This window comes from Kitasatospora sp. NPDC048365 (assembly GCF_043200835.1).
In the GTDB taxonomy this organism is placed as follows: domain Bacteria; phylum Actinomycetota; class Actinomycetes; order Streptomycetales; family Streptomycetaceae; genus Kitasatospora; species Kitasatospora terrestris.
Window position 1 is genome coordinate 115,343 of record NZ_JBICYJ010000008.1, and the last position, 56,520, is coordinate 171,862.

General features: G+C 72.3%; 47 protein-coding genes and 4 pseudogenes (2 of these 51 only partly in view). 19 read left to right on the top strand and 32 right to left on the bottom strand.

From position 1 onward, the window contains the following. The 8 genes from ACGFX4_RS10660 to eccB all read right to left on the bottom strand — a co-directional run. Positions 1–4,456 carry the beginning of a protein-glutamine glutaminase family protein gene (locus tag ACGFX4_RS10660; protein WP_393071981.1) on the bottom strand. The gene continues 15,587 nt to the left of window position 1, outside the view, so only the first 4,456 of its 20,043 coding nucleotides appear in the window; the start codon lies at positions 4,454–4,456; its stop codon lies off the left edge, out of view. Positions 4,457–4,567: 111 nt separating this feature from the next. After that, positions 4,568–4,867, bottom strand: coding sequence for a hypothetical protein (locus ACGFX4_RS10665; protein WP_393071742.1), 300 nt, complete (start codon positions 4,865–4,867; stop codon positions 4,568–4,570). After that, positions 4,860–5,309, bottom strand: coding sequence for a YbaB/EbfC family nucleoid-associated protein (locus ACGFX4_RS10670; protein ID WP_393071744.1), 450 nt, complete (start codon positions 5,307–5,309; stop codon positions 4,860–4,862). Before ACGFX4_RS10670 ends, ACGFX4_RS10665 begins: the two co-directional genes overlap by 8 nt. Before the next feature lie 173 nt (positions 5,310–5,482). After that, entirely contained in the window at positions 5,483–7,729 is a 2,247-nt protein-coding gene (locus ACGFX4_RS10675) for a hypothetical protein (RefSeq protein WP_393071746.1), read from the bottom strand. A gap of 165 nt (positions 7,730–7,894) precedes the next feature. Further along, entirely contained in the window at positions 7,895–8,263 is a 369-nt protein-coding gene (locus ACGFX4_RS10680) for a hypothetical protein (RefSeq protein WP_393071748.1), read from the bottom strand. A 13-nt stretch (positions 8,264–8,276) separates the two neighbouring features. After that, positions 8,277–8,582 (bottom strand): WXG100 family type VII secretion target, encoded by a 306-nt coding sequence (locus ACGFX4_RS10685; protein ID WP_393071750.1) that lies wholly within the window; start codon positions 8,580–8,582, stop codon positions 8,277–8,279. A 37-nt stretch (positions 8,583–8,619) separates the two neighbouring features. Continuing rightward, positions 8,620–8,946 carry a hypothetical protein gene (locus tag ACGFX4_RS10690; RefSeq protein ID WP_393071752.1) on the bottom strand — a complete coding sequence of 109 codons (327 nt, stop codon included), beginning with the start codon at positions 8,944–8,946 and terminating at the stop codon, positions 8,620–8,622. Between the two features lie 85 nt (positions 8,947–9,031). After that, a complete protein-coding gene (gene eccB / locus ACGFX4_RS10695) occupies positions 9,032–10,492 on the bottom strand; it encodes a type VII secretion protein EccB (protein ID WP_393071754.1) in 1,461 nt (486 codons plus the stop codon). 172 nt (positions 10,493–10,664) lie between these two features. Between eccB and ACGFX4_RS10700 the strand changes: the two genes are divergently transcribed. Next, positions 10,665–13,481 (top strand): hypothetical protein, encoded by a 2,817-nt coding sequence (locus tag ACGFX4_RS10700; protein WP_393071756.1) that lies wholly within the window; start codon positions 10,665–10,667, stop codon positions 13,479–13,481. Positions 13,482–13,669: 188 nt separating this feature from the next. Here ACGFX4_RS10700 and ACGFX4_RS10705 read toward each other — a convergent pair whose 3' ends face one another. Beyond that, positions 13,670–14,710 (bottom strand): hypothetical protein, encoded by a 1,041-nt coding sequence (locus ACGFX4_RS10705; protein WP_393071758.1) that lies wholly within the window; start codon positions 14,708–14,710, stop codon positions 13,670–13,672. A 129-nt stretch (positions 14,711–14,839) separates the two neighbouring features. Then, positions 14,840–15,208: a hypothetical protein gene (locus tag ACGFX4_RS10710; RefSeq protein WP_393071760.1), complete on the bottom strand. Its 369-nt coding sequence runs from the start codon at positions 15,206–15,208 to the stop codon at positions 14,840–14,842. A 213-nt stretch (positions 15,209–15,421) separates the two neighbouring features. Between ACGFX4_RS10710 and ACGFX4_RS10715 the strand changes: the two genes are divergently transcribed. After that, a complete protein-coding gene (locus tag ACGFX4_RS10715) occupies positions 15,422–15,985 on the top strand; it encodes a S1 RNA-binding domain-containing protein (protein WP_393071762.1) in 564 nt (187 codons plus the stop codon). An 8-nt stretch (positions 15,986–15,993) separates the two neighbouring features. On the opposite strand, the gene ACGFX4_RS10720 is transcribed toward ACGFX4_RS10715, so the two are convergent. Beyond that, positions 15,994–16,350 (bottom strand): hypothetical protein, encoded by a 357-nt coding sequence (locus ACGFX4_RS10720; protein ID WP_393071764.1) that lies wholly within the window; start codon positions 16,348–16,350, stop codon positions 15,994–15,996. A gap of 105 nt (positions 16,351–16,455) precedes the next feature. Here ACGFX4_RS10720 and ACGFX4_RS10725 point away from each other — a divergent pair. Beyond that, positions 16,456–16,623: pseudogene (locus tag ACGFX4_RS10725) on the top strand (IS5/IS1182 family transposase); the annotation flags it as partial. Between the two features lie 55 nt (positions 16,624–16,678). On the opposite strand, the gene ACGFX4_RS10730 reads toward ACGFX4_RS10725, so the two are convergent. After that, positions 16,679–17,257 carry an SMI1/KNR4 family protein gene (locus tag ACGFX4_RS10730; protein WP_393071766.1) on the bottom strand — a complete coding sequence of 193 codons (579 nt, stop codon included), beginning with the start codon at positions 17,255–17,257 and terminating at the stop codon, positions 16,679–16,681. 85 nt (positions 17,258–17,342) lie between these two features. Between ACGFX4_RS10730 and ACGFX4_RS10735 the strand changes: the two genes are divergently transcribed. From ACGFX4_RS10735 to ACGFX4_RS10750, 4 genes are all read left to right on the top strand, one after another. Beyond that, positions 17,343–17,777 (top strand): NUDIX domain-containing protein, encoded by a 435-nt coding sequence (locus ACGFX4_RS10735; RefSeq protein ID WP_393071768.1) that lies wholly within the window; start codon positions 17,343–17,345, stop codon positions 17,775–17,777. 123 nt (positions 17,778–17,900) lie between these two features. Then, positions 17,901–18,275, top strand: a complete 375-nt coding sequence (locus ACGFX4_RS10740) for a hypothetical protein (protein ID WP_393071770.1) — start codon at positions 17,901–17,903, stop codon at positions 18,273–18,275. A 48-nt stretch (positions 18,276–18,323) separates the two neighbouring features. Further along, positions 18,324–21,773: a hypothetical protein gene (locus ACGFX4_RS10745; RefSeq protein ID WP_393071772.1), complete on the top strand. Its 3,450-nt coding sequence runs from the start codon at positions 18,324–18,326 to the stop codon at positions 21,771–21,773. 755 nt (positions 21,774–22,528) lie between these two features. Beyond that, positions 22,529–22,759 carry a hypothetical protein gene (locus ACGFX4_RS10750; protein WP_393071774.1) on the top strand — a complete coding sequence of 77 codons (231 nt, stop codon included), beginning with the start codon at positions 22,529–22,531 and terminating at the stop codon, positions 22,757–22,759. 225 nt (positions 22,760–22,984) lie between these two features. On the opposite strand, the gene ACGFX4_RS10755 is transcribed toward ACGFX4_RS10750, so the two are convergent. From ACGFX4_RS10755 to ACGFX4_RS10770, 4 genes are all read right to left on the bottom strand, one after another. Then, positions 22,985–23,644 (bottom strand): response regulator, encoded by a 660-nt coding sequence (locus ACGFX4_RS10755; RefSeq protein ID WP_393071776.1) that lies wholly within the window; start codon positions 23,642–23,644, stop codon positions 22,985–22,987. Then, a complete protein-coding gene (locus tag ACGFX4_RS10760) occupies positions 23,641–24,828 on the bottom strand; it encodes a sensor histidine kinase (protein ID WP_393071778.1) in 1,188 nt (395 codons plus the stop codon). The genes ACGFX4_RS10755 and ACGFX4_RS10760 overlap by 4 nt, the downstream gene beginning before the upstream one ends. After that, the gene (locus ACGFX4_RS10765; RefSeq protein WP_393071780.1) at positions 24,828–25,661 is read right to left on the bottom strand and encodes a CPBP family intramembrane glutamic endopeptidase; all 834 of its coding nucleotides are present in this window, start codon (positions 25,659–25,661) and stop codon (positions 24,828–24,830) included. The genes ACGFX4_RS10760 and ACGFX4_RS10765 overlap by 1 nt, the downstream gene beginning before the upstream one ends. 213 nt (positions 25,662–25,874) lie before the next feature. Then, positions 25,875–26,468 carry a TetR/AcrR family transcriptional regulator gene (locus tag ACGFX4_RS10770; RefSeq protein WP_393071782.1) on the bottom strand — a complete coding sequence of 198 codons (594 nt, stop codon included), beginning with the start codon at positions 26,466–26,468 and terminating at the stop codon, positions 25,875–25,877. A 167-nt stretch (positions 26,469–26,635) separates the two neighbouring features. Between ACGFX4_RS10770 and ACGFX4_RS10775 the strand changes: the two genes are divergently transcribed. Then, positions 26,636–27,583, top strand: coding sequence for an alpha/beta hydrolase family protein (locus tag ACGFX4_RS10775; protein ID WP_393071784.1), 948 nt, complete (start codon positions 26,636–26,638; stop codon positions 27,581–27,583). 124 nt (positions 27,584–27,707) lie between these two features. Then, positions 27,708–28,961 (top strand): threonine/serine exporter family protein, encoded by a 1,254-nt coding sequence (locus ACGFX4_RS10780; protein ID WP_393071786.1) that lies wholly within the window; start codon positions 27,708–27,710, stop codon positions 28,959–28,961. 163 nt (positions 28,962–29,124) lie between these two features. Here the strand turns inward: ACGFX4_RS10780 and ACGFX4_RS10785 are convergent, their stop codons facing one another. Next, entirely contained in the window at positions 29,125–30,255 is a 1,131-nt protein-coding gene (locus ACGFX4_RS10785; RefSeq protein ID WP_393071788.1) for a PP2C family protein-serine/threonine phosphatase, read from the bottom strand. 240 nt (positions 30,256–30,495) lie between these two features. Between ACGFX4_RS10785 and ACGFX4_RS10790 the strand changes: the two genes are divergently transcribed. Beyond that, positions 30,496–32,316 carry an ABC transporter ATP-binding protein gene (locus ACGFX4_RS10790; RefSeq protein WP_393071790.1) on the top strand — a complete coding sequence of 607 codons (1,821 nt, stop codon included), beginning with the start codon at positions 30,496–30,498 and terminating at the stop codon, positions 32,314–32,316. Positions 32,317–32,337: 21 nt separating this feature from the next. Here ACGFX4_RS10790 and ACGFX4_RS10795 read toward each other — a convergent pair whose 3' ends face one another. From ACGFX4_RS10795 to ACGFX4_RS10805, 3 genes are all read right to left on the bottom strand, one after another. Further along, positions 32,338–32,757 carry a hypothetical protein gene (locus ACGFX4_RS10795; protein WP_393071792.1) on the bottom strand — a complete coding sequence of 140 codons (420 nt, stop codon included), beginning with the start codon at positions 32,755–32,757 and terminating at the stop codon, positions 32,338–32,340. Between the two features lie 128 nt (positions 32,758–32,885). Next, positions 32,886–33,482: an NADPH-dependent F420 reductase gene (locus ACGFX4_RS10800; protein ID WP_393071794.1), complete on the bottom strand. Its 597-nt coding sequence runs from the start codon at positions 33,480–33,482 to the stop codon at positions 32,886–32,888. A 44-nt stretch (positions 33,483–33,526) separates the two neighbouring features. Continuing rightward, positions 33,527–34,345, bottom strand: coding sequence for an inositol monophosphatase family protein (locus ACGFX4_RS10805; RefSeq protein WP_393071796.1), 819 nt, complete (start codon positions 34,343–34,345; stop codon positions 33,527–33,529). Positions 34,346–34,485: 140 nt separating this feature from the next. Here ACGFX4_RS10805 and ACGFX4_RS10810 point away from each other — a divergent pair, with 140 nt between their 5' ends. Beyond that, positions 34,486–35,391 carry a LysR family transcriptional regulator gene (locus tag ACGFX4_RS10810; protein WP_393071798.1) on the top strand — a complete coding sequence of 302 codons (906 nt, stop codon included), beginning with the start codon at positions 34,486–34,488 and terminating at the stop codon, positions 35,389–35,391. 119 nt (positions 35,392–35,510) lie between these two features. Here the strand turns inward: ACGFX4_RS10810 and ACGFX4_RS10815 are convergent. The 3 genes and pseudogenes from ACGFX4_RS10815 to ACGFX4_RS10825 form a co-directional block, all read right to left on the bottom strand. Further along, positions 35,511–35,648: pseudogene (locus tag ACGFX4_RS10815) on the bottom strand (flotillin); the annotation flags it as partial. A 212-nt stretch (positions 35,649–35,860) separates the two neighbouring features. Then, on the bottom strand, positions 35,861–38,308 hold the full coding sequence (locus ACGFX4_RS10820; protein WP_393071800.1) for an FHA domain-containing protein: 2,448 nt from the start codon (positions 38,306–38,308) through the stop codon (positions 35,861–35,863). Positions 38,309–38,462: 154 nt separating this feature from the next. After that, a pseudogene (locus ACGFX4_RS10825) lies at positions 38,463–38,621 on the bottom strand (family 1 glycosylhydrolase); the annotation flags it as partial. 344 nt (positions 38,622–38,965) lie between these two features. Between ACGFX4_RS10825 and ACGFX4_RS10830 the strand changes: the two are divergent. Beyond that, positions 38,966–40,756 carry a cation:proton antiporter gene (locus ACGFX4_RS10830; protein ID WP_393071802.1) on the top strand — a complete coding sequence of 597 codons (1,791 nt, stop codon included), beginning with the start codon at positions 38,966–38,968 and terminating at the stop codon, positions 40,754–40,756. 10 nt (positions 40,757–40,766) lie between these two features. On the opposite strand, the gene zwf is transcribed toward ACGFX4_RS10830, so the two are convergent. From zwf to ACGFX4_RS10845, 3 genes are all read right to left on the bottom strand, one after another. After that, the gene (gene zwf / locus ACGFX4_RS10835) at positions 40,767–42,143 is read right to left on the bottom strand and encodes a glucose-6-phosphate dehydrogenase (protein ID WP_393071804.1); all 1,377 of its coding nucleotides are present in this window, start codon (positions 42,141–42,143) and stop codon (positions 40,767–40,769) included. Between the two features lie 16 nt (positions 42,144–42,159). Beyond that, on the bottom strand, positions 42,160–43,740 hold the full coding sequence (locus ACGFX4_RS10840) for a GMC oxidoreductase (protein WP_393071806.1): 1,581 nt from the start codon (positions 43,738–43,740) through the stop codon (positions 42,160–42,162). Positions 43,741–43,851: 111 nt separating this feature from the next. Further along, a complete protein-coding gene (locus ACGFX4_RS10845) occupies positions 43,852–44,376 on the bottom strand; it encodes a gluconokinase (protein ID WP_393071808.1) in 525 nt (174 codons plus the stop codon). A gap of 29 nt (positions 44,377–44,405) precedes the next feature. Between ACGFX4_RS10845 and ACGFX4_RS10850 the strand changes: the two genes are divergently transcribed. Both ACGFX4_RS10850 and ACGFX4_RS10855 read left to right on the top strand, forming a co-directional pair. Continuing rightward, complete coding sequence (locus ACGFX4_RS10850; protein ID WP_393071810.1) at positions 44,406–45,368, top strand: 2-hydroxyacid dehydrogenase; 963 nt, start codon at positions 44,406–44,408, stop codon at positions 45,366–45,368. Between the two features lie 134 nt (positions 45,369–45,502). Beyond that, a pseudogene (locus tag ACGFX4_RS10855) lies at positions 45,503–45,938 on the top strand (cytochrome d ubiquinol oxidase subunit II). 2 nt (positions 45,939–45,940) lie between these two features. Here the strand turns inward: ACGFX4_RS10855 and ACGFX4_RS10860 are convergent. After that, positions 45,941–46,867 (bottom strand): cyclase family protein, encoded by a 927-nt coding sequence (locus ACGFX4_RS10860; RefSeq protein ID WP_393071812.1) that lies wholly within the window; start codon positions 46,865–46,867, stop codon positions 45,941–45,943. Then, positions 46,864–48,687, bottom strand: a complete 1,824-nt coding sequence (locus ACGFX4_RS10865) for a glycoside hydrolase family 15 protein (RefSeq protein ID WP_393071814.1) — start codon at positions 48,685–48,687, stop codon at positions 46,864–46,866. Before ACGFX4_RS10865 ends, ACGFX4_RS10860 begins: the two co-directional genes overlap by 4 nt. A gap of 140 nt (positions 48,688–48,827) precedes the next feature. Here ACGFX4_RS10865 and ACGFX4_RS10870 point away from each other — a divergent pair, with 140 nt between their 5' ends. Then, positions 48,828–49,790: a DUF389 domain-containing protein gene (locus ACGFX4_RS10870; RefSeq protein ID WP_393071816.1), complete on the top strand. Its 963-nt coding sequence runs from the start codon at positions 48,828–48,830 to the stop codon at positions 49,788–49,790. A 129-nt stretch (positions 49,791–49,919) separates the two neighbouring features. Next, a complete protein-coding gene (locus ACGFX4_RS10875) occupies positions 49,920–50,345 on the top strand; it encodes a hypothetical protein (protein WP_393071818.1) in 426 nt (141 codons plus the stop codon). A gap of 71 nt (positions 50,346–50,416) precedes the next feature. On the opposite strand, the gene ACGFX4_RS10880 is transcribed toward ACGFX4_RS10875, so the two are convergent. Both ACGFX4_RS10880 and ACGFX4_RS10885 read right to left on the bottom strand, forming a co-directional pair. Continuing rightward, on the bottom strand, positions 50,417–51,742 hold the full coding sequence (locus tag ACGFX4_RS10880; RefSeq protein ID WP_393071820.1) for a GH1 family beta-glucosidase: 1,326 nt from the start codon (positions 51,740–51,742) through the stop codon (positions 50,417–50,419). Between the two features lie 82 nt (positions 51,743–51,824). Then, entirely contained in the window at positions 51,825–53,219 is a 1,395-nt protein-coding gene (locus ACGFX4_RS10885) for an ABC transporter substrate-binding protein (RefSeq protein WP_393071822.1), read from the bottom strand. 168 nt (positions 53,220–53,387) lie between these two features. On the opposite strand from ACGFX4_RS10885, the gene ACGFX4_RS10890 reads away from it, so the two are divergent. The 3 genes from ACGFX4_RS10890 (at position 53,388) to ACGFX4_RS10900 (ending at position 55,164) form a co-directional block, all read left to right on the top strand. After that, positions 53,388–54,050 (top strand): TetR family transcriptional regulator, encoded by a 663-nt coding sequence (locus ACGFX4_RS10890; protein ID WP_393071824.1) that lies wholly within the window; start codon positions 53,388–53,390, stop codon positions 54,048–54,050. 81 nt (positions 54,051–54,131) lie between these two features. Next, complete coding sequence (locus ACGFX4_RS10895) at positions 54,132–54,332, top strand: DUF1918 domain-containing protein (RefSeq protein ID WP_345701077.1); 201 nt, start codon at positions 54,132–54,134, stop codon at positions 54,330–54,332. Positions 54,333–54,426: 94 nt separating this feature from the next. Further along, positions 54,427–55,164 (top strand): DedA family protein, encoded by a 738-nt coding sequence (locus tag ACGFX4_RS10900; RefSeq protein WP_393071827.1) that lies wholly within the window; start codon positions 54,427–54,429, stop codon positions 55,162–55,164. Here the strand turns inward: ACGFX4_RS10900 and ACGFX4_RS10905 are convergent. After that, positions 55,128–55,871, bottom strand: coding sequence for a PIG-L deacetylase family protein (locus ACGFX4_RS10905; protein WP_393071829.1), 744 nt, complete (start codon positions 55,869–55,871; stop codon positions 55,128–55,130). The two genes, ACGFX4_RS10900 and ACGFX4_RS10905, sit on opposite strands and share 37 nt — an antisense overlap. A 44-nt stretch (positions 55,872–55,915) precedes the next feature. Next, positions 55,916–56,520, bottom strand: partial view of an NADPH-dependent F420 reductase gene (locus ACGFX4_RS10910; protein WP_393071831.1) — the 3' portion only. Its footprint extends 52 nt past the window's final position; the window shows 605 of its 657 coding nt (coding positions 53–657); the start codon falls outside the window, past its right edge; the stop codon is at positions 55,916–55,918.

The window sequence follows — 56,520 nt, forward strand, 5'->3', positions numbered from 1 at the left end:
TCTGGCGCGCCGGGAAGCGCGAGAGCGCTTCGTGCAGCTCCCACCGCTGGGTGCGGTTGAGCTTCAGGTCGCCCAGCCAGTGGCCCTGCGCCGCGGAGCCGAAATCGGACAGCGGCTCGCCGTACTGCTTCAGGTCCAGGTAGGTGCGCACTTCCTCGAGGAGGACCCGGTACGCCTCGGTGCCCGGGGCGGGCAGCGTGCTGTCGCGGCCTTCCTCCCCGGTCAGGGGGTGGTCGTCGGCCCGGGCCAGGGCCCGGTTGATCATCGCCTTGGCGCGCTGCTCGGCCGCCTCCTGCGTCTCGTGCGCGGCGGCATTCTCGTAGGCCGCCACGAACTCGTCGGTCAACGGGCCCGTGTGCTCGGCCCGGTTCTCCGGCCTGAGGTTGTTGCGGACCTCGGTCTCCAGGTCCGCCCGGACCTTCGGCGGCACCGTCCGGTCGCCGGTCCGCAGGTAGTGCTCGGCGAGGGTCTCCGCGACGACGCCCTTGAGCCGGTTCGCGGCGATGTGGTGGAGGTCGCCCACCATGAGGCCGGTCAGCGCATTCAGGTCCACCTCGTGCACGGGACCGGCGACCCACTGCGCGTCCACTTCGAGGATCTTCAACGACTTGAACTGCGCGAACCCGTCGAAGGCTTCGAGTTTCAGCAGTTCGCCCAGCACGACCCCGGGCTTCCCGAGGGGACCGTCCTCGGTGAGCGGCAGGCGGTGGAACTGCTCCTGCCACTCCTGCCGGCGGGTCAGCGCCTCGGCGGGCGGCCCCACCAGCCGCCGCCACGCGGTCCGCTCCTTCGGGTCGACCACGGAGTGCACGACGGCGTCGACGGAGGAAACGTTGATCTTCTGGTGCATGGCCAGGGCCACCACCGCGGTCGACTCCGTGCCCTTCTGCCCGTGCAGGTACTCCTGCACGTAGTGCTGGGCCGCCACCAGCGACTGCGCGCCCTGCACATAGTCGATCATCAGCACCTTGCGGTTGCCCAGCCGCTCCGGCGTCAGCTGCCCGAGCACCTCCGCGAACGCCGTGTCGAGGTGGGCGAGCTGACGCTCGTTCGGGGTCGGCTTGGGCCGCCCCATGTGGTCGGTCAGGCCCTGCGCGGCAGCCGCCCACGGCTCGCGGGCCCCGGGCCGGAAACTCGACAGGGGCATCGACACGGGCCGGTGGCCCAGCTCGCTCAGGTAGGCGACGACGGCGGCCGGACTGCGCCCGAGGCCCAGGTAGAAGTACTCGTCCGGCGGGTACTGCTCGACCACCCGGTCCGCGGCCAGGCCGACCGCCTCCAGCACCTCCAGGTACTCCGTGCGCCGCTCGTACGCGGTGAAACGCCGTGCGTCGGCCAGGAACTTCTCCTGCTGGTGCTCCTGGTAGTCGGCTCGCGGGACGTGCTCCAGGAACGTCTGCACCAGGTGCGCCGCGTCCGCATCGGTCAGCGGGTGCCCGCCCCGGCGGAGCCAGCTCTCGATCCCCGCGGCGTCCAGGCGCCGGTTGCCGACGGTGACCCGGTCGTACGGGACGGCCTCGGTGGCGTGGGTGCCGTCGGTACCGAACACCCGCTGCCCGTTGACCAGGACGTCCCGCTCCTCCAGCAGGAACGTCGGCGCCTCCTCGCCGAAGCGCCCGGCGAGCTCCATCTGCTCGGCGATGGGCCCCGTCGACGCGTCGGACCTGCTGTTGGAGTAGTGCTCCGGGAACGAGGAGGTGGACGTGTCCACGATCGCGACGGCCTCCCGGGTGTTCGGGGCCTTGCTGTACTCCTGCCAGTTGCCGCGACCCTCGAGCACCGGGCGCCCCGCCGCGTCGAAGCCGACGGCCTTGGCGACGACCAGGTGACCGGGACCGGGGAGTTCCGCTCCCTTCCTCGGCTCGCGGAAGGCGGGCACCACCCAGACCGGACCGTCGGCCGCCCGCCCCTTGAGATGGGCGAACTCCGGGTGCTGCCAGACGAGTTCCATCACACTGGCGCCGAAGTCGAAGCGCTCGCCACCGTTCAGGTCACAGGCGACGAAGTCGATGACCTCCTTGCCTTCGAGCTGCCCGTGCCCGCCGAGATCGAGGATGACCTCGGCAATGTCCTTCGGCGTCAGCCGCTTGCCCCCGTGGACCGGGTTGCCCTGCTCGTCGGTGTGCATCACCAGGGCGTAGCGCGCGTCGTCCTTGGGCAGGTGCGCCAGCGCCTTCCGGAGCGGCTCCGGGAGCGGGTCGCCGACCACCCAGGCCGACCTGTCCTCGGGATCCAGCGGGCGGCCGAACTCCGTTGCCCGGCCGTGGTCGAGCGGCGGGTGCTGCACGACGGGCTTGTCCTGGAGCACGGACGTGGAGTCGTTCTCGCGCTCCGGGGGAGCGGGCTGGTCGTGGGGGGCGACGCGCTCCAGGGGAGCGGGCTGCTCCTGGTGGTGGGGGGCGGGCTGCTCGTGCAGTTCCTGGTGACTGCTGCTGACCGTCGGGACGTTCCTGGGCGGGGGGACGGTGGCGTGGGCGGAGGCCTGCGCTTGTGCCTGCGGCTCCGGCTGCGGCTTCGGCGTCGTTCCGTCTCCGTCGCCCCCGCCGACCGTCACGACCGGCTTCGCGGGTTCGATGGTCTCGGACTCCGTCTCCTTCTTCGCCCCGTTCTCCTGGCTCTCCAGCGACGTGTCCGGCTTGCGGTTGCCGGGTGCCGTCGCCCCGAGGCCCTCGGAGTCCAGCTTCACCTTCACGTCCCCCGCCCGGGGGGCGGATCCGCCCGCGGTCTCTCCGCCGGTCGGGTGGGAGACCCACAGCGAGGTCGGGTGGCCCATCAGGGTGGAGACCACGGCGAACGGGAAGCGGACGTAGTTGGGGAGCTTCAGGTCCAGCTCCTGGAGCCTGAGTCGCAGCTGGGCGCCGCCGATGTGTCCCAGGTGCCCCAACGCGCCCATCGCGACTCCGCCGTAGAAACTCTCGACGCTGACGGTGAACTCGTGGTTCTCGCCGAAGGCCAGGTTGTAGGAGCCTTCGGTCATGACGTTCTGGACGCCGCCCCTGAGGTAGGTGCCGACGCCCTCGCCGAACCGGTGCAGGAACTGCCCGGCGGTCTGCGGGTGCAGTCCGTCCATCATGCCCACCGCGCGCCGGGCGAGGTCCTGGGTGGCCTTGACGGTGTCCTGGAGGCCCTGCAGCTCCAGGCGCTTCAGGTCGGCCTCCAGCGCGTTGCCGGTGAGGCCCTTGATCTCGTTCTGCAGTTGTCCGATCCGCCTGGTGAGGTTTTCGGCGCCCTTGAGTTCGACCGTGCCCGCGGTCTCGACCAGGCTTCGCGCCAGCTTGTTGAAGGCTCCGAGGTCCACCGCGTAGCGGCCGCCGGCGGCGAGGGCCCGGGCCGCGACCAACCGCCCGGCCGCGTTGGCGACTTCGGCGTTGACGCCCATCTTGACGAGGTCCTTCTCGAACACCTCGCCCATCTGGTCCGCCAGCCGGCCCACCTTGGTGAACCCGGCTCCGAGGTGCTCCACCGACCACAGGGCGTCCTTGCCCAGGGTGCCCTTCCCGACGTTCTCCGCGACCTCCTTGAGCTGCTCGCGCCAGACCGCTCCCGCGGTGTCCTTGGCGAGGGCCTTCGCGGCCTGGGCCTTGAGGTCGCGCTCGACCATGGCCAGCGCTTCCTTGTAGCCGAGCTTCGACCCGTTCTTGAGGACGGCGTTCAACTCGGCCCCGCTGAGGCTCTTCAGCCTGTCCCCGACCGCGTTCTTGAAATCGGCTCCCGCCAGGGTCTTGATGTCGTTCAGCAGGTTCTTGTTCAGGCCGCTCCCGAACACCCGCCCGAACAGCTTGCCGAGACCGAAGGTGAGCAGCTCCAGCGGACCGGTCAGCAGGCCGTTGATCGCACCCATCTCGATGGACTGGACGAAGGACTCGCTCTCCCAGTGGTCCTTGTGGCCCTTGCCGATCTGGATGCCCTGGATGATGCCGTCCATCAGCATGGCGGTGGTGATGGAGAGGAACTCGTGCAGCATGAGCTGCTTCAGCAGCCAGATGAAGACCTGCTTGATCACCTGGCCCGCGGTCTCGTAGGCGACGAAGATCTCCGCGAGCGACCCGCCGAAGGTGAGCGGCGACATCGCGATGGCCCAGGCGATCTGCGCCAGGAGCTGGATGAGCTGGGCGATGATCATCCACTTGGCGTACTCGACCTGGTTGGCCACCTTGTGGGCGAAGTCGCCAAGCTGCTTGGCGACCTGGCCTGCCGAGGTCACGTAGTCGGTACCGCCGGCGCCGCCGATGAGCGGCAGCACCCGCTGGTAGAACCGGTCGGCCGCCTCGCCCGCGAACTCGTCGTTCTGGTGGACGGTTTCCAGCAACCTCCGCAGCCACTCCCGGAGTTCGGGGACCTCCTTCGCGATGGCCAGGTAGTCGTCCCCGGCCGTGCGCAGCCGGTCCTCGTCCGCCTCCGGCCACTTCATACCGGTCGCGATGCTGAAGAACTTCGCCAAGCCCGGCGGCAGCATGATCGACACGGGGGCACGCTCCTGGCGTTCGGGGAGATCGGGCGGCGCTCGGCCGCGGGTGGGGGCGGGGCTGGGACGGGCTGCGGAGGCCGGGCCGGTCGAACGGTCCGGTCAGACCTGGTTCTTGGCGTCCTCTCCCGCGTTGTGCAGGATCCGGGAGCTCAGCCGGCCCTTGATGCCGAGGCGCTCCACCTCGCTGCTCACCAGCGTGAACAGCTTGACCAGATCGGCGGTCGGCTTGTCCACGTTCTCGTGGTACGTCTTGCCGATCTCGTCGTGCCCGGCCGAGTTCCGGTTGAACTCGTTGATCTCGACGCACCGGTTGCTGATGTCGGTGAGGATGTCCGCGAGCGGCCCGAATTTCTTGAACTTCTCTTCCAGGTCCCCGCTGACGTTCAGTCGGTCACCCACGGAACTCCTCCTGCCGGTCGTGCTTGCGCCGTTCCTCCGCGGCTTCCGCCTCGGCGTACCCCGGGCGCATCGCCTTCAGCGGCGCGAAGAGCTCGTCGAGCTCGGTGCCCTCGGTCATCGAGGCCCGGAGGGCCTCGCCCAGGCCGCTGAAGGCCGCCATCCTGGTGGCGATCTGCTCGCCGAGGTCGGCCCGGGCGGTGTTCAGCACCTCGGTGATCGCCGCCCCGAGCTCGGCCGGGGCCATCGTCCGGTACGCGTTGGTGTGGAACACCAGGGACACCACCTGGCCCTGCGCGCCGACCGTCGCGGTGACCAGCCGGTCCTTGGAGGTAGCCGAGGCAGTGGCCGCCTCCAGCTCCTTGGCCGCGGCGGCCATCCGGCTGTGCTGTTCGGCCATGGTGGCCATGGCCTGCTCGATCTGCTCGGCGAACGAGAACGTCATCCGTCCGTGCCTCCCGTCTCTTCCCGTGGTCCCCGCGGTGCGTCCCGGGTCGGGTTCCCGGGCCCGGGACGCACCGGCTCGTGGGGTCGTACGGTTCTCTCTACGGACGGAGCGCGGCCGGCGGTTCGACACCGCCCGGGCGGACCGGAAGGGCCGCGGACAGGACCGGTCCGTCAGCGGCCGATGACGCCCGTCACCGCGCCCGAGTCGGTGCCCCAGACCTCCTCGTCCTCGGAGAGCCAGGTGGTGCGCTGCCGGTCCTTCTCACCCTGGCCGGCCATCCCGGCACCGGCCCCGGCGCCCATCGGCGGCATCATCGGGCCGGTCATGCCGCCGGTGGTGCTGATGCCCCGGCCCGTCAGCTGGGCCTCCTGGGCCGCGGCCTCGGCCGTCGCCTCGGCCGTCGGCTTGACGCCCAGGGTCGAGGCCAACTGGCCGCCGACGCCGAGGCTCGCCGGGCCGGAGGCCACGCCGCCGACGGTCCTCGGGCCGGAGGACGCGCCGCCGGACCACCCGCCGAACAGGTCAGCCCCGGCTCGGCCCGAGCCTCCCGAGCCGAAGGAGACGCCGCTCCCACCGATCGAAGGGTTCCAACCGCCCCCGCCGATGCCCGAGGCGAGGGCGTGCTCCTGGTCAGTGAGCAGTTGCTCGAACCGGGAGACCGGTCGCCCGTTCGCGTCCCGGACGGTGCCGTCCTCGGCGATGGTCCGGTCCTTGCCGAGCACCACCGGGTTGCCGTTGGAGTCCTTCACCAGCGTGCCGTCGGGGGCGGTGACCGTCCCGTCGTCGTTCCGCTTCGAGCCCGGGGGCACCTTGAAGGGCGTGTCCGAGCCTGTGCCGCCGGTGGAGCCGGTCCCGCCGGTGGAGCCGCCCGTGCCGGGCTGACCCACGACGGTGCCCGGCGGCACGGTCCAGGGCTTGCCGTCCTTGTCGAGGAGCGGCTTGCCGTCCTTGTCGACCAGTTGACCCTTGTCGTTGACGTGGGTGCCGGCCGGGACCATCTGCGGCTTGCCGTCCTTGTCGAGGAGCGGCTTGCCGTCCTTGTCGAGGAGCGGGACCTTGCCGGAGGTGTTGCCCCCGCCGATCCCCCCGATCCCGCCGATCCCACCCTTCCCGCCGCCGGTGCCGCCGCCGGTGCCACCGGTCCCGCCGATCCCCGGGGGCCCCTTGACGTCGGTCTTCGACCCGTCGCCCTTGTCGTCCTTGCCGTCCGGGGTCTTGACCTTGTCCTTGGGCAGGTTGAGGTCGACCTTCGGGATCGGCATCAGGAGGTTGGCCGCCGCGTCGTAGGCGTCGGTCAGTTTCCGCCCGGCGGTGGTCGCGGCCGAGTCGAGGACCGTGACGACCCATTGGGTCCACTTCTCCTTCGCCTTGGCGTCCAGCTTGGCGACGAAGGCGTCCAGGCCCGCACTGTCGGCCGCGCCGTTCTTGCTGGACACCAGCGAGATCCCCGCGCCCGAGACCGTGGCGGAGCACGAGCCGGTCATGCTGGTGAGGACGGCACTGAGGTCCTTGACCAGCTCGGTGAACGCGTAGTGCACGCACGCGTACGGATTGGAATAGCTGCTCGTCAGTCCGTCGGTGCCGGTGTATTTCCAGTGCTCACCCTTGGCGTTGTCCCCGCTCTGGGTCACCAGTGCGTTCTTGTCGCCCGTCCAGACCTTGAAGCCGCTGTTGTACATGTACGTCAACTCGTCCCGCAGGGCGTCCCCGGCCTTGTGCAGCGTGTTGGCGAGGGGATTGTCCGGGTACTTGTCCTTGGAGCCGGGCGCGGGTTGCGTCCTCGTGGCGGCCTTGGGCGGGCTCTGGTACGCGCTCTTGTCGTGGCTGAGCCCGTAGTGCATTTGGATGAACTCGTTCTCCAGGCCGAAGAGGACCTCCCTGAACCGGCCGGCCGCAGAGCCCTGGAACTCGCTGTCCGGCTCGCCCAGGTCGGTGTACCACTTGTTCACCACCACCCGCTCGTCCGCGAAGAAATTGTCGGCGGTGTAGATGGCCGCGGCGGCGTCCCACAGCGTCGAGGGGGCCGTGGAGTCGTTGCCGGAGCAGCTTCCCGAGATCGACGGGCCGAGGATCTTGTCCGGACTGGAGTTGAACAGTCCCCACGGGGTCGGCGCGGTGTCGCCCGGATTGCCGTCCCAGAAAGGCCAGTTGCAGGTGACACCCAGGATCGTGCTGTAGGCGACGCCACTGGTCACGTAGACCCACTCGGCCCACATGTCGTACCCGGCGTCGCCCTTCTTGTATCCGTCGTTCTTCTTGCGCTTCTCGTTTTCGGACTTCTCGTCCGTGATCAGGTAGTGGGCCTGTATCCAGGGGCTTCCGGTCACGTTCGCCCGCTTCGGAACACCGTCGGCCTGGTCCGACCCGGCGAACGCTTTCAGCAGATCGTCCCAGATGTAGTTCGTCTGGTCGGCCATGGTCTTCCTCCGGGAGGAGCGGAACGGGTTCTCGGTCGGCGGTGCGGCGCGGGGGGGGGGGGGGGGGGGGGGGGGGGGGCGGGGGGGGGGGGGGGGGGGGGGGGGGGGGGGGGGGGGGGGGGGGGCCGGCGGCCCCCCCCCCGCGGCGGCGGGGGTCTCCTGGGGTCAGGAGGGCGGCGTGCTCGTCGGGGTGACGCCGGTGAGCACGTCGTGGAAGACGTCCAGCACCTGGGTCTCCGAGAGGGCGTCGTCATTGCTCTCGTGCAGCGTCCGGCCGGCACTCAGCAGGTCGTCGGCGATGGTCTGGACCGTCGTGAAGACGGCTCCGATGCCGTCCTTCACGCTCCCCGCGTAGGTGCTGTAGTTCACCTTCAGCGACTTGGCGGCCGTGAACAGGTCCTGGCCCGCCTTCAGCGCCTCCGGCGCCTTGGTCCAGTTCGTCTTCTCGCCCTGCACCTCACCCTCGAGTGCCTGCAGGTCCGCGACGCGGCCGTTCAGGTAGGAGAGCGTGATCTTGATGTTGTCGCCGCTCATGCGCGGACCCCCCTCAGTGGTGGGCGATCTTCTTACCGGCCTCGTGATCGCCGTTGATCATGGTCTCGTGCATCCGCTCGAGCGTGGTCGCCGCCGAGTCGATGTCCTCCTTCATCTGCACGTCGTTCGCGGCCACGGCTGCGGAGAACTCGTGGAACGCGCCGGCCGCGACACCCTGGAAGTGCCCGTTGTCGATCACGCTCGTCAACCTCTGCATGAGCTCCTTGAGGTTGGTCTCCATCAGGGAACCTGCCGCGCGCAGTTCCCTCGCGGCCTGCTCGACCGTCTCGTGGTGGAGGTGGATGGTGCCGAAGTCCATGGGATGTATCCGATCCTTGTGTGTCCGTGAGGTGGCGTCAGTCGCCCTGCAGGCCGTAGTAGATGCCGTCGGCGGCGTGGGCGCGCGCGTCCTCCTCGGCCTGGTTGAGGATCGCGTTGGCACCCTGGGTGGACTGCACGAAGCGCTCGAAGGCGCCGATGACCTGCTGGTAGCAGGTCATCCAGTCGACCAGCTTCTCCTGGTACGCGGTACTGGCGCTGGAGATGTAGCCCCCGGCGACCTCCTCCTTGATCCGCTCGACGGTGCGACCGGCGGTCACCATGTTCTCGATCTGGTGTTCCAGGTCGGCGAGGACCTGGCGGATCGCCTCGTCCTCCTTGGTCAACGTGCCCGGGTCAACCATGCTGTGCTCCCTTCCCTGCACCCACCGGACGGAGGGCCCGGCGGGAATTCCTGTTCGACACAACGGCCCTGCGGCACACGCCGGTTCAGCCGCACGGAAGAACGGCCCGCGGCGAGGCCGTGGCGGCCGGCGTGGCGCCCGTGCCGTCGCCGAGGGCGGCCGGGTCGAGGACGGGCCCGGACGGCAGCAGCCCGAGCACCGTCGCGGGCACGCCGACCGGGGTGGCACCGCCGTAGCCGAGCAGCTTCGCCACCGCCGGGGACGGCAGCGGATAGCGCACCCCGGTCTCGGTGACCAGGTACTCCGTGCTGCCCGCCCCCGTACCGGACAGCGCCCGGACCAGGGCCCCGCGGCCCGGACGGACGGCGATCAGGTCCGCGGTCGCGCAGGCGCCCGCCGGGGTACCCGCCGGAACGGCCGGGGCGCGGCCCGCCTCGGCCCGTTCGGCGGGGAGCACGGTGACGCTGGTCGTCGGGGATCCGCTCCCGGCGTGCACATCGGCACAGACACCCTCCCCCCGCTGGGGAGCCACCAGGGCGGGCGGCCGGTCCGGGAGGCCCGCGCCCGGCGGGGCGCCGGGCGCGGTGTGCCCGGCGAGGTCCATCGCGCCGATCGGCGCGGCGGTCGGCGCGACGCCGCCGTAGGCGTCCTTCTGCGTCCGCAGGTCGCCGAGCACCAGCCCGTACAGGGTCTGGGTGAGCGGCACGAGACCACCCCGGGTGAGCAGGTAGTGCGCGCCGCCGGGCCCGTCGAAGAGCTGGCCGACCCGGGTCGGCCTCCCGCCCAGCGCGGGCCCCGCCTCGCCCCGTCCCGGGACGGGCGGCGCGGCGAGGTCCGGCCCGGCGGGCAGCGCGTCCAACAGGCCGGGCTTGACCGGCAGCGGGGTCGAGCCCCCGTAGCCGAGCGCCTGCAGCGCCTGGTTCCCGGTGTCGACCCGCAGGTGCTGGCCCTGCCAGAGCAGGTGCACGGAGCCGTCCGGCACGGACACCAGCAGCCCCTGGTCCCTGGTCAGGACCCGCCCCTCGGTGGACGGGTCCACCACGAGGCCCAGCCGGGGCACCGGCGTGCCGGACGGGCCCGGCCGGGCGGTGCCGCAGACCAGCCAGACGCCCCCCGCCAGGTCGGCCGGCTGCGGCAGGCCGTCGGGGGCACCGACGATGCCGATCGGCGCGCCGCGCGGGGCGTCCGCGAGCGAGCTCCGGCCGACCTGACGCACCGTCATCCGGTCGCCGGCCACCAGCCGGGCGCTGGCATCGTTCAGCACCGGGTGCAGCTGTCCGCCGACGTAGAGGTAGCGGGCACCCGTCTCCTCGACCACCACGAGGGTGCCGGGGGTGGCCCAACCGTCGTTGCCCCCCGGGCTGATCACGCCGTACACGGCGACGCCCAGTCCGACCAGCACCGCCAGTGCCAGCCCCGTCATGGTGCCCCGCACGGTCCGCCCGTTGGGGGTGTCCGGTGCGTCGGGTTCCGCGCGCAGCATGCCCGCGGCCATCCTGCTGACCACGAACATGTGCGCCTGCACCTGGTCACGACGGGACTGCATCCGGTATCCCTCCCGGCCCACGGGGCGCGTTCTCGGCTTCACCGGACGCGCGTCCTGCACGTCCTCTCCCGAGTCACGGGCCGTGGGCGCCGCACGGTTCACCGGGCCCGCCCGGGTCGGTGCGGGCGGGCCCGGTGAACCCCGGGGCGGCCGGGGGCCGTAGAACCCGGCGATGAGTGCCTTCCGTTCCGGCTCCGCCACCGGCGACGCCCCGCAGCCCGACCCGCCCCGCCGACGGTTCGGCCGTCGACGCCGGGCGGCCGCCGCGCTGCCCGGCGGAACCGGCCCGGCGTCGGAGGTCGTGCGGCCGGAACCCGCCGGGCCGGCGCACCGGTCCGAGCTGCGGGAGCTGGGGTCGCACGTCGTGATCGCCCCGGCCGCGGCCAACTTCGACGACCTGTGGGCGGCGGTCGGGGTCCTGCGGCCGATCCCGGGCAGCCTGGTGGTGGTGGCCGCCGCCGCCGACGCCGCGCCCGTGCTGCGCGACCGGATGGGCGAGCTCGGCGACCTCGCCCGGGCCCGCGGCGCGACCGTCCTGGTGCTGGCCGCGTCCGGCCTGGCCGCGCTCGCCCCGAACGGCCGCCGCCCCGCCGAGGTGGTCGCCGCCCGGGCCGGGGTTCCGGTGATCGCCCCCGACGGCCTGGTGGAGATCACCCCCGACGGCGACCTCGACGTACTCGCCCCGGACGGCGCGTCAGGACCCGCCTCCTGGTGGTACTGCGCCCCCGACGCCACCCCCCGCCGCGCCCGCCGGGCGGCCCGCGTGCCCACCGCCGTCCCCGCGCTCCGGTCCGCCGCCCCGCCGACCGTCCGGGTGCGCACGCTGCCCGCCGGGTACTGGCTCACGCACGTCGCGGCCCCCGCCCCCGGCCCGCTGCCCGGACTCGCGATGGCCGCCGGTCCGCCCGGCAGCACCGTCCTGGTGGTCGGTACGCCCGCCGCGCCCGTCCTGCTGCCCGAGGACTTCGTCGCCGCCGTCACCGCGCTGCCCGTCCTCCCCGACCGGCTGGTGGTCAGTGCCCCGTGGGCGGCCCCCGACGAACTCACCGCGCTCACCGCCGCGCTCACCACCCGGCTGGACCGGCCCGTGCACGCCTCGATCGGGGTGCCCATGGCCGGGAAGACCGGCCCCACCTCGCGCATCCTGGACGCCCAGGGACACCCGCGCTGGGAACCCTTCCTGCGGCAGCTCTCCGCCGTACCCGGCGACGCCGTCGCCCCCGTCGCCTGGCACAACGGCGGCGCCGACTGGCGCACCGAACGGCCCGCCGTCTTCAGCGCGTTCCCGCACTGGGCGCTGGAGGCCGTCCCGGCCGGCCTCTGGCTGCGCCCCGAACCGCCGCACGTCCTGACCCCCCGGTTCCGCCGGCCCGAGGCGACCCGTCCGCTGCTGATCGTCGGCGAACGCGACCGCCCGGTCGCCCCGGACGTGTTCGAGGAACTCGGCTGCCTCCTCGACCGGCTCCCCGCCACCGGGGTGCACGGCTTCGGCCTGCTCGTCCACGGCCTGCTCGAACCGGCCGCCGTCCCCGTCGCCCGGTTCGTCGCCCGCACCCACGACCTCGACTGGCTCGGCCCCGAACAGCCCGTCGGCACCGCGCCCCACCCCGCGCCCGTCCGCTACGGCGCCGTCGCCCCGCCGCCACCGCCCGTCCGGCACCACCAGCGACCCGTACCCCCGCCGGCCACGGCCCCGACCGTCCGCACCTCCACCTCCGCGGCGACCGGACCCGAGGCCGTCGCACCGATCGGCCCGCCCACCCGCACCACCGCCACCGGCGGCCCCGACCTCCCCGCCCTCGGCACCGCGTCCGCGCCGCAGGCCGGGGAGCCCACCGCGACCGCCTCCGCCGGCTCCCCGTCACGGCCGGCCGCCGAACCGACCGACACCCCGGCAGAGTCCTCCCCGACCGGAGCACCGGCAGCCGAACGGGCCCGACCGGCCGACACCCCGGCACAGTCCTCCCCGACCGGAACGCCACCGGCATCCACGCCCCCGCGGGCCGACGCTCCGCCCGTCCCCTCGCCCGACACCGTCCCTGCTCCTCTGCCCGACACCGTCCCTGCTCCACCGCCCGACGAGCAGCGCGAGCCCGACGCACGACGCCGGCCCGAACCGGCGTCCGCGCCCCCGCCCGGTGACACCCCGGGCTCTTCCGCGCCAGGCAAGTCGGTACCGCGCCAGGTCCGGGCCGAGGGCCCGTCCGCACCCGCACCCACCGGGGTCAGCACCGCCGAGGACCGGGCCGCCGTCCGGGCGCTGCTCGGCGAGCACTACCGCCGGTGCTCGGGGACGGTGGAACAGCTTTCGACCCGGCTCCCCGGCCTGCGATTCACCGCCGGGGACGACATCACACCGGACCTGGCGGCCGTCCTGCTGCACCACACCGAAGCGGGCGTTCCGGCCGACCGGGACGGACTGGTCGCGGCGGCCCGCTCCGGCGACCCCCGGCTCGCGCCGTTCCTGCGCTGCCTGGGCTCCGGGCTGCGTCGGCTGCCGAGCCACCACGGCGCGGTCCTGCTCACGGCCCCACCCGGGTCGGACCGGGACGACCTGTTGGCGCAGTACCGGGTGGGGCAGCAGCTGACCGAGCCGGCCCCGGTCACCGGACTGACCGCAGCCGCCGCCGAACTGCCGGGTTCCCCGGTGGAGTTCGTGATCTGGTCGGTCACCGGCCGGCGCACCTCCGCGTTCGCCGTCGGCCCGGAGGAGACCCGGGTCACCTTCCCCCCGGCCACCGCGTTCACCGTCCTCGATGTCCTGCCGGCCGCCGACCCGGCGGACGGGCCCGCGCGGGTACTGCTGCGCGAGTACGGCGGCACGGACGCCGATCCGGTCGGGCGCGACCGCGACGCCCTGACCCGCCTGCACTCATGGCTGGACCGCCGCGACCGGCTGACCACGGCCGAACGCCGGACGGTCGAGCACCCCGGCCGCTACCACCTCACGCCGGGCGTGGAGCTCTGCCCCGCACCGGATCCCGGGTAGTCCCGCCCCGGCAGTCGACGGCGACCCCGGGCAGCATCGGCCCCACCCCCGACCTGACGTCACGTCGAACGGACCGCCCGCGGGGCCGCCGGGCCACGGAGCCGGAGCACAACCACGGCACGCCCCGTCGCAGCCGGCGTCGCCCCGGCGACCCGCCGCTCGGCCGACCGCCCCGGCGGGCCCGATCCTCAGACCTCCGAGCGGCCGAGCTCGACGGTGCGCGCCGCCGGCCCCGTGGCCCCGTCCACCGCCGACAGGCGCCCGGCCTCCGGAGGAACAGCGCGCGCCGCCCTCAACCGGCCGGGCTCCGCGGCCTGCTCCGTGGGGCCGTTGTTCGCGGTGCGCCGTGCACCGGGGGCCTCCCACCGCGGCCGACCGCCGGCCGTCCCGGACTCGTCGTCCTCGACGTCCCAGAGCGCGGGCGTCCGGCGCTCCTCCCGCACCGGGGCATCGCGTTCCGCCTCCCGGGACGCGGGCGCACGGCGCGGCGCCCACGACAACTCCTCGGCGGCTGCCGGGCGGCGCGGTGCCGACCCCGCGTCCGCGTCGTACCCGGCCAAGGCGTCGAGGACGGTCTCCTGTTCGGTGGCCTGCCGCGCCGAAGTGACCGGCCGCGCCGGAGTGACCGGCCGCGCCTCCACGCCGCGCATCGGGTGCAGGGCCCGGACCTGCTTCGGGCGGATCGCCCGGACCTCCCCCGGCCCGAGCATCTCCTCCGGCACCGGGGCCAACTCCCAGCCTTCGGGGACCGGGGGCTGTTCGGGCCGCCGGTGCACCGCCCCCGCCGCCGGGGTCTCCTGCCGCTCCGCCCTCGGCGCCCGTTCCTCCCGGTACCCGCCGTCGAGCGCCCCCGACTCCGGCTCCCGCCCCCCGCCGTGAGCAGCACCGCCGCCACCGGGCGTCGAGTCGCTGGAGGTCCGCACCACGGGCCTGGTGGCCGGCGGCGGAGGCGGTGCAACCCGGGTCGGGGTGTCGAGGCGGTGGAGGTGCAGGGTGAGGCCGTAGCTGCGAACGGTGTCGGCCCCGGTGTCCTGCCAGGGCGACGGCTGCCAGCCCGCGCCGGCGGCGAGGTGCTCCGGCGTCAGGTGCCATTCGGCGGCGGCAGGGACGTCCAGGACCGCACCGACCACGCCGGGCAGGATCAAGGTGCCGCGAGGGGTGCGGGCGACCGCGCGCCGCTCCTGCCCGGTGTCGGTACCGAGCACCGTGATCCGCCACGCTCCGCTCATCCGCAACAAGGGCTGTCTCCCCGGGTCCGCGCGGGGCGGACGGTCCGGCCCCGCTACCTGCTCGACGGACCGCCGAACATCCCGGGTTCAGCCCGGAGCGCGGGGCCGCGCCGCCCGGCACGCGCCGGTTCAGCGCGACAGCTCGGCCACCAGCTCCTGGACGCCGTCCTCGCCGAAGCGGTGGACCAGCAACGCCACCCACCGCACCGCGTCGGCCCGCTCCGCGGTCGTCCAGTACGCGGCGGACGGGTGCTCGTCGATCACCAGCGCCTCCGCCAGCGCGCTCAGCGCCGCGGGCACCTCCGCCGGCGACCCGTCGAACCCGCGCAGGGCCAGCCGGCGCGCCGACTCCGCGACCTCGGCACCGGTCGCGGGCGGCACCGGTAGCGTGCCCCCGCCGTCCTCGTCCACCCCGGGTCTTGCCCCGGGCGGCTCCGGGACCTCCTCCGCCGCCAGCCAGGACCCGATCAGTTCGCGCATCGCCTGCTCCCCCGTCATACCCACAGGATGCCAGCACCGCCGCCGGCCATCACCACCATTCCTGTCGACGAGAACGGCCGCACCCCCGCCCGACGTTCACCCGACGGCGAGCCACTCACACGTCCGGCCGACGAGGAGTTCGCACAGGCCGTCCGGAACCACGGGACACCTTTGCGGACTGCTGGTGCGCGAACCGGCCCGCACGGCACCGCCACCTGCCATGATCAACCCGTGAGCGAGGACTCCTGGACGTGGGGGAACCACCCGGATCGGGCAGCAAGCGCCCCGGAAGTCTGGACCGACACCATCCACGCCCTGCCCATCGGGACCCGGATCACCGGCGAGGTCGTCGCCAGGCAGCCCTTCGGAGCATTCCTCGCCATCGACGGCCACCCTGATGCCATCGGGCTCGCCGGGGTCAACCTGAAGCCAAGATGCATGGACCTGCCCGCGGTGGGCGAGCGCGTCTTTGGCGAGGTCTTTTTCCATGCCGAGTACAACCACCAGGTCGGGGTCATACTCACCGAATGGGCCCTGCACGAGGACCTGATACCCGAATTCGCCGGCCACGTCGGGCAGATCGTCACCGGACGTGCCACCGACCTCACGCCGGTCGGCGTCTCCGTCCGCCTCGCCGACTGCGTCTACGGCTTCGTCCCCCTCGCGAAGCTTCCCGCTCCATCTGCCGAGGGGCGCGGGCATACCGTCCGCGAGGGACAGGAAATCCGGGTCAGGATCGTCAGCGTCGACCTGGAACGGAACCGGATCAGCCTGTCGGCAGAGGACGTGAGGTAGGCCGGGGCTCAGGGCCGAAGGCGGCGGGCCTGGGGGTCGAAGCAGACCAGCCCCAGAGATGCGGCCGTCTCCGCCGCACAGGCCGAGGCCTCCTCCGCCATGCTCCACCGCATCGGGAAGTAGATCAGCGGACCCGCGGCCTCACCGATCAGCGGACCCGTCGACCACGGCGAGATGTCGTCCTCGTCCTCGGTGAGATCGGGCCACCGCTCCAGCAGGAGCGCGACGTACTTCACAATGACTGCCGTCGGCGGGTGGTCGATGTCGGTGTCGATGTACTGGTCGTAGAGGCTGCTGAAGAGCTCGCCCGCAGCCTTGTCGTCCGCCGGCCGCTCGCCCTCCCACACCGCAAGGTCGTAAGTCATGCCGGCACGATGACACACGGCACCGACACCCGGGGTGGGTCAACCAGGTGTGACAGGCTCCGCGTGGGTAAGGTCCACCCACCGGCTCACCTCATCGGCTAGGACTACGATCACCTGCGGCGATGGCTGCGCTCCTGCGTCATCGTCCCTCGGATCGCCCGGCGGGGAGTGGAGTCGTCGCAGCGCCTGGGCCGCCACCGATGGGTCGTCGGGCGAACCATGTCACGGCTCTCCGGATGCCGCCGTCTGCACCGCCGTTACGAGCGCAAGGCCGTCCACTTCTCGCCTCTGCCGGCATCGCGGCGACCCTCCTGTGCTACCGCCCGCCTCACGGTCTCACCGAGGTGATCTCCGGCCTGACCCTCGGCAGTGCCCACGGCTCCAGAGCACCGCTGACCAGATCGGCCAGGAACTGCACAGCCCCACCGCTGTAATGCCACCAGCTGCCGCTGCGCGACGCGACGGTGACAGTCCAGCTCGCAGGCCCGGCCGGGCTGGTGCTCCACAGGAAGAAATCCCCCTGGTTGGAGGTGGCCCAGGGAAGCAGACCGCCGGGCGTCGGATAGGCGTACATCGGATCGTCCAGATCGGCGTCCTCGCACCATTCGGCGATGGTCTCCAGCTCTTCGTGGGCGCTGTGCACCCACGCAACCTCTTTGCCCGGCACCGGGCGACTGACGCGCATGAAGCCGCTCAGCTCGAAACTCGGGTAGTGCTCGCACAGCAGCTTGTAATCGGCAGGCAGGGCCGTCCCCAACTCGCCTTCCAACCGGCGCCAGTCGACGCTCTGGGGGGCCGGCCGACGGTGGGACGCAAGGTCGGGCACGGCCCGTTCAAGCTCCACGACAGCCTCATCGGAGCTCGCCAGGCGGCGACGCGGTGCCTGGGTGCCAACGAGATCGTCCACCCGAGCAGACTGCCATAGCAGCACTACGCAGCCCGAATCGATGTTCGACCAAAACCACCGCCTGCATACAGAGAGAGGCTCACCCATGCCCGAGAAGGTCACCACGGACAAGGTGCTCAACTACATCGTGCGCGACGGTCGACTGCTGGTGTTCCGGCACACCGACTGCTCCTACGAGGAAGTCGGCATCCAGGTCCCCGCGGGCAGCATTCGGCCCGGCGAGCCCCCGGAGGCCGCCGCGCTGCGCGAGGCCCGTGAGGAGACCGGCCTGGCCGACTTCAGGATCGTGCGAAAGCTCGGCGAGACCGAGTACGACATCAGCCCGTACCGGTTCGAGGTCCAGCGCCGGCACGTCTTCCACCTGGAGCTCACCGAGCCGACCCCGGAGCGGTGGATGAGCCGGGAGGACCACGACGGCGAGCAGGAGCCCACCCGCTTCGAGTGTTTCTGGATCCCGCTGGAAGCTGCCCACATCCTCCAGTCCGGCCAGGGCGCTCTGCTTGGGCGCCTGTACGACTGACCTCGTCCGGTCACGGTAGCCGACGGCGATCTCAACACCGCCCGCCCATCAGACTTCCGGTCAGACTTACCGTCAGATCGTGCATACTGAAGATCACATCGTTTCTGTCATACGGGGGATCTGGTGACCGAGGCCGAACTGGTGGTCGCGGCGTTGGCGGCAGGGGCTTCGGCCGGGGTCAGGGAGACCGTGAGCCTTGCGGTCCGTGACACCTATGAGGGATTGCGGGACGCGGTGCGCCGGCGCCTGGCCCTCCGGGGCGGGCAGGCCGAGGAGGTGCTCGACACCGTGGAGACCGAACCCGGTGTGTGGGAGGCGCGGTTGACCGCCGAGCTGTCCGCAGCCGGAATCGACCGGGATCCGGCGGTCGTCGAGGCCGCCCGGGAGCTCCTGGCGCGGCTGGACGAGTCGACCTCCGGAAAGTATGCGGTCGACGCACGGGAGGCCAAGGGCGTCCAGGTCGGTGACCACGGTACGCAGACCAACACCTTCAACTGAGCGGTAGTCACGGCGTTGAGCACGGGCTCGGGGGACTCACCCACGCGGGTGGACGCCCGCGCGGCGGAGGGCGTCCAGATCGGGGACGGGAACCTCCAGATCAACGTGAAGGTTTCGGCGCCCGCCGTCGCGCGCTCGGGCTACCTCCATCAGATCCGGAGACTGGGCTCGCCGCACTTCTCGGGCCGGCAGGACGAGCTCGCCGAGATGGCCCGCTTCTGCACCGCCGAGGACGGGCCCGACTACTTCCGCTGGCTGGCGCCCGCGTGGGTCGGCAAGACGGCGCTGATGGCGCAGTTCGCGCTGCATCCTCCGGCAGGCGTACGGGTGGTGGCCTTCTTCGTCACCGCTCGTCTCGCCGGCCAGAGTGACCGGGCGGCGTTCTGCGACGTGGTCCAGCGTCAGCTGAGCGAACTCCTCGGCGAGCAGGAGCCCCTGGTCACCGAGCACGCCCGGGACGAGCAACTCCTGCACGCCCTGGACCGGGCGGCCCGACGGTCCGCCGACCGCGGTGAGCGGTTGGTCCTGCTGGTCGACGGGCTGGACGAGGACCGGGGTGTGACCTCCGGCCCCGAGAGCCACAGCATCGCCGCCCTGCTGCCCGCCGAACCACCTGCCGGGATGCGGGTCCTGGTCGCCGGCCGTCCCAACCCGCCCGTCCCCGAGGACGTCCCCGAACACCACCCCCTGCGCGGCGCCGGCTGCTCCCGCGTACTGGCGACCTCCCCGCACGCCACCGCCGCCCGTGACCACATGGAACGCGAGCTCCTTCGCCTGCTGGAGGCGGACGGGCCGGAACACCACCTGCTGGGGCTGCTCACCGCTGCGGGCGGCGGGCTGAGCAGCCACGACCTCGCCGAGCTCGCCGACTTCCCCGGGTGGCGGGTTCGGCGGCACCTCGGCTCGGTTGCCGGCCGCACCTTCGTCACCCAGGGCCCGCACTGGGGTGGATCCGGGCCAGAGGTGTATCTCCTGGGCCACGAGGAGCTCCAGCGGACGGCGGTGCGCTTCCTGGGCGGCGAGCTGGCCGCCTACCGGGAGCGCCTGCACTCCTGGGCGGACCGGTATCGCGAACTGACCTGGCCGGTGGGGACTCCGGAGTACCTGCTGCGGGGCTACCCGCAGCTGCTCGGCGAAACCCGTGAGTCGGATCGGCTGGTCCGCCTGGTCGCCGATCGGGACCGGCAGGACCGGCTGCTCGAGCTGTCCGGCAGCGACCTCGCATCGCTCGCCGAGATCACCGCGGCACAGGATCTGCTGCTCACCTGCGAACCGGTCGATCTGGACGCCATGCTGGTCCTGGCCGACCACCGGGAGGACCTGCACAGCCGCAACGGGAGAACGCCCGCCAGTCTGATCTCGCTGTGGGCCGAGCTGGGAGAGACCGAACGCGCCGCGAATCTCGCCAGGTCGTTCGCCGACCTCGAACGGCGAACCGGCGCGCTCACCACCGTCGTCGGCGCCCTCGCCCACGCCGTGGCCGGCCGGGATCACGCTCGCGCGGCGGCAGAACTCGGCACCGAGGCCGCCGAGTTGGCGCGCTCGATCCCCGACTGGCGCAGGCGGGCCCGGGCCCGCACCGCCATCGCTCGCGCCCTCCTGGAGACCGGCCTCTGGGACCAGGCACTCGACGTCGCCGGGGACGCCTACGACGACGCCCGCAACCAGCCCGCCCCCGACCGCTACCGGGTGTTCGCGGAGCTTGCGGACGTGGCCGCCCTCGCCGGGGACGACGTGCGGGCCGACGCGCTCCTCAGCCGGGCGGTGGCCATCGCGAAGGCCGTCCGACTGCCGTCGGTCCGCCGCAAGGAGCTGGCCTTCATCGCCGCGACCTACGGTTCGCGGGAGGCCCTGGACCTCTTCCACCGCCACGTCGCTCCCACCGATCCCCGGGACGACCCGTACCGGCTCAGCGAGCTGGAGGTCGTCGAGCTCGCCGGTTCCCTCGCCACGATCGGAGACGCGGAGCAGGCCCTGGAGCTCGCCCACGGCCTCACCGATCCGCTGCGGCTCGCCGAGGCACTGGCCGACGTCAGCGCAGGGCTGGCGTGGACCGGGCACACCGCGCGGGCGATCGAGGTCTTCGACACCATCGCCGATCCCGATCAACAGGCACGCGTCCTGCCCGAGATCATCGCAGCCCTGCACGAGGACGAGCGCCCAGGGGAAGCCGACCGCCTGCTCGGGGAGGTCGTCGCCGCCACTCGGAAGGGCGCACCGGATCCGGCATCCGATCGGCTGCTGGCCACCGCCGCCGACCTGCTCGCCGGCACCGGCCGCACCGAGGATGCCATCGCGCTCGCCCTCACCATCAGCGACGCCGCGATCCACGCCGACGCCCTCGCCAACGTCGCCCGGTCTCTCGCCCGGGATGGCCGGATCAGCGAGGCCCGGGAACTCGCCCGGCGGGCCACCGCGCGCGCCATCGCCAGGTCTCCACAGACGCACGCAGCCCGCTCCCGTCTCGTCAAGGCGTTGGTCGACATCGGGGAGACCAGTCGGGCGCGCGCCATCGCGGATGCCGCCGCGACCCAGGAGCTCGCCGCGCCCCGCACGGGCCGGTCCTGCCGGTCTGTCGCGCAGGCTGCCCTCGCCTCCGCGCACATCGGCGACACCGAGCGGACGATCGAGCTGGTCGAGCGCGCCGTCGCCCTGGCATCCGACTCCTGGTCCGCCACGGGTGCTCTGGTCGACAGCGCCGTTGCGCTGGTCGCGATCGGCCGGCCGGACCGGGCACTCGGCCTCGCCCACAGGCTGGTGGACGCGCAGCGGGGACGGGACCGGGCCGGATTGACGGCCTGGTACACCGCGGAGATCGCCGAGGCACTCGTGGACGCAGGGCATGTCGACCATGCCATGGACATCGCCGCCACCATCCTCGTTCCCCACCGGCAGCACTCGTGCCTGGGGCGGCTCGCAGGCAGGCTCGCGAGGAGCGGAGGAATCCGGCACGCCCTGCCGCTCGCCCGCGACTTGGCGGAGCCCTTCGACCGCGCGGACGCCCTCGCCCGTGTTGCCGAGGCGCTCGCCGTATCAGGACATCCCGGGGTCGCGCTCACCCTGGTCGACGAGGTGCTGGACGCCGTCCGATCCCTGCCCGCAGGGGCGATCGAATCGGCAGCCCGCGCCCGGGTGGCCACGGTGCTCGCCGCCGCCGGTCTGACCGGTCCCGCACGCGAACAGGCCGGGCACGCCCTCACGGCCGCCCGCAGCACCGCTCCCGACGGGCTCCAGGCCTCGGCCCTGGTGGAGGTCGTCAACGCTCTCGCCGCGGTCGGACAGCTCGATCGGGCCCACGAGGTGGCCCGCACCATCACCGAGCGGTACCACCGGATCCGCGCCCTCGCGCTCCTCGCGGCAAAGTGCGGGCCCACCCCGTCGGGAAGGCGCATGGTCGCGGAGGCGGCATGCTCGGGCTCCTGGTCCTCCCTGCTGGAGGCCCTGACCACCGTGGCTCCGGAGTCCCTCACGGTCCTGGCCGACTACGACAGCCCGTGAGGACCGCGCCCGGACTGTGACGAAGTGCTCGCGCTTTCGTCGCCGACCGGGTGGCAGATCGCGGGGAAAGCCCCGCACGGCTCCAGCTGCTGACCCTGCGGGACGTCCACCGAACGGAGGAGTGTCATACCCGCGTGCCGGGATCACCGTATTGGTGTCGGCACCTCAGGTCCTGCGCCGCGTGTCTGTGCAGCCGGGAAGTCCCAGCGCCGCAGGCTCGTTGTGTCCTGGGCGGCGCCAGGGGTGCGGCAGGTCGTTCGGGTCGTGCGGGCAGCCCTCGGTGTTCCGGCTCGGATCGGCCTCGGCATCCCGGCGGTCCAGAGTCTCCGCGGTCGCGGGGTACTTGGCGCGGAGCCGGTCCCGGAGGGACTGGGCAGGCTAGCCGGCGGCCGATCCCGCGTCGGGTTCCGCCTCCGGGCCGGAGGCCACGGTTCCGGGTGCACGCAGCCGTGTCAGCTCCGCTTCCAGCTCGGCGACCCGGGCCTCGAGTCGCTGCACGTCTCGGATCGCATCCTTGTATCCCTCCTGTTGCGCCTGGCGAGGTGGGTGAGGGTGTCCACCCGGTCCACGCCGAGGGGCTGGACTGCCCGGAGCTCGACGCGCCGGGTCGTCCCGGGACTGGCCACCACCGTGCTCCCGGAGGAATCGCACTGACCGGCGCCGGGACGGCTTCGGCATCGAGCGGCGGCGGCTGCGGCGACCCGCGGTGGAAGCAGACCTGCATCAGTGCAGGCGGCGGCCGGGTGTCGGCGCAGGTGACCACCGACTTCGCCAGCAACAACCGCACCGAGCAGATCATCATCTGGGGCCACACCACCAGCAGCCAGGCGCTCTCCACCTCGTTCTCCTGCCACTCCGGCCAGTGCTCCTGCACTTACACCCTCAACAACCCGACCCCGGGCCACGACTACAAGGCCGAGGCCCGCTTCTACTGGCAGCCCGGCAGCAACTACGACTACCAGTTCAGCCCCGACCTCTGGTACTGAGCCACCGGGCGTGGGTGACACGACCCTCCACCCTCGTGGACCCTGAGCCCGCACGGCGGCCCGCCCAACCACGGCAGCCGCGGGGTGGCTGCGTTCAGGTAGCGGCGGTACGGCCGGAGACGAGGCCGACGGTGCCCACCGAGGCGGGCAGGGCCACGTGCGCGAGCGAATTCCGGCCCTCGCGCAGCGGAACCTGCGCCTCCGGACCGGGGACGGAATGCCCGGTCAGGTGACCAGGCCGTGGCGGTAGGCGTAGACGACGGCCTGGACGCGGTCGCGGAGTTGAAGTTTGGTGAGGATACGGGAGACGAAGGTCTTGACGGTCTCAGGGCTGATGACGAGGGTTGCGGCGATCTCGCTGTTGGAGAGACCGTCGGCGATGAGGCGGAGAACTTCCAGCTCGCGAGGGGTGAGCGGGACGTCCCGGTGGGTCTTCTCCGCGGGGCGGATCCGGGCGGCGTAGTGTCCGACGAGGCGGCGCGTCACGTCGGGGTCGAGGAGGGCCGCGCCGGTGGCGACGGTCCGGATGCCGTGGAGGAGTCGGTCCGCGGGTGCGTCCTTGAGGAGGAAGCCGCTGGCGCCGACGCGCAGTGCCTCGTAGACGTACTCGTCCAGGTTGAACGTGGTCACCACGAGGACTTTGACGGGGTGGGGAACTCCGACGCCGGCCAGCAGGCGGGTGGCTTCGAGGCCGTCGAGGACCGGCATCCGGATGTCCATCACGACGACGTCGGGTCGTACCTTGCGGGCGAGGTCGACACCGGTCCGTCCGTCTCCGCACTCGCCCGCCACCTCCATGTCGGGCTGGGCACCGATGATGGTGACCAGGCCGGTGCGGACCAGCATCTGGTCGTCGCAGACCAGGACCCGGATCGGTGCGCTCACGAGGTGCCGTCGGCGGGGATGCGTGCCCGGACGGTGAAGCCGCCGTCCGGGTCGGAGCCTGCGCTGAAGTCGCCGCCCAGGACGTCGACGCGCTCGCGCAGGCCCGCCAGGCCCCGTCCGCCGCCGCCGGCTGCGGCCGTGGCGCGTGAGCCGGTTCCGTCCGTGCTGACCTCCACGGTGATCTCCCTCTCGCCGTGCTGCACCTGCACGGAAGTGCGGCTGCCGTGAGCGTACTTGAGCGCGTTGGTCAGTGCTTCCTGCACCACCCGGTAGGCGACGAGGTCGGCGCCGCCGGTGGATGCCGGCTGCGGGCCCCGCTCGGTGAAGTCCACGGGCTGTCCCGCCCGGCGGGTCTGCTCGACGAGCGTGAGGACCCTGCCGACGGCCGGTGTCCTGGCCGGCGTGGTCTCCGGCGGGCCGACGCCGGGGCCGACGCCGTGGTCGGGGTTGAGCAGGTCCAGGAGGTGACGCAGGTCGGTGAGGGCGCGGCGGCCGGTGTCGCTGACGGCGGTCAGCGACTGCTCCAGCCGCTCGGGTGCGGCCGTCAGGTAGCGGGCGGCCTCGGCCTGTACGACCATCGCGGTCACGTGGTGGGTCACCACGTCGTGCAACTCGCGGGCGATGCGGATGCGTTCGGCGCTACGGGTCTCGACGGCCACACGTTCGCGGCGTGCGGCCTCCGCGGCCCGGGTGGAACGCAGCCACGCCCCGGCTCCCCAGGCCAGGGCGAGCGTCAGGTAGAACGTCACGAACCCCGTCGCCGTCTCGCCGCCCGAACCGAGCCGGGCGAGCGCGATCGCCAGCGGCACGTACGCCACGGACAGCAGGACCACGGTGGTGCGCCGACGCTGTTCCAGATGGGAGCCGGCACTGATCAACGCGACGAGCAGGGCGGTACCGGCCGCCGAGTGGTAGCCGTACAGCTGGTCGAGGGCGAAGCCGCACGCCACCAGCGCGAGGCAGACGACCGGCCACCGTCGGCGCACCACGAGGGGGAGGCATTCGAGCGCGAGGGCGACGACGGCGAGCGCGTCGAAGGGGCGGGTCGGAAGGTCCCCGACCTGCGTCCCGTGGCCGCGCAGTCCCGGCAGGAACGACGCGACCAGGAACAGTGCCCCGAGCGGGAGGTCGCGGAGGGTGACGTCAAGTCGGCGCCACACCCGACCGGCCCCCTGAACGCTCATCACCGGGCGAGTGTAGCGAGGGCGTCGACGCGCTCGGCACGCCGCCGAGGGACGATGCGGCCGCGCCGACGGGCCACCCGCAGGAAGACGACCATGAGCAGCGCGCCGAACAGCGTCGCGTACACGCTGGCCTCCGGGCCGAACTCGCCGCCGGTGATCAACGCGGCCCCCGACGTCGAGGCGTCCAGCAGTCCGTGCGTGGCGCCGTTGCCCGAGACCTCGGTGCCGAAGATGCCGGACTCCGCGAAGTTCCAGCCGAAGTGCAGCCCGATCGGCAGCCACAGGGAGCGGGTGGCGGCGTACGCGGCGGCGAGCATGCCGCCGGCCTCGATCGCGATGGCGACACCGCCGAGCAGGGTGGCATCCTGGTTGAGCAGGTGGACCGCGCCGAACACGGTGCCGGACAGGGCCAGCGCCAGGTACGTTCCGAGGCCGCGCTCCACGAGTCGGAAGAGCAGGCCGCGGAACATCAGCTCCTCCGTGACGGCGGCGCCCGTCATGAACCCGACCAGCCCGATCGCCCCGGTCGCCGAGCCGAAGCCGTGGACCTCGTAGTCCCCGAGGACGTAGATGTTCGCGATGACGACCCCGAACATCGCGACCCCGATCACCAGGCCCAGCAGGAGCGACCCGGGCGCTCCCCCGCGGGCCAGTTCCGTGACCGGGCGCCGCTCGGTACGCCCCACGACCCAGCGGTAGACGAGCACCAGGAGCACGGCCGACAGGCCGCCCACGAGGAGCGAGAGCCACGGGTTGTCCTGGACCGCGACGGCGCCTTGACCACTGACCGCACCGGCCAGGCCCACGGCCAGGATCTGCCACACCGGCTTCATGACGACTCCTTCTTCGGTTCCGTTCCCGGTTCCTCGTCCGGTCCGCGGCCAGGGCGCCGCGGCTGAACCGAACGCTACGGAGACGGCGATCAGGAATCGTCACCTCCCAGGGGACACCTGCGCGTAGCTCTCCCGGGGGACAGACCCCCGGTGGGCGGCGATCGGATCGCGGTACCAGGTGCAGGAGGCCTCGGCGGGCAGTCGCCGTCGGCGTCACTCCGACCGGGGGCGCCGCAGTCCGCACAGGAGCAGTTCGATCAGGCGCCGGGGTTCGTACTGCGGGTCTCCGCCTCCGATGCACAGGTTGCCGATGCCGCGCATCAGTTCGTAGGGATGGATGCCCGCCCTGATTTCGCCCGCCTCGACCGCGGCGTCGAGCAGCCGCGCGCAGACCGGCAGCAGACGGTCGAGGAAGTAGCCGTGCAGTGCGGCGAAGCCGCTGCTGTCCGACTGCAAGGCGTCAGCCAGTCCGTGTTTGGTGACCAGGAAGTCGACGAACAGGTCGATCCACTGGCGCAGTGCGACGAACGGGGAGTCCGCGCCGGCCAGCAGCTCCGGGCCCGCTTCCGCGCACTCCTCGATCTGGTGGCGGTAGACGGCCGTGACGAGATCGGCCCGGGTCGGGAAGTGTCGGTAGATCGTGCCCGTCCCCACACCCGCCCTGGCCGCGATCTGGCGGATCGGCGCATCGACGCCGGAAGCCACGAACACCTCGGCGGCGGCCGCGAGCAGCGCCTGCTGGTTGCGCAGCGCGTCGGCCCGCTTGCTCCGGGCCGACGCCCTCCCCGTGGGGCTCTCGCTGGACACAGTTCTCCCTCCGACACCCGTTGACAAAGCGGAACGATGTTCCGGATAATAAACGGGACAGCGTTCCGCTTCAGGGTAGCCGAAGCGGGGCTCAGCCGCCCCTTGCCCGCCGCCACCCCGACCGGGGCCGGCCGCGGCACCCACCGCAGTAAGGAGAACCGCTCGCCATGAGCGCATCCGCCCACACCACACCCGTCCCCGTCCTGTCGTACAGCCCAGTGGTCCTGCCCGTACCCGGGCGTCCCGTGGACCTCCAGGTACGCGTCTCCACTCCCGAGTCCGGAACCGGCCTTCCCGTCATCCTGCTCTCCCACGGCCACGGCCCCTCGAACAACCTCTCCTCGCTGAACGGCTACGCGCCGCTCGCCAACTCCTGGGCGGCACAGGGCTTCGTCGTCGTCCAGCCGACCCACCTCACCTCCCGGACCCTGAGCCACCTGGTCGCCGACGCCCCCGGCGCACCGGACTTCTGGCGCTCCCGCGCCGAGGACATGAGCCACGTACTCGACCGGCTCGACGTGATCGAGCGCACCGTCCCGCAGCTCGCGGGACGGATCGACCACACCAAGGTCGCCCTCGCCGGACACTCCCTCGGCGGCTTCACCGCGGCCCTTCTGCTGGGCGCCGGACTCAACGACCCCGACACCGGGAACGTGGTGCACCTGGTCGAGCCGCGGATCAAGGCGGGCGTCCTGCTCGCCGCACCCGGCAGGGGCGGCGACGTCCTCAACGGGCCCATGGCCGAGCAGTGGCCGATCATCGGGGCCGTCGACTTCTCCACCATGACCGCCCCCACCCTGGTCGTGGCAGGCGACAAGGACGACCCCCGGCACTTCACCGACATGGGCCCGGACTGGCATGTCGACCCCTACAACCTCGCCCCTGGCCCCAAGTCCCTGCTCACCCTGTTCGGGGCGGAGCACGGACTCGGCGGGATCGCCGGATACGACGCCGCCGAGACCACCGACGAGAACCCCGAACGGGTCGCCGCCGTCGGACGGCTGACCGCCGCTTACCTCCGCAGCCGGCTCCACCCCGGCGACACGGCCTGGCAGGCCGCGTGCGAGGCGCTGGGAACCGACCCCGATCCGATCGGACGAGTCGAAGCCAAGTAGACCGAAGCAGACCGCCCGGAGGACGCAACCACGCCCTCGGGTCCGCACGACCGGCACAGCGGACCCGGCACAGGGCCCGGCACCCGTATGCGGGGCAAACGTCCGGTATGCGACCATACGCGCCATGTTCAGCATGCCCCCACCGGACCGCGGTCCCGACGCCCCGGCCGACCCGCGCCGCCGCCTCCTGCTCGAACTGGGCTCGGCCCTGCTGAGCGGCGGCCTGCCCGTCCACGACGTGGAGGAGGAGCTGCGCGGGCTCGGGAGGGCGCTGGGAGCGCCCGATGTACGGGTCGCCGCCTTCACCACCGGGCTCTTCCTCGCACTGGGCCCGGACGACGCAACCGTGCTCGAACCCGTCGGCCCGGCCCTGCGGTTCGAGCAGACCGCCGACATCCTCGACCTGGTCCACCGGCTGCGCGCGGGCGCACTCGACGGGCACCGGGCGCTGCGCGACCTCGACGCGATCCGCCGGGCACCGGCCCGCTGGCCCACCTGGGTCGCCGACCTCGGGATACTGCCGGTCGGGGTGGGGCTCTGCCTCTTCTTGCAACCAGTGGCGGCGAACGTCCTGGCCGCCGCGATCGGCTCGCTGATCGTGGTCGGCCTGACCATGACGGCCCGCCGGCTGCCGCTGCTGCGGCCGCTGCTGCCGGTCACCGCCGGCTTCCTGGTGTCCGTTCTCGTGCTCGGGGCTGCCCGGGCCTCGCTGCTGGACGGCCCGCTGCGCACGATCGTCGCGACCCTGGCGATCCTGCTGCCGGGTGCGCTGCTGGTGACCGGGCTGTCGGAGATCGCCGCGGGTGCGGCCAGTGCGGGGACGGCCAGGCTGGTGTCCGGCTCCGTGCAGCTGGCGCTCTTTCTCGCCGGCGTGGTGAGTGCCGCTGCCGCCACCGGGGTTCCCGCCTCCGCGTTGGCCAACATCCGGGTGGTGGAGCCGAGTTGGTGGGTGATCTGTCTGGGCCTGGCGCTCGCCGTGGCGGGGCTCGTGATCAATGTCAACACCCCGCCGCCGGCCATTCCGTGGATCGTCGCGGTGATCGCGGCGACCACTGCCGTCCAGGTACCGGTGACCTCCACCAGCGGCGCGGCACTCGGCGGCCTGGCCGGCGCGGTCACCGCCGCGGCCGCGGCCACCGTCGCGCACTGGCTGCCACGCGGCCCGTCGTGGCAGGTGCTGTACCTCCCCGCCTTCTGGGTCGTGGTGCCCGGCTCCTTCGGCCTGCTCAACACCGCGCAGATCGAGGTCGGGAACGGGGCGCAGGCCGTCCTCGCCGCGGTGGGGGCCCTGTTCGGCGTCAGCGTCGGAACCCTGATCGGCTCGGTGATCAGCCGGATCCCCCGGCCCACGGCCACCCTGCTGCGGCGGCGTCCCTGACCCGCGCACGGCCGGGACACCGCCGACTCCACGCCCTGCCCGCAGCCGCACCCGGCTCGGCACCGCCCCCGACGGTCGCGGAGGTGGCCCGCTCGGACTCCTGGTACTCCCTGCCGGAGGCCTTGACCACCGTGGCTCCGGGGGCCCGCACGGTCCTGGCCGGCTACAACAGCCCGTGAAGACCGTGGCCGGGCTGTCCGGCCGTGCGCCGGACGGCCACGACGGCCGCGTCGTCCCCGAGGCGCCCGCCGGCATGGGCCAGCAGATCGCGGCGGATGTGGTTGACCAGCGCCTCCGGCGTGCAACCGGTCCAGCGGGCGACCCGTTCGGCCAGGGGGTAGAAGATACCGGCCCGGTCACGTGCCTCGATCACACCGTCAGTGTAGAGCAGGAGGGTGTCCCCGGTCTCGAACTGGAATGTGTCGTCCGGGTAGTCGTCCGCCAGGAGAGTGCCGAGACCCAGGGGCGGTGCGGCACCCGCGCCGTCGAGTGGGACGACGTGATCGTGGCGCAGGAGCAGCGGTGGCGGGTGTCCGCAGTTGGTCAGGCGGGCCGACGGGGCGTCATCGGGGATGTCGAGGAACAGGGCTGTGACGAAGTGCTCGGCGCTCTCGCGGTCCGTCTGGGCGAAGTCGAGCAGGTACCGGCTGACGTTGCGGTCCAGCTCGCGGGCGAGGCCCGGCAGTGTGGCGTGCTGTGCGGCGATGAGCCGAAAGGCGCTGATCAACAGGGCGGACTCGCCGACGGCGGCCAGGCCCTTGCCCCGGACGTCGCCGATGATCATCCGCGCCCCGTCGCGGGTGCGGGTCGCGGTGTAGAGGTCACCGCCGATCTGGGCCTCGTACTCCGCGGCCAGGTACATGGTGGCGATCTGCAGGGCGCCGATCCGCTCGGGAATCGGGCGCAGCAGTGCGCGCTGGGCGGCTTCGGCCACCGACTGGGCGCGGGCCAGCTGCCGACTGCGGCGATCACGGACCGCTGTGAAGAGCGCGATCATCAATGACAGCGCGGTGAGGGCGGCGAGCTGTGCCGGGTGGTCGCCTGCGGTCACGCCGCCGCGCAGGACGGCGATGAGGAAACCGGCGGCGACGGTGAGCGCGCAGACCGCGGCGGTGACCCGGGCCCCGGCGAAGGACGGGGTCAGCGCGGGAGCGATCACGAGCAGCGGGCCGAGATGGGCCGAGGCGGGCGACTCGAGGATCGCCGCGGTGAGCACCACGACGAGGGCCACCGGTACCAGCACCAGGGTGCGTTCCCGGAGCCGCCCGCCGGCCGAGCGCCGTTCGCTGTCCATGTCCTCAACTGTGCGCCGCGGCCCGCGGCGGCCGCATCCGGCGCGTGCGGAGTTCACGGCCGACCACCCGTACGGCACAGCGACGGCGTCGACCGGGGAAAACGCTTGGACTCCTGCGGCCCCGTCGCGGGAAACTACGGTTCCTGCCCTCTCCGCTTCCCCGCTGACTGTCCGTCACACGTCGTTCCGCTTCTCAGGAGGGGCAGGCCCTGGGCCGCCGCACGACACAACGAGGTCGGGATGGGATCGTCCGAGTCACTCCGGGGGGCGCCGGGCAGGCGCCCGGTACTCCTCGCTCTTCGCTCCTACGGACGGGAGCTGGCCCGGCTCCCGCGCCTGACGGTGCCGGGCATGCTGCTGCCGGCGTTGGGCAACATCGGGATCGGCTATCTCGCGCCGCTGGCCGTGGCGAAGCTCGTCGGGCGGATCGCCGGCCATGACGGTGTCGACGTCGGCTCGATGCTGCCGTACGTCCTGGGCTTCGCCGGTGCCCTGCTGGCCGGGGAGGCACTGTGGCGCGTCGGCCTGCACTGCCTGAACCGCCTCGACGCCCTCGGCATCGAGCACCTGTACGTGATCGGCATGGACGAACTGTTCGCCAAGGACGCGGCGTTCTTCCACGACAACTTCGCCGGCTCGCTGACCAAACGGGTGCTGAGCTTCGCCTCCCGCTTCGAGGAGTTCGTCGACACGCTGACGTTCTCGGTCGTGGCCAACTTCGTGCCGCTGCTCTTCGGCTCGGTGGTGCTGTGGCACTACGAACCGCTCCTCGTGGTCGGGCTGCTGGCCATGATCGCGCTGACGGCGCTGTGCGTGGCACCGCTCATCCGCCGCCGTCAGGCGCTGGTCGACCAGCGCGAGGAGGCGATCGCCCGGGTTTCCGGCCATGTCGCCGACAGCCTGATGAACATGGATACGGTCCGGGCGTTCGCGGCCGAGGAGGGCGAGGCGGCCGAGCACCGGTCCCGCGTCGCGGAGTCGCGCCGGCTCTCCCTGCGTTCGTGGGACTACGGCAATCTGCGCATCGACACGCTGGTCGCGCCGATGTCGGTGCTGACCAACGTGCTCGGCCTGCTGCTGGCGGTGACGCTCGGCGGGGGTCGACACGGCGTGGAGGCGGCGGTGGTCGCCTTCACGTACTACACCAACGCGACACGGATCATGTTCGACTTCAACCAGATCTACCGCCGGTTGGAGAGCTCGCTGACGGAGGCCGCGCAGTTCACCGAACTGCTGCTGACCCCGCCCGCCGTCCTCGATCCCCCGTCGCCGGAGCCGCTGCTGCGGCGGGGCGCGGACATCCGCTTCGAGCGGGTGGACTTCGCCCACTCGGGCGCGGACCCGATCTTCCGGGGCCTCGACCTCGCGGTGCCCGACGGGGCGAGGTTCGGCCTGGTCGGCCGCTCCGGCGGCGGAAAGACCACCCTCACCCGGCTGCTGCTGCGGATGACGGACATCGACGCCGGCCGGATCCTGATCGGGGGTCAGGACATCAGCCGGCTGCGCCAGGCCGACCTGCGCAGCCTGATCGCCTACGTGCCGCAGGACCCCGCGATGTTCCACCGGACGCTGCGGGACAACCTCGCGTTCGCCCGGCCGGACGCCACCGATGCCGAGATCCGCCGCGCCGCCGAGGCGGCGCACGTCACGGAGTTCACCGACGCCCTGCCGCACGGCTTCGACACCATGGTCGGCGAGCGCGGTGTCAAGCTGTCCGGCGGGCAGCGGCAGCGGGTCGCCCTCGCCCGGGCGATTCTGCGCGACGCGCCCATCCTGCTGCTCGACGAGGCGACCAGCGCCCTGGATTCGGAGAGCGAGCTCCTCGTCCAGGAGGCACTGTGGCGGCTCATGGAGGGACGGACGGCCCTCGTGGTGGCACACCGGCTGAGCACGGTCGCCAAGATGGACCGGCTCGTCGTCCTCGACCGCGGCCGGATCGTCGAGCAGGGCACCCACGAGGAACTGCTCACGTCGGAGGGCGCCTACGCGAAGCTCTGGCAGCACCAGTCGGGCGGCTTCCTCGACGACACCCCCGCCCCCGCGCGGGTCGACCTGCACTGACGACCGGCCGAAGTCGACAGCTCACTCGGCGCGGAGCCCGTCACGGAGGGACTGGTCGGGCCTGCCGTCCGCCGATGCCGCGTCGGGTTCCACTCCCGGGCCGGGGGCCCCGGCACCGAGGGCACGAAGCTGCGTCAGCTCCGCTTCCAGCTCGGCGATACGGACCTCAAGTCGCTGCACGTCTCGGGTCGCGTCCTTGTATCCCTCCTTGTGGCGCCTGGCGACGTGCGTGAGGGTGTCCACCCGGTCCGCGAAGGCGTCGCGTTCCGCCGCGATCGACTGCACGACCTGGCCGGCGACGACTGCGGCGATCCAGTCGACCCACTGGTTGATGCGCTCGGTGCCCGGGCCGCCGATCAGCTCGGCATCCTGCAGGCCGTGGAGCATGGCCGGTCGGATGGTGTCGGCGATGCGCTGCTGCGGGCCGGGCTGCTCGGTCACAGCTGCTCCTCGATGACGATGCGGACGGCTTCCCCGACCGCTCCGGTGCGGATGATGTCGGGGAACCGATCTTCCCACGCGCCGGGCGATGGCCCGGTGCTGTGTCGCCGGGGCGCCGCGGTCCGGGGTCAGCGGGTGATCGAGATCGCGAAGGGCACGAACCCGCTGGAGCGGATCACGGGGGGCACGAACAGGATCGCGGCCTCCGTGGCGCGGGCGGTGCGGATCCCGCCGAGGTCGGTGATCCATTCGTCCTGCCAGCCGAGGTCGGTGAGGAGTTCGCGGACGGTCCGCTTGGCCCGGGGGTCGTCGCCGGAGAGGAACACGGTGGGCGGCCGGCTGAGCGTGGCCGGGGCGGTCATCACCGGGAAGAGCATGGTGTTGAGGGTCTTGACGACGTGGGTTTCGGGGAGTGCCTCCTGGAGTTGCTCGGCGAGGCTCGAACCGGGGTAGAGCAGGTCGGCGGGCAGGCCGTCCGGTCCGTCGGTGGTGGCGTTGGAGACGTCGACGAGGAGGGTGTCGCGCAGTTCGTCGCGCAGGGCGGCGAGCCGTTCCAGCGAACCGGCGCCGGGAGTGGCGTTGATGACGATCCGGGCGCGTCGGGCGGCGTCGGCGGCGGCGCCCGGGGTGCGGTCCGCGACGGTCACCTGGTGCCCTGCACGGGTGAGGGCGGCGGCCAGGTTGCCGCCGACGCGGCCGTTTCCGAGGACGGCGATCGTGGTCATGAGCGTGTGTCCCTTGTCGTGTGTGCGGGTGGGGTGGTGTTCGGTCAGCGTGCGAGGGTGGCGACGGCCTGGGCGTGGACGCCGGGCGCGGCGGCCAGGAAGCCGGCGCTCCGCGGGGTCCAGGGGCGGCCCTCGGCGTCGGTGATCCGTCCGCCGGCCTCGGTGACGAGGAGTGCGCCGGGCAGCAGGTCCGCGCGGGCGCCGGCGAACTGCCAGAAGGCGTCGAGCCGGCCGGCGGCCACGTTCAGCAGGTGCAGGGTCGCGGGTACGGCGACGCGGACGACGAGTGCGTCGAAGAGCATCGCGGTGATCGAGGAGCCGACGCGCCGGACGACGTCCTCGTCCTCGTCGGGCCGGGCCTGGCTGGTGGCCACGATGCTCAGGCCGAGGTCCGCGGTCGGGGAGACGTGCAGGGGTCGGCCGTCGAGGTGGGCGCCCGCGCCGGTGAGCGCGGTGTAGGTCTCGCCGGTCAGCGGCAGGTGGACCGCGGTGAGCACCGGCTGGTTGTCGCGCACGAGGGTGGCGGTCACCGCCCACTCCGGCAGGGCGTGCAGGTGGTTGACGTTGCCCTCGGCCGGATCCACGACCCACCACTCGCCGGGCGGCAGCGCCCCGCCGTCCAGCTCGTCCTCCACCCAGCCGGCGTCCGGGCGCAGGCTCGTGAGGCGGGGGCGCAGGATGCCGAGGGCGGTGTCGTCGTTGGCGGCGAGCGCGCTCATCAGCTCTTCGCGGGTCCGGTAGGGGACCACCTCGCCGAAGCGCTCGCGCAGGGCCGATCCGGCCTCCCGCACGGCGGCCGCGGTCCGGTCGAGCAGGTCGGCGTCGGAGAGGGTGGCGCCAGTGGTCTGAAGAGTTTCGAACATGGGGGTACTCCCGTCCGGGCAAGGGGTGTTGAGGAGGATGTCGGGCCAGGCCGTGCGTTCCGTCCTGCGCCGTGGTGACGACGCTATCCACCCCATCCATTAACCTCAACTGCATGTCAAGCACGTCTGGGATGACTCCCGTGCAATTGGATCTGAATCTGCTCACCGCGCTCGACGCGCTGCTGGAGGAAGGCAGCGTGGCCGGGGCGGCCGAACGCCTGCACGTCACCGCCCCCGCGATGAGCCGCAGTCTGGGCCGGATCCGGCGCACGACCGGGGACCAGATCCTGGTGCGCACCGGCCGCACCATGACCCCGACGCCCTACGCGATCGCCGTCCGGGAACAGGTGCACGAGCTGCTGCACCAGGTCCGGGGCGTGCTGGCACCAAGCCGTGAACTCGATCCGGCGACGCTGGAACGCACCTTCACCCTCCGCTGGCACGATTCCCTGGTCGCCCTCGGCGGGCCCGCGCTGCTCGCGGCCGTACGCGGACAGGCGCCGGGCGTGCGACTGCGCTTCGTCGCGGAATCGAGCACCGACACCCCCGGACTGCGGCGCGGCGAGGTCGATCTGGAGGCGAACGCCAACCGCCCGAGCGCACCCGACATCCGCGCCGAGCGCGTGGGCGAGACCCGTCTCGTCGCCGTCGTGCGGCAGGGACACCCCCTCACCTGCACCCGAACCGTCACCGCTCAGCAGTACGCCGCCGCCGAACACGTCACCGTCTCGCGACGCGGAAACCTCGGCAACGCCGTCGACGACGCCCTCGCTCGGCTCGGCCTCACCCGCCGCGTGGTGGCGGCCGTCCCCACGGAAGCAGCCGCGCTGGAGTTCGCGCGCGGCACCGACCTCCTGATCACCGTCCCCGAAATCACCGCCCGCACCGCGGCCGCCGACCTCGGCCTGACCGTACTCCCCCTGCCGCTCGCCCTCCCCTCGGCACCGGTGTACCTGTCATGGCACCAGCGCTACGACACCGACAGCGCCCACACCTGGCTGCGCGCACTGGCGCGAACCGCCCTGGCCGCGTGCGGAGCGTCGTAGCCGACGCCGCACGGCCGAGGTCGTTCCCGTCACTCGAGGTCGGCCGGCCCGGTCTCCTGGTCGACGCGGACTTCCGGTGCGCCCAGGCCCCGGCGGACCGAGTCCAGGATCGTCATGCCCTGGCCGATCTGGGCCTGGCGCTGGATAGCCGCCCGGTGCGGGGCCGACATCGCGGCGATGTACCCGGTGTCACCGTCGTCGATCGACTGGATCTGGAGCGAGTCGACGATCAGGCCGATCTTCGCCATCTCGGCCTTGACCTCGCCGGGGCCGGCGGTTCCGCGCGTACCGACCACCAGCACGCCCGGGCAACCGATCACGGCCTCGTCCGACACCATCCGGCGTCCGCCCCTTTCACCTGTCGAATGTTGCGCGACCATCGTGGCTGCGGCAGCCGTCCGCCGCGGGCAGGCGCGCGACCGGGTCCGGCCGTACCGGAGCAGCCCCTGTTCCGTCTCGAGCGGGTCTGTCAGCCGGCCTGCCGGGCCCGGCGCATGACCGCGGGCTCGGTCCGCCGCAGGAGCCAGTACACCACCAGGCCGTAGGCGAGGCTGAGCACCAGGAGCATCCCGGTGCTCACCAGCCAGACACCCGCGCTGTGCCGGAACAGCGGATCGGCCGCCAGGGTGTTTCCCGGCGAGATGGCGCCCAGATCAACGGTGGCTGCCATCGCTGCCATCGCCCAGCGGGACGGCACCAGCCAGGAGAGCTGTTCGAGTCCCGGCACTCCGTACAGGCGCAGCTGGGTACCGGTGAAGACGACCTGCACGATGGCCAGCAGCACCAGCAGCGGCATGGTGGCCTCTTCCCTGCCGACCAGCGCGGAGACCAGGAGGCCCAGCATCATTCCGGCGAAGGAGAGCAACGCCATCACGATGACGATCTCGGCGAGCGGCGGCAGGAAGACCCCGCTGCCGCCCTGGGGTCTGAGCCGTACTCCGGCCAACGCGACCATGGTGAGCACCACGGCCTGAACCACCGTGACCGTGCCGAGCACCACCACCTTCGAGCAGAGGTACGCCGATCTGGAGAGCCCGACGGCGCGCTCCCGCCGGTAGATCACCCGCTCCTTGACCAGCTCGCGAACCGCATTGGCGGCACCGGTGAGCACCCCGCCGACGCAGAGGATCAACAGCGCACTGAACGCACTGCTGTCGGTGAACTTGCCGCCGGCCAGGGCCCGGGCCAGCACGCCCATCACGAACGGCAGCGCGATCATGATCACTACGAAGGTGCGGTCGGCGGCCAGCGCGGCGGTGTAGCGGCGCACCAGGGTGCTCAGCTGGCGGTCCCAGCGCTGCGGCTGGGGCGGCGGCTTTGCCGGCACCGGCCCGGCAGGGCGGCGCGCGGGCAGCGGGGACCTCGGGCCGCGCTGCCCGGACGCTGCGGGCGGCACCCCGCCCGCCTCGGCGGGCCCGGACGGCGCGACCGGGGCGCGGGTCCGCTCCATGGGGCCGATGTACCGGCGGTACTCGGGCGAAGCCCGGTACTCGCCCATCCAGTCGCGGTCCTCCTGGGTCTCGAAGTTCTCGAACGCCTCCGGCCACTGTGAGCACCCGAAGTAGTCCAGTGCGTCGCCGGGCGGCCCGTAGTACGCGATGCGACCGCCCGGGGCGAGCATCAGCAGACGGTCACAGAACTCGAGGCTCAGCACGCTGTGCGTCACCACGACGACGGTGCGACCGTCGTCGGCCAGATTGCGCAGCATCTGCATCACCGAGCGGTCCATACCCGGGTCCAGCCCGGAGGTCGGCTCGTCCAGGAAGAGCAGCGACGGCTTGGTGAGCAGTTCCAGCGCCACGCTGACCCGTTTGCGCTGGCCGCCGGAGAGGCTGGCGACCACCAGGTCGGCCCGCTTGTCGAGGCCGAGTTCGGCGATCACCTCGTCGACCCGGGCGGTCCGCTCGGCCTCCCCGGTGTCGCCGGGGAAGCGGAGTTCGGCGGCGTAGCCGAGGGCGCGCCGCACGGTCAGCTGGGTGTGCAGAATGTCGTCCTGCGGCACCAGCCCGATCCGGTGGCGCAGTTCGGCGTAGTCACGGTAGAGGTCGCGGCCGTCGTAGCGCACCGTGCCGCTGTTGGCGGGGCGCAGCCCGGTGAGCGCGTTCAGCAGGGTGGACTTGCCCGAGCCGCTCGGACCGGTGACCGCCAGCAGGCAGTCCTGGCCGACCGGAAAGCTGACCTCGTCGAGCAGCCGGTCACCATCGACCGTGACCACCAGGTCGGCCACGTCCAGGGTGATGTCGCCGGTGTCGACGAACTCCTGGAGTTCGCCGTCGACCAGGCAGAACTCCGAGTGGCCGATGCCCAGCAGGTCTCCCGGAGCGATCACGGCCTCCGCCACCGGTTGACCGTTGAGGTAGGTGCCGTTGTGGCTGTGCAGGTCGGTGATCGCGTACCGGTCGTCGGCGGTGGTGTGCAGTTCGGCGTGGTGGAGGGAAACCTCGAGATCGGTCAGGACCAGGTCGTTGTCGGGTGCGCGGCCGATCCGCAGGGTGCGGGCGACCAGCGGATGGATGCTGGTGGGCGGCCGGTACGAGCCGGTGATCGCAGTCAGCGCGGTGGGGCGCCGGACGGCGGACCGGTGTGCGGGTGCCACGGTGAGCTCCACCTCCGGGCCGTCCCCGGGGCTGCCGAACCGGATGACGCTTTCGGTGCCGAGCTCACCGAGATCGAGGCGTGAGATCCGGCGGCCCGCGGACCAGGTGCCGTTGTCGCTGTCCAGATCGTCCAACATCCAGTGCCCGTCGCCGAGGTGCAGCACCGCGTGGTGCCACGACACCCGGGGGTCACTGAGCGGAATCTCGCTGACCGGGTCGCGGCCGACGTGGTACGAGCGGCTCGGGGTGAGGACCCGCGAGTCACCGGCGGTCGTCAGGACCAGGTCGGGTGCAAGGGGTGCGACCCGTCGCTCTCCCATGTATTCGACCATAGCCCTCCGGCACGCGGAGGGCTTCCGCTGGTCGAGGCGTCCGTTGCACGCCGCGCAGTTCGGCAACCCTCGACGCCGGGCACCCGGCGGGCCCCAGGAACGACCCGGTGTGACGGGGAGTGCTCACGCGCGGCACTCCCCGTCACGGATCGGGGCCCGCGGGACGTCCCGACCACCGTGAACGCCCTGCCCGACGGGCGGCGATCAGGTCGCGGTACCAGGTGCAGGACGCCCTCGGGGTGCGCCGCTGCGTCTCGAAGTCGACGTGGACCAGGCCGAAACGCTGGTCGTGGCCCTCGGCCCGTCGAACACCCTGTCATCGATCGCTGATCACCGAACAACTCGACCAGGTCGACCGCGCCCTCGCCGAGGCCCGCGCCGACATCCCCGCCCTCCTGCACCACCTCCGGGGGCGCCGCGGCCGTCGCTGCCCACAGCGGCCGTGCAGCCTCAACTGTGCGCTGCGCCCAGGGCCGGTGCATTCGGCACATGCGGAGGTCACGGTCGACCACCCGTACGACACGGCGACTTCCGGATGCCCGCGGAGTTCCGGAACTCCCGCGACCGAGGCTCCCGCAGGCTGACCGGCGTCCGACGGCCGTGCTTGCTTGACTCGCCAGGTCGGCGCCAGCACAGTGCGGATCCATGACCACCGACGAGATCCTCCTGGGCCTGGGACTCACCGGCGTGCTCGCGGTCGGCTCCCAGGTGCTGGCGAGGAGGCTGCGCATCCCCGCGCTGATCGTCCTGCTCCCGGTCGGGTTCACGGCGGGTGCGCTGACCGACGACATCGACCCCGACCGTCTGCTGGGCGCGACGTTCTCCCCGCTGGTGTCGCTCTCGGTGGCGCTGATCCTCTACGACGCGGGCCTCGGCCTGGACCTGAAGCACCTTCGGGGACACAACCGGCGCGTCGTGGTGAGGCTGCTCCTGCTCGGGGTGGTGGTCACTGGGTTCTCCGCCGCTCTCCTCGCGGCGCAGTTCCTCGGGATGTCCTCCCGGGCCGCGCTGATGCTCGGCGCGATCCTCGTGGTCAGCGGCCCGACCGTGGTCGGGCCGCTGCTCAACTTCGTCCGGCCGGTGGAGCGGCTCCAGCGGATCCTCACCTGGGAGGGTTCGCTGATCGACCCGATCGGCGGCATCCTGGGCGCCCTGGTCTTCCACTCGATCGTCGCCAGCACCCACCACACCATCGGCGAGCGGATCGGCCAGCTGCTGCTGAGCTTCGTGATCGGGCTCGCCGGCGGCCTGGTCGGAACGACGGTGCTGTGGCTGCTGCTGGGCAGGCTCCGGTTGCCCGAGCCGCTCGGCACGTCGGTGCAGCTCGCCACGGTGATCGGCACGGCGGCGGTCTGCGATGTGCTCCGCGACGACGCGGGGCTGATCGCTGCCGTGGCCATGGGTGTGGCGGTCGCCAATCTCCCGACCTTCGACGTCCCTTCACGCAACCCGTTCTTCGAGACACTGGTCCAGCTGATCATCGGACTGCTGTTCATCTCCATCTCGGCGACCATCACCCCTGACTCGCTCACCGACGTCGCGCTCCCGACGCTCGGTCTGGTCGCCGTGCTGGTCGTCGTCGTCAGACCGCTGGTGGCGGCGCTGTCCACGCTCGGAACGGATCTCGCGCGGGGCGAACGCGCCTTCATCGGCTGGATGGCCCCGCGCGGCATCGTCGCGGCCGCCACGGCCTCGACGTTCTCCACCACCCTGGTCGCGGACGGCATCGGTGGGGCCGCGAAGATCCTTCCCGCTACCTTCCTGGTCATCGTCGCGACGGTGGCGGTCTACGGCTTCACCGCGGTGCCCGCCGCGAGGCTGCTGGAGGTCAGGCGCCTCGCCCGCTCGCGGCCGTTGCTGGTCGGCGGCGCCCGCTGGGTGGTGGACTTGGGCCGGGCCCTCCGGTCGGCGGGCCTGGACGTACTGATGTGGGCCGGCCTCGAATCGGAGCGCGAGCGGATCCGGGAGTCCGGACTCGAACTGGCACCGGGTGAGTTGCTGGCCGCGGCCACCGGGCAGGGCGCGGAACTGGAAGGCATCACGGCGGTGCTGCTGCTCACCGGCGAGGACGACTTCAACGCGCTCGCCTCGACGATCCTGCGGGGCAGCGTCGAGGGCCGGGTCTACCGCCTGGGGCCGCCCCACGACAGCCACGGAGTGGTGGCGCCGTACACGGGCGGCGACATCCTCTTCGGCGGTTCCCTCGCCCGCCCGGCGCTGGCCGGCCGGTACGCCGAGGGGGCGCCCATCGTGACGAGGTCCGGTGCCGGTCCAGTCCCCGCCGGGTACGACCTGTTGTTCCGGGTCCGGTCCGACGGCTCGCTGGCCCCGGTGGTCGAGGGCCACCCGCCACACGAGGAGGAGGGGGACGTCCTGGTCCTGCTCGGCCCGGCCCGGCGGGCCGAACCGGGCCGGGCACAGGCCGAACCGGGCTGAGCCCGGAGCGTCAGGCGACCGGGTCGTACCAGGCGTCGCCGGCGGGCAGCAGTGCGTCGGCCTCCTTGGGGCCCCAGCTGCCACGGGCGTACGGATACGCCGGGACGGCGTCCCCCAGCACCGGGTCGACGACCCGCCAGGCGGCCTCCACGGTGTCCTGCCGGGCGAACAGCCAGCGGTCCCCGTCGAGCGCGGCGCCGATGAGCCGGTCGTACGGGCGCATGTCCGCGCCCGGCTGCTGCGCGAAGGCGAGCTCCTCGTGCTGTGCCACCCAGCCCGCGCCGGGCCGCTTGCCGGCGAGGGTGAGCGACACCTGGGTCTCCGGCCAGACCCGGAACCTCAGGGCGTTGGAGGCCGGGACGGGCCGGAGGCCGAAGACGTCGTGGGGCGCGGCACGGAACTTGATGTGGACCTCGGTGGCGGTGACCGGCAGGCACTTGCCGGCCCGGATGACGATCGGCACGTCCGCCCAGCGCCAGGAGTCGGAGGCGAGCCGGACGGCGGCGAAGGTCTCCACGGTCGACCCCGACGCGACCCCGGGCACCTGCTGGTAACCCTCGTACTGACCGCGCACGGTGTGCTCGGGCGTGAGCGGGCGCAGCGAGGACACCAGCTGCGCCTTCGCGTCCCGCCACGAGGAGAGTCCGCGTCCGGAGGGCGGGTCGGCGAGGACGCTGGCCAGGACCTGGAGCATGTGGTTCTGCACCACGTCGCGGATCGCGCCGGTGCGGTCGTAGAAGCGCCCGCGGTCGGAGACGTCGAAGGCCTCGGCCATGGTGATCTGGATGCTCTCGACGTGTGTCCGGTTGAGCAGCGGCTCGACCACCGAGTTGGCGAACCGGGCGAACAGCACGTTCTCCACAGGGTCGAGGCCGAGCCAGTGGTCGACGCGGTAGATCGCGTCCTCGGCGAAGTACTCGTGCATGGTGGCGTTGAGCCGGCCGGCGCTCTCCAGGTCGGTCCCGAACGGCTTCTCGACCATCACCCGGGCGCCCTTGGCGCGGCCGGCCGTGGCGATGCCCTTGGCGATGCGCCCGAACAGCGGGGGCGGCACCTCCAGGTAGAACAGCGCGTTGCCGCCGGGGCCCATGGCCTCGGACATCGCCGTGTAGGTGGCGTCGTCGTCGAGGTCGCCGTCGACGTACCGCAGCAGCCGGAGCATCTTCTGCGCGGCGGCGGCGTCCGGGTCCATGCCGTTGAGGCGCAGCGAGGCCACCGCGTAGTCGCGGAACTGGTCGAGGCCCCAGCCGCTCTTGGCCACCCCGACGACGGGAACGTCGAGCACCCCGCGCTCGACCAGGCCGACCAGGGCCGGGAAGGTCTCCAGTTTGGCCAGGTCACCGGTCGCGCCGAAGATCACCAGCGCGTCCATCCGATCGGTCGCCATCTCGTTCTCTCCTGCTCTACTTCAGTCGGGCGGCGATGAGGTCGCCGACCCGGAGGGCGTTCGCGATGGCGGTCAGTGACGGGTTCACCGCGCCGATGCTGGGGAAGAAGCTGGTGTCCACGACGTAGAGGTTGTCGAGGTCGTGGGCCTTGCAGTCCACGTCGAGGGCGGAGCTGCGGGGGTCGTCGCCGAAGCGCACGGTGCCGGCCTGGTGGGCGGTGGCGCCGATGGGCATGCCCTTGTGCAGGTAGATGCTGTGCGGCAGCAGGTGGTGCTCGTGCATGCCCAGGTGGCCGAGCATGCCTTGGAGCTTGTGCTGAAGGCGCTTCAGCCCGGCAATGTTGTTCTTCTCGTCGAGGGCCAGGTGGATGTCGCCGGCGCGGTCGAGGGTGACCCGGCTCTCGGCCAGCGGGAGGTCCTCCCCGCAGAGCCAGAAGTCGACCGAGTGGTGCGCCAGCATCTCGAACGGCAGGTCGGGCGTGACCGCGCCGGCCCAGCGCGGCGCCTCGCCGTGGATCTGGTCGGTGTCGGACTTGCCGAGCATCTGGATGCCGCCGAGCGGGTAGTCCCAGTCGTCGGCGCCCAGGTACCAGTCGTGCAGGGCGAGGGTCTTCTGGAAGCGGGTGGGGTTGGGCTCCTTGGAGATCGCCATCAGCGCCAGGTTGTTGTGGCGCATGTAGTGGCGGCCCACCACGTCCGAGCTGTTGGCCAGGCCGCGCGGGTGCTTGTCGTTCGCCGACCGGAGCAGCAGCGCGGCGGAGTTGACGGCGCCGCAGGCGACCACCACCAGGTCCGCGCGGAAGACGGTGGTGGTCCCGTCGGCGAGCTCGGCGACGACGCCGGTGACGGTGCGTCCGGTCGGGTCGGTCTCCAGACGCCGCACGTTCGCGCCGGTCACCATCGACACGTTGTGGTGTTCCAGGGCTGGGTCGACGCAGATGACCTGTGCGTCGGACTTGGCGCCCAGCAGGCACGGGAAGCCGTCCACCCGGTCGCAGCGGATGCAGGCGCTGGTGCGGGTGGGCCTGCCGTCGCCGTCCTGGGTGAGGTCCACCCCGATCGGCAGGTGGAAGGGGTGCAGCCCCTTCTTCTCCAGGTCGTCGCTGAGCTGCTGGATGCGGGGTTCGTGCTCCACCGGCGGGTGGGCGTACTGGGCGCTGGCCGTCCCCTCGGTGGGGTCCTCACCGTGCCGTCCGTGGACCAGGTAGAGGTGCTCGGCCTGCGTGTAGTACGGCTCCAGGTCCTCGTAGCGGATCGGCCAGGCGGGTGAGATCCCGTCGTGGTGGCGGAGCTCGCCGAAGTCCTCGGGGCGCAGCCGGAACAGCGCGGCACCGTAGAACTTGGTGTTGCCGCCCACGTAGTAGTTCACCTCGGGCGGGAACCGGTCACCGTGCTTGTCGTACCAGAACTCGGGGGCGCGATACCTGCCCTTGACGAACACCGCGGTGGAGTCCCAGTTGTCCCGTTCCCTCGGCAGGTAGTCCCCGCGTTCCAGGATCAGGATCCGTTTGCCGGAGGGGGCGAGCCGGTGGGCGAGCGTGCCGCCGCCCGCGCCGGTGCCGATCACGATGACGTCGTAGTGCTGGTCGTCGGCCACGCGGTGTCCCGTCCTTCGCGCCAGTGGGGCCATCGGACATTCAGTGCCAGAGTGGAAGGTATCGGGCACATCCGGTGACGGCGACCGGGCGGACGCCGAACACGACCGGGTTCACCCGGTCGCCCGCACGGCTCTGGATGCCTGCTCGACGATCGCCAGGGGGTCGGCCGACGCGTCGACGGCCAGACCGGGCTCGTCCGGCCGCAGGGGTTCCAGGGTGTCGTACTGGGAGCCGACCAGTCGCGCGGGCATGAAGTGCCCCACCCGTCCGGCGACCCGCGGCTCGGCGATCTCCTCGTCGAGCGTGAGGTGCAGGAACCACACACCCGCGCCGGCCCGGCGGAACTGGTCCCGGTACGCGCGCTTGAGGGCCGAGCACGCCATCACCCCGCCGCGGCCGGTGTCGGTCGCCTCCCGGATCCAGTCGGCGAGGGACTGCAACCACGGCCGGCGGTCCTCGTCGTCGAGCGGGTGGCCGGCGGCCATCTTGGCGCGGTTGGCGGCCGGATGGAGGTCGTCCGCCTCGACGAAGGGCACCGCGAGCCGCTCTGCGAGCAGTCGGCCCACGGTGGACTTTCCCGATCCGGAGACGCCCATGACCACGACGACCGTGGGTGCCCGAGTGGTTCCTGCCATGACATTCCTCCCGGCCTTAGATTCAGCCCATGAGCCCAGTGAACGATGGCACCGGTCCGAGCGCCGCCGGCTTCCTGCTGCCGTACCCGCCCGCACTGATCGGCGGGCTGCCCGAGGGCCTGCCCGTCATGGTGTGGGACGGTACCGGCGCTCCGCCCGGCGCCGACCGTCTGGCCGGGGTGGAGTTCTTCGTCGTCCCGTACACCTTCGGGGAGGTCGCCGCACCGCTGCTCTCCCGCCTGCCGCGGCTGCGGGTCGTCCAGTCCCTCTCCGCCGGGGTCGACGGCCTCCTCCCCCACGTTCCCGCCGGGGCCGTGCTGTGCAATGCCAGAGGGGTGCACGACGCCAGCACCGCCGAACTCGCCGTGACCCTGGCCCTCGCCTCGCTCCGCGGCATCCCCGACTTCGTCCGCGCCCAGGACGCGGAGGAGTGGCGCAGCGGCCTCCGCCCGGCCCTGGCCGACCGGACGGTGCTGCTCGTGGGTTACGGCTCCATCGCCGCGGCCGTCGAGGACCGGCTGGCGCCCTTCGGCTGCGAGGTGCTGCGGGTGGCCCGCAGCGCGCGCACGACCGCGCGCGGCGCCGTCCACGCGCTCGTCGACCTTCCAGAGCTCCTGCCTCGCTCCGACGTCGTGATGCTCACCGTTCCGCTCACCCCGGACACCCGGGGCCTGGTCGACGCACACTTCCTGGCCCGGATGCGGGACGGCGCGCTGCTGGTGAACGTGGCCCGGGGCCCGGTGGTCGACACCGACGCGCTGGTCGCCGAACTCGGGGCCGGCCGGCTGTGCGCGGCCCTCGATGTCACCGACCCGGAGCCGCTCCCCCCGGGGCACCCGCTCTGGCACACCCCGAACACCCTGATCAGCCCTCATGTCGGGGGCAACAGCACGGCGTTCCTGCCCCGGGCACTGCGGCTGATCCGTACCCAGGTGCTGCGCTATCGGGCCGGGGAGCCACTGGAGAACGTCGTGCCGACCGGCAGGCCCTGACCCGGGATCCCGCCGCACCGAACGGGCGGCAGCCCACTCGGTGAACCCGATTCGCCGACACCACACCTGACCTGCACCTTTGCTCAGGAGGCCGGCAGCTCGGCGCCCTGGGCGACCTGCTGCACGGTCTGCCGATCGGCGCCGACCAGGAGTACACCGGGTCCTTCGCCGACCTGTTCACGGGCTACGGGGTCTTCACCGGGATCACCCTCGTCGCGCTGTGCGTCCTGCACGGGTCGACCTTCATCGCGCTCAGGACCACCGGCGAACTCCGCCGCCGGGCTGATCAGTGCGGGACACGAGGGATGGGCCTTCGCCACCACCACGTTCGGGATGGCCACGACGGTGGTCTCGCTCTTCGTCGAGCTCTACCCCCGGGTCATGGTGTCGAGCACCGGCTCCGCGTTCGGCCTGACCGTGCAGAACACCGCGTCGGGCCACTACGCGCTGACGGTGATGACCGTGGTGGCGGCCGTCCTGCTGCCGGTCGTCCTCGCCTACCGGGGCTGGACGTACCACGTCTTCCGACTACGGCTGGCCACCGAGGACTTCCGCACCTCCGCCGAGTAGCCTCACAGCACGGCGATCGGGTTGACCGGGGAGCCGGTGGCGCCCGGCAGCCGGAGCGGGGCGACCACGCACAGGAACGACCACCGCCGCTCCTGCGCGCACAGCGGCGCCAACTCCTCGAACTGCAGGTAGTCCAGCAGGTGCAGCCCCATCGCGTGCACAGCCAGGACGTGCACCGGGAAGTCGACACCCTCCGTCGAGCTCGGCGCGGTGTCATTGTTCCCGTCGCCGCCGAGCAGGCAGACCCGGCGGTCCGCCAGGAACTCCAGCGCGGACGGATGCAGCCCGGCGCGCGCCCGCGCCGAGGGCCACGCCCCGAGCTCGGCGCGGCGCCTGCGATGGCCCACCCGGACGAGCAGCAGGTCGCCCTCCCCCACCCGGACGTCCTGGGCGGCCTCGGCCGCCGCCAGGTCGTCCTCGGTGACGTGGTCGCCCGGCTCCAGCCACGGCACGCCGCGCAGTCTCGGGATGTCGAGCAGCACGCCGCGGCCGACGATCCCGTCCCGGGCCACCTCGACCGACAGCGCCGCGGCTCCGGACGCCGTGACGCCGTCCGCCGGAACGCCGCCGTGCAGCGTGCCGTCGTAGACCACGTGGCACAGGGCGTCGAGGTGACTGTCGGCGTCACCGTGCACGTTCATGGCGAAGCGGTCCATCGCGAAGTCGAGCCCGCCCGACCGGCCGTCCGGCACCGCCGTCATCCGGTGCTGCGCCGGCTCGGGGTTGTCCGGTCCCGGCCCGGTCTCCACGGGCGCGGCGAGACCGACCGTCCGGCCGGTCCGCACCTCGCCCGCGGCGGCCGCCACCCGCGCGGGGGTGAGCGCGGCCAGCGCACCCTGCTCACCGGCGGCCCAGGCCGAGCGGGAGCGCAGCGTCCGGTACAGCTCGCCGAACTCGGCTGCGCTCAGCCCGGTCTGTCGCACGGTCATCCGCGCCGCTGCCGCTCGTCGAGTGCTTCGTCGAGCGTGGTGGCGGCCATGATCAGCGCGAGGTGGGTGAACGCCTGCGGGAAGTTGCCGAGCTGCTCACCGCTCGGCCCGATCTCCTCGGCGAACAGGCCGACGTGGTTGGCGTAGGTGTGCATCTTCTCGAAGGTGTAGCGCGCCTGCCGCAGCCGCCCGGCCCTGGCCAGCGCGTCCACGTACAGGAACGTGCACAGGCTGAACGTGCCCTCCGAGCCGCGCAGGCCGTCCGGCGAAGCGGCCGGGTCGTAGCGGTAGACCAGGCTGTCCGAGACCAGCTTGCGCTCCATCGCGTCCAGGGTGTTCAGCCAGCCCGGACTCTTCGGTGCCAGGAAGCGGACCCGCGGGACGACCAGCAGCGAGGCGTCCAGGACGTCGCCGTCGTAGTGCTGGACGAGCGCCTGTTCGGTCTCGCTCCAGCCCTGTTCCATGACCTGTTCGAGGATGGCGTCGCGGGCCGTCGTCCAGCGGGCGGTGTCGGCGGGCCGGCTGTACTCGTGCGCCAGGTGAATGGCGCGGTCGAGGGCGACCCAGCACATCACCCGGCTGTAGGTGAAGTTCTGCCGCCCGCCGCGGGTCTCCCAGATGCCCTCGTCGGGCCGGTCCCAGGAGTCGGCCAGCCAGTCGACGGTCCGGGCGAGCCCCTTCCAGCCGTGGTAACCGGACTGCGCGCCCAGCTCGTTGCCCTCCGCGAGCGCGTACATCACCTCGCCGTAGATGTCGAGCTGGAGCTGGTCGGCGGCGGCGTTCCCGGCGCGTACCGGGTAGGAGCCGCGGTAGCCCTCGAAGTGTTCCAGGATCTCCTCGCTGAGCTCCGGGTCGCCGTCGACCCGGTACATGATCTGCAGGCGTTCCCCCGGGAGGTCCGCGCGATCACGCATCCGGTTGCCGAGCCAGTTGGTGAACCTGGCCGCCTCCTCGACGAACCCGAGGTCCAACAGTGCCCGGACCGACAGCGAGCCGTCGCGGACCCAGGTGTAGCGGTAGTCCCAGTTGCGCTCACCGCCGACCTGTTCGGGCAGGCCCATGGTGGCGGCGGCGATCGGCGCGCCCGTGGGCGAGTACGTGAGCAGCTTGAGGGTGATGGCCGAGCGGTTCACCATGTCCGGCCAGCGGCCCCGGTAGTGGGAGGTGCGCACCCAGCCCTGCCAGAAGTCGACGACCTCCCACTCCTCCGCCTTGACCGCCTCGAGGTCGAGCAGCCCGGGCACCTCGCCGTCCGGTCCGCAGACGGTCAGCACGGCCCCGGCGTACTCGCCCGCGTTCAGGACCACCTCGCCGCGGACGTCGTCGCCGTCCCGTTCCAGCGGGAAGGTGGCCCGCAGGTGCGCGGCCATGCCCGGCGCGCGGAAGGAGGCGCCCTCGGGGCCCAGCCGGAGCTCGTGCGCGGCCCGCCCGTAGTCGAACCGCGGCCGGCACTCCATCGTGAAGCGGACAGTGCCGCGCACCGCCCGCACCAGCCTCGTCAGGGTGTGCCGGTCGGTGGCGCGGTTGGTGCGGTCCGGCGGCATCCAGTCCACCACCTCGCCGACCCCGTCCGGCGACATGAAGCGGGTGACCAGCACCGCCGTGTCCGGGTAGTACAGCTGTTTGCGGGTGTCCTCGGGGTGCTCCGGCGACAGGCGGAAGTAGCCGCCCCGCTCATGGTCCAGTAACGCGGCGAACACGCTCGGCGAGTCGAATCTCGGGGCCGCGAACCAGTCCACGACGCCTTCCGCCGAGACCAGGGCCGTGGTCTGCAGGTCGCCCACGAGGCCGTGGTCCGCGATGAGTGGGTAGCGCTCCATGGCGTTTCTCCGAAGGTCTGCCGGACTCCGTCCGATAAAAGTCCTTCTGTTGCCACTGTCCGATATGTTCCGCCTGTGCGCTCGATGGGACCGGCGGGCCCGCCCGGACCCCATGGCGACCTGGAGCGGTGGAGGCCTGGATGGACATGATCCATGTCCGCGCGGTGAGCCCGGCGGAGCTCACCGACCGGATCGTCGACCTGCTGGCCGACGACCGGTACGTCTTCAACCTTGTGGTCCAGCGCGGCCTGGCCCGCAACCCCGACGGCGACGCGATCCAGTGCGACATCCTGAAGGGCGCGGCCAACGACGTGCTCCGCGGCCTGCGGGAACTGCACCTCGACCGGCACGGCTCGATCGTGGTCGAGCCGGTCGACATGGCGTTCTCCGCACGGGCCGCGGCGGCCGAGACCGGCCAGCTCGGGGCGCTCGCCCACGCGCCCCTCTGGGCGGCGGTCGAGGCGCGGATCCGCGCCGAGGGGACGTACCTGCCGAGCTTCTACGTCTACCTCGTCATCGCCGGCCTCATCGGCGCGGTCGGGATCCTCACCAACTCCCAGATCCTGATCGTCGCCGCGATGGTGGTCGGACCGGAGTACGGGGCCATCACCGCCATCGCGCTCGGCCTCGACCGCGGCGTGCGGCGAAGCGTACGGCGGGGTGTACGGGCCCTGACCCTGGGATTCGCGCTGGCCATCGTGACCACGTTCGCCTTCGCCCTGCTGATCCGCGGGCTGGGGCTCCAGCCGAAGGCGTTCACCCTGGGCATCCGGCCCGTCTCCAACCTGATCGACACACCCAACTTCTTCTCGGTCGTCGTCGCCGTCCTGGCCGGCATCGTCGGAATCGTCTCCCTCACCGAGGCGAGGACGAGCGCGCTGCTCGGCGTCTTCATCTCGGTGACCACCATCCCCGCCGCCTCCGACCTGGCGGTCTCCTGCGCGTTCGGCAGCTATCACGAGGCCTGGGGCTCGTTCCTCCAACTGCTGCTCAACATCGTCGTCCTGGTGGTGATGGGTGTCCTCGTCCTGCGGCTCCAGCGCGCCATCTGGCGAAGGATCAGTGCCTCGCGGCGCCAAGCCGGGCGAACGTCAGACGCGTGACGCCGCTCAGCAGCGACTCCGCAGAATGCCCACCGGCTTCTCCGGTGACAGGCTGGATTCGGAGACTGTCGATCCGGGCCCGGTCACATGGCCCGTCGCCAAAACCTTCCGTCCGGAGAGGAGCCTGCCATGGGCAGCAACATCAGCGGACCTCCGACGAACGGCACCGCCCGGGGAGGGCCGAGCGGGCTCGTCACCGGCTGGACCGTCCTGGCCGCCGTTTTGATGATCTTCGGTGGGGTGATGGCTGTCTTCGAGGGCATCTCGGCCATCAACGCGGACGCCGTCATCGTCGGTCCGGCCTACACGTTCTCCTACAGCTCGACCGGCTGGGGCTGGATCCACGTCATTCTTGGAGTCGTCGTCGCCCTCGCCGGCGCCGCGCTTTTCACCGGAGCGGTGTGGGCTCGCGCGGTCGGCGTCGTGCTCGCGGGTCTGAGTATGCTCGCCAACTTCGTCTGGCTGCCTCACTACCCGTTCTGGTCCATCGTGCTGATCGCGATCGACATCTTCATCATCTGGGCACTGTGCGCCGGAATGCACCGAGAAGCCTAGTGTCCCGACGCGGCGGGCGACCGGACCGCGGGCGCCCCACAACGCCCGCGGTCCGGTGGTTCGGGTGGCGGCTATCCGCGGTGGGCGGCGATCAGGTCGCGGTACCAGGTGTAGGAGGCCTTCGGGGTGCGCTTCTGGCTCTCGAAGTCGACGTGGACCAGGCCGAAGCGCTGGTGGTAGCCCTCGGCCCATTCGAAGTTGTCGAGCAGCGACCAGGTGAAGTAGCCGCGCACGTCGACGCCCTGGGCGCTCGCGGCGGCGAGGGCGTCGAGGTGGCCGGCCAGGTAGTCGATCCGGGCGGTGTCGTCGAGCAGGTCGTCGGTGGAGCAGCCGTTCTCGGTGATGGTGACGGGCGGGAGGGCGGCGCCGTAGCGTTCGCGCAGGCCGACGAGCAGTTCGCGCAGGCCGTCGGGGACGACGGGCCAGCCGAAGTGGGTGCGGGGGACGCCGTCGATGGGTGCCTCGCTGAACGGGAGGCCGGGCTCGGTGGGGGCGGCGATCCGGGTGGGGTTGTAGTAGTTGATGCCGAGGCCGTCGAGCGGGGCGGCGGCGATCAGCGCGAGGTCGCCGTCGCGGACCGCGCCGCCCAGGTCGGGCCCGACGCCGTACGCCGCGAGGTCGGGGTAACGGCCGAGCAGCAGCGGGTCGTTGAAGAGCCGGTTGTGGAGGGCGTCGTACGCGTCGGCGGCGGCCGTGTCCTCGGCGGAGCCACTGGCGGGCCGGACCGGCGTGCAGTTGTTGGCGATCAGCACCTGCGCGCCGCGTTCGGCGAGCGCGCCGGCGGCGAGGGCGTGGCCGAGCAGTTGGTGGTGGGCGACGGGCAGGGCGTCGAGCAGCAGGGCGTGCCCGGGGGCGTGGATGCCGAGCGCGTAGCCGTAGACCATGTGCACGAAGGGCTCGTTGAGGGTGATCCAGGCGGGCACCCGGTCACCGAGCCGGTCGGCGACGACGGCCGCGTACTCGGCGAAGCGGTGCGCGGTGTCGCGGTTCAGCCAGCCTCCCGCGTCTTCCAGGGCCTGCGGCAGGTCCCAGTGGAAGAGCGTCGGGAAGGGGGTGATGCCGGCGTCGAGCAGTCCGTCGACCAGCCGTTCGTAGAAGTCGAGCCCGGCGGCGTTCACGGGCCCCGCGCCGGTGGGCTGGATGCGCGGCCAGGCGATCGAGAAGCGGTAGGCGTCGAGGCCGAGGCCGCGCATCAGCTCGATGTCCTCGGGATACCGGTGGTAGTGGTCGCAGGCCCGGGCGCCGCTGTGCCCGTCCCGGACGGCGCCGGGGCGGTCGCAGAAGGTGTCCCAGATCGAGGGGCCGCGGCCGCCCTCGGCCGCCGCGCCCTCGATCTGGTACGCGGCGGTGGCGACGCCCCAGCGGAAGTCCTGCGGGAGGTTGATGCGGTGCGGCACGGCCGGGCTCCCTGTCGACGATCTCACGGTGGCCACGCGGTCCACGAGGGCCACGCGGATGCCGCCACAATATGAGCTGTCCTCACGTTTGCGCCAGTAGCTGGTTCACCTGGCTCTCGGCGTCGGCAAGCAGCTTCGGGATGTCGGCGTTCCGGTCCTTGAGGACGGCGGCGACCGCCGCGTCCAGGATCTTGTAGATCTGCTGCGCGTAGGGCGGCTCGATCTTTCCGGGGACGGGGTTGGCCAGATACGGCGCGTAGTTGTCGACCGGGACGGTGGCCGCGGCGGCCTTGGCCCTGTTGTCGGCCTTCAGGCTCCCGCCGACGAAGAAGAAGGGCTGCGGGAGGCCCACCGGCAGGCCGTCGTTCCTGGTCCGCGCGTAGTCGAACTGGCCCTTGCCGATGGTGAGGAACTTGAAGTTGATCCAGGCGATCCCGGCCTTGATCTGGTCGGGGGTGAGCCCCTTCTTGAAGATGTAGTCGGCGCCGCCGAGCAGGGCCGCGCCGCCACCCGGCATCGGGCCCATCCCGTAGTCGTTGTAGTTGCCCTTGAGGGTCTGGACCATGTACGTGATGTCGTCCGGGGCGCCGACGTACATGCCGAGCTTGTCGGCGGCCATCCGGGTCATCAGGTCGGGCCACTTGAGGCCCTGCTCGGTGCCCATGGAGTTGTCGGTCCACCGCATGTCGTGGAGGTTCTGCAGGACCTTGCGGCCGTCGGGGGTGTTGAAGTCGGCCTTGCTGCCGGCGGGGGTGGTGACGGCGCCGCCGAGGCCGTACAGCTCGGCGGTGAAGTGCCAGCCGCCCTGGTTGCCGGTGCTGTAGTCGCCGTAGCCGTTGACGCCGCCGCCGAGCGCGGCAATCTTCCTGGCCGCCTCGCGGACCTCGGGCCAGCTGGTGGGCGGCTTGTCGGGGTCGAGTCCGGCCCGGGCGAAGAGCTTGCGGTTGTAGATCAGGCCCATCTTGTAGTTGGAGATCGGCAGGCCGTACAGCTTCTCGTCGTGCTTCAGGGTGGTGAGCACCGAGAGGTCGATGTCCCCGAGCGCCGGCACGGACTTGTCGTTGACGTAGGCGCTGATGTCCTCGGCGGCGTCCGCCTCCAGGACCTTCCCCAGGTCGGTGAAGTAGCTGTAGTAGAGGTCGCTCTGGGTGCCCGCCTTGAGCTGGGCACCGAACGCGGCCGGTTCCTCGCAGGGGAAGGCGTCCTTGGAGGTGAGGGTGACGCGCGGGTAGAGCTTGCGGAACGCCTCGACGTCGTCGACCCACTGCTTGCGCTCGGCGGGCTTGCTGGTCGGCGGCATGCAGTCGATCGAGAGGGTCACCGCGGTGTTCGGGTCCAGCGGGTCCCAGGGGCCCGGGCCGTCGGTGCCGCCGTCGACCGAGGGCGTGCCGGGGCCGCCGCAGGCCGCGCTGGAGAGCGCCAGGCCGGCCAGGGCGAGCAGAACGACCGGTCTCCGGACGAGCAGGTGCCTGTTCATGCGGGTGGACCCTTCGGGCGCAGGGGCAGGGGTCACGGATCATACAGATGTTTGTAAGAAGTTCGCTTGTCATGGCAATTTCGTAACACTGAGCGGGTTGCGGGGATCGCAGGCCGAACGTCCGACGGTGATTCGCCTCGTCAGGCGCGGATGCGGCAGAGTGGCGCCATGAGAGCGCGGACGGACAGCGGCGAGCGGGGCGGCAGTGGGGCTGCGGTCCGTCGGCGGCCGGTGCAGCAGCGCAGCCAGGAGCGGTACGAGCGGCTGCTCGACGCCTGCGCGGGGCTGCTGGACGAGGTCGGTGCCGGGGCACTGACCACCAAGGAGGTCGCGCAGCGCGCCGAGGTGCCGATCGGCACCCTGTACCAGTTCTTCTCCGGCCGCGAGGGCCTGCTCGCCGCGCTGGCCGAGCGCAACCTCACCGCCTACCTGGCCCGCCTCGCCGCCCGCACCGCCGGCGCCGCCGGGCCCGGCTCGCTCGCGACCTTCGTCGACCTGGCGGTGGAGGAGTTCGTGGCGATGAAGCGGACCGTCCCCGGCTTCGGGCACCTGGACTTCGGCCTGGTCGACGCGGTGCCGGCCGATTTCGGCGACGACACCCACCTGCTCGACGACGACCTCGACAACAACGCCGCCGTGGCGGTGCGCCTGCGGGCGATCGGCGGGGAGCTGTTCGCCGACCCGGGGTACGGGGTGTCGCTGCGGGTCGCGATGGAGTGCGCGGACGCGGTGCTCAAGCTGGCGTTCCGGGTCGCTCCGGACGGCGACCCGGCGCTGATCGCCGAGTGCAAGCGGGTGCTGCTGCGCTACCTCGCCCGGCCGGCGGCGTGACCGGTCCTTCCATTGCGGGCCGCCGGTACCCGCCGCAGAGTGGAGTCAAGGCATCCGCCCGCACCCCCCTGGGAGCAGAGCATGCAAGCCACAGTGGGTGACCACGTCCACATGTACAGTCGCAACATCGGCATGATCGACCGCAAGGGCGAGATCCTGGAGGTCCGCGGGGCCGACGGCGAGCCGCCGTACATGGTGCGCTTCGAGGACGGCCACACGGGACTCGTCTACCCGGGGCCGGACTGCGTCGTCGAGCACCGCAACGCCGAGGAGCAGCGCTGATACCTGGCCCCGCCGGAAGGAACCCCTGATCACCGACCTACCCGGCCCGCTGGCCCACCTGGCCCCACTGCTCGACGACTACGGTTACGCGGCGGTGGGGGTCTTGGTGTGCCTGGACAACTGCGGCATCCCGGTGCCCGGCCAGACCATCCTGATCCTGGCCGCCGTCTACGCCGGCACCGGCCGGATGAGCATCGCCGCGGTGGTCGCCATCGCGGTGGTCGCGGCGGTGGTCGGCAACAGCCTCGGCTACCTGCTCGGCCGCACCGGCGGGCACGCCTTCGTGCACCGCTGGGGCCGGTACGTCCGGCTGACCCCGGCGCGGATGGCCAAGGCCGAGCGCTTCTTCGACCGGCACGGCGCCCAGGTGGTGACCGGCGCCCGGTTCGTGGACGGGCTGCGGCAGACCAACGGGATCATCGCGGGCACCAGTGAGATGCCGCGGCGCCGGTTCGTGCCCGCCAACGTGGTCGGCGCACTGCTCTGGGTCGGCGTCTGGGCCTCGGTGGGCTACTTTGCGGGCGACAACCTGGACGAGCTGTACCGGCAGGCCGTCCGGTACCAGGTGCTGCTGCTGGTCCTGGCCGGCGCGGTGGTGCTGGCGCTGCTGGCGCGCACGCTGCTGCGCCGTCTGCGCTCGCGCCGCGGCGGTGGCGGCGGTCCGGGCGGGCCCGCCGACCGGGAGGGCACCCCCGACCGAGCGGGCACCACCGGCCCGGGCGGGCCCGCCGACCTGGACGAGAACGCCGGATCGGGCGGGTCCGCCCGGCCGGACGGCCGGCCGACCGCGCCGGGTCAGCGCAGCGGGATGACCTCGAACGAGGACGCGTAGCGCACCCCGAGCCGGGTGCCGGTCGCCCGGGACATCGACTCCAGGAACCCGGCCGCGTCCGACATCGGCCCTTCGCCGAGCCCGTCCAGGTACGCGCGGTGCGCCTCCAGCGAGGCGACGCCGGCGTCGAAGTGCTCGGTGGTGTCGACGGCGTGCCGGCCGTCGGGCGAGGCGGCGGCCCAGACCTGCCGGACGCCGTCCCACGGCTCGTGGCCCTCGGCGACCAGCTCCCGGAACACCCACCGGTTGCCCGCGTCCCGGACGCCGTCCAGGGTGGCCCGGCCGACCGCGATGTGGTCGGCCTGGTTGGGGAACACCCCGCCGTACGTGTCACGGAAGTTGGTGGTGATCACGATGTCCGGGCGGTGCCGGCGCACCGCGCGGGCGATGTCGCGGCGCAGCGGCAGCCCGTACTCGATCACGCCGTCGGGGTGGCCGAGGAACTCGACCACGTCGACGCCGACGATCGCGGCGGAGGCGATCTGCTCCTGCTCGCGCACGGCCCGGCACTGCTCCGGGTCCATGCCGTCGATGCCGGCCTCGCCGCTGGTGACCATCACATAGACCACGGTCTTGCCCTGGGCGGTCCAGCGGGCGACGGCGGCGGCCGCGCCGTACTCCATGTCGTCGGGGTGGGCGACGATCGCGAGCGCGGTCTGCCAGTCCTCGTCGACGGGTTCGAAGGGGGGCGGGGGCTGTTCGGTCATGGCGGTTCCCGGTCCGTGCGTCGGTTCGTCGGTGCGTCGGTTCGTCAGTTCGCGGTGCGGATGGAGTAGTTGAAGTCGGCGTGGCCGAGGTGGCGCATCATGCTGATCCAGAACGGCATCATCATCTCCATGCCGCGGGCGGCCTCGATCCCGCCGAGGTCGATGATCGCGCCGGCGGGCCAGCCGAACTCCTCCAGCACGGCACGGACCTTGGCCTTCGCCTCGACGTCCTCACCGGCGATGAAGAGGTTGTGCTCGCCGGGGATCCGGGCCGGGTCGACCATCACGGGGGCGGTCACCGTGTTCAGCGCCTTCACCACGAAGGTCTCGGGGTAGGCCCGCTGGATCTGCTCGCCGACGCTGTCGGTGTTCACCGGCTCCAGCGAGAGCTCGCCGGTGGCGGAGAAGACCAGCGGGTTGGAGACGTCGATCAGCACCTTGCCCGCCAGGCGCTCGGCGCCGGCCGCCTCCAGTGCCTGCAGCGACACCGTGCCGGAGGTGGCGTTCAGCACGACCTCGCCGAACTCGGCGGCCTCCGCGAAGGTGCCCGCGTGCCCGTACGGCCCGGCGCGGTCCGCCCAGTCGTTGGCGGCGGCGTTGTCCTTGGTCCGCGAGCCGAGGGTGACCTCGTGGCCCAGCTCGACCAGCT

Coding starts and splice junctions, on each gene's coding strand:
- ACGFX4_RS10780 (WP_393071786.1), top strand. CDS start 27,708: ATGTTCAGCATGCCCCCACCGGACCGCGGTCCCGACGCCCCGGCCGAC.
- ACGFX4_RS10785 (WP_393071788.1), bottom strand. CDS start 30,255: ATGGACAGCGAACGGCGCTCGGCCGGCGGGCGGCTCCGGGAACGCACC.
- ACGFX4_RS10865 (WP_393071814.1), bottom strand. CDS start 48,687: ATGGAGCGCTACCCACTCATCGCGGACCACGGCCTCGTGGGCGACCTG.
- ACGFX4_RS10720 (WP_393071764.1), bottom strand. CDS start 16,350: ATGACTTACGACCTTGCGGTGTGGGAGGGCGAGCGGCCGGCGGACGAC.
- ACGFX4_RS10690 (WP_393071752.1), bottom strand. CDS start 8,946: ATGGTTGACCCGGGCACGTTGACCAAGGAGGACGAGGCGATCCGCCAG.
- ACGFX4_RS10850 (WP_393071810.1), top strand. CDS start 44,406: ATGAGCCCAGTGAACGATGGCACCGGTCCGAGCGCCGCCGGCTTCCTG.
- ACGFX4_RS10800 (WP_393071794.1), bottom strand. CDS start 33,482: ATGACCACGATCGCCGTCCTCGGAAACGGCCGCGTCGGCGGCAACCTG.
- ACGFX4_RS10670 (WP_393071744.1), bottom strand. CDS start 5,309: ATGACGTTCTCGTTCGCCGAGCAGATCGAGCAGGCCATGGCCACCATG.
- ACGFX4_RS10685 (WP_393071750.1), bottom strand. CDS start 8,582: ATGGACTTCGGCACCATCCACCTCCACCACGAGACGGTCGAGCAGGCC.
- ACGFX4_RS10790 (WP_393071790.1), top strand. CDS start 30,496: ATGGGATCGTCCGAGTCACTCCGGGGGGCGCCGGGCAGGCGCCCGGTA.
- ACGFX4_RS10735 (WP_393071768.1), top strand. CDS start 17,343: ATGCCCGAGAAGGTCACCACGGACAAGGTGCTCAACTACATCGTGCGC.
- ACGFX4_RS10710 (WP_393071760.1), bottom strand. CDS start 15,208: ATGACGGGGGAGCAGGCGATGCGCGAACTGATCGGGTCCTGGCTGGCG.
- zwf (WP_393071804.1), bottom strand. CDS start 42,143: ATGGCGACCGATCGGATGGACGCGCTGGTGATCTTCGGCGCGACCGGT.
- ACGFX4_RS10830 (WP_393071802.1), top strand. CDS start 38,966: ATGACCACCGACGAGATCCTCCTGGGCCTGGGACTCACCGGCGTGCTC.
- ACGFX4_RS10895 (WP_345701077.1), top strand. CDS start 54,132: ATGCAAGCCACAGTGGGTGACCACGTCCACATGTACAGTCGCAACATC.
- ACGFX4_RS10890 (WP_393071824.1), top strand. CDS start 53,388: ATGAGAGCGCGGACGGACAGCGGCGAGCGGGGCGGCAGTGGGGCTGCG.
- ACGFX4_RS10700 (WP_393071756.1), top strand. CDS start 10,665: ATGAGTGCCTTCCGTTCCGGCTCCGCCACCGGCGACGCCCCGCAGCCC.
- ACGFX4_RS10820 (WP_393071800.1), bottom strand. CDS start 38,308: ATGGGAGAGCGACGGGTCGCACCCCTTGCACCCGACCTGGTCCTGACG.
- ACGFX4_RS10870 (WP_393071816.1), top strand. CDS start 48,828: ATGGACATGATCCATGTCCGCGCGGTGAGCCCGGCGGAGCTCACCGAC.
- ACGFX4_RS10805 (WP_393071796.1), bottom strand. CDS start 34,345: ATGTTCGAAACTCTTCAGACCACTGGCGCCACCCTCTCCGACGCCGAC.
- ACGFX4_RS10885 (WP_393071822.1), bottom strand. CDS start 53,219: ATGAACAGGCACCTGCTCGTCCGGAGACCGGTCGTTCTGCTCGCCCTG.
- ACGFX4_RS10845 (WP_393071808.1), bottom strand. CDS start 44,376: ATGGCAGGAACCACTCGGGCACCCACGGTCGTCGTGGTCATGGGCGTC.
- ACGFX4_RS10765 (WP_393071780.1), bottom strand. CDS start 25,661: ATGAAGCCGGTGTGGCAGATCCTGGCCGTGGGCCTGGCCGGTGCGGTC.
- ACGFX4_RS10875 (WP_393071818.1), top strand. CDS start 49,920: ATGGGCAGCAACATCAGCGGACCTCCGACGAACGGCACCGCCCGGGGA.
- ACGFX4_RS10705 (WP_393071758.1), bottom strand. CDS start 14,710: ATGAGCGGAGCGTGGCGGATCACGGTGCTCGGTACCGACACCGGGCAG.
- eccB (WP_393071754.1), bottom strand. CDS start 10,492: ATGCAGTCCCGTCGTGACCAGGTGCAGGCGCACATGTTCGTGGTCAGC.
- ACGFX4_RS10860 (WP_393071812.1), bottom strand. CDS start 46,867: ATGACCGTGCGACAGACCGGGCTGAGCGCAGCCGAGTTCGGCGAGCTG.
- ACGFX4_RS10680 (WP_393071748.1), bottom strand. CDS start 8,263: ATGAGCGGCGACAACATCAAGATCACGCTCTCCTACCTGAACGGCCGC.
- ACGFX4_RS10675 (WP_393071746.1), bottom strand. CDS start 7,729: ATGGCCGACCAGACGAACTACATCTGGGACGATCTGCTGAAAGCGTTC.
- ACGFX4_RS10775 (WP_393071784.1), top strand. CDS start 26,636: ATGAGCGCATCCGCCCACACCACACCCGTCCCCGTCCTGTCGTACAGC.
- ACGFX4_RS10905 (WP_393071829.1), bottom strand. CDS start 55,871: ATGACCGAACAGCCCCCGCCCCCCTTCGAACCCGTCGACGAGGACTGG.
- ACGFX4_RS10760 (WP_393071778.1), bottom strand. CDS start 24,828: ATGAGCGTTCAGGGGGCCGGTCGGGTGTGGCGCCGACTTGACGTCACC.